The organism is Pseudomonas aestuarii, from assembly GCF_027988105.1.
Classification (GTDB): Bacteria; Pseudomonadota; Gammaproteobacteria; order Pseudomonadales; family Pseudomonadaceae; genus Aquipseudomonas; species Aquipseudomonas aestuarii.
The window spans coordinates 57,672-112,460 of record NZ_JAQJZJ010000010.1; the positions used below are offsets into that span (position 1 = coordinate 57,672).

General features: G+C 63.8%; 60 protein-coding genes and 1 riboswitch (1 of these 61 cut by a window edge). Of the genes, 19 read left to right on the forward strand and 41 right to left on the reverse strand.

Annotated features, from left to right (window positions below; translation table 11 throughout):
• The first annotated feature begins 6 nt into the window (after window positions 1–6).
• Both PH586_RS19235 and PH586_RS19240 read left to right on the forward strand, forming a co-directional pair.
• Window positions 7–852, forward strand: coding sequence for an AAA family ATPase (locus PH586_RS19235; protein WP_271349415.1), 846 nt, complete (start codon window positions 7–9; stop codon window positions 850–852).
• Window positions 853–994: 142 nt separating this feature from the next.
• Complete coding sequence (locus PH586_RS19240) at window positions 995–2,173, forward strand: vWA domain-containing protein (protein ID WP_271349416.1); 1,179 nt, start codon at window positions 995–997, stop codon at window positions 2,171–2,173.
• A gap of 442 nt (window positions 2,174–2,615) precedes the next feature.
• Here PH586_RS19240 and PH586_RS19245 read toward each other — a convergent pair whose 3' ends face one another.
• The 3 genes from PH586_RS19245 to PH586_RS19255 all read right to left on the reverse strand — a co-directional run bounded on the left by PH586_RS19245 (window position 2,616) and on the right by PH586_RS19255 (window position 4,889).
• Window positions 2,616–3,140, reverse strand: coding sequence for a DUF2937 family protein (locus tag PH586_RS19245; protein ID WP_271349417.1), 525 nt, complete (start codon window positions 3,138–3,140; stop codon window positions 2,616–2,618).
• Window positions 3,141–3,353: 213 nt separating this feature from the next.
• Window positions 3,354–4,130 (reverse strand): class II glutamine amidotransferase, encoded by a 777-nt coding sequence (locus PH586_RS19250; RefSeq protein WP_271349418.1) that lies wholly within the window; start codon window positions 4,128–4,130, stop codon window positions 3,354–3,356.
• A gap of 276 nt (window positions 4,131–4,406) precedes the next feature.
• Complete coding sequence (locus PH586_RS19255; protein WP_271349419.1) at window positions 4,407–4,889, reverse strand: MFS transporter; 483 nt, start codon at window positions 4,887–4,889, stop codon at window positions 4,407–4,409.
• Between the two features lie 162 nt (window positions 4,890–5,051).
• Between PH586_RS19255 and PH586_RS19260 the strand changes: the two genes are divergently transcribed.
• Window positions 5,052–7,094, forward strand: coding sequence for a S9 family peptidase (locus tag PH586_RS19260; protein ID WP_271349420.1), 2,043 nt, complete (start codon window positions 5,052–5,054; stop codon window positions 7,092–7,094).
• A gap of 112 nt (window positions 7,095–7,206) precedes the next feature.
• Window positions 7,207–7,680, forward strand: a complete 474-nt coding sequence (locus tag PH586_RS19265) for a cyclic nucleotide-binding domain-containing protein (RefSeq protein WP_271349421.1) — start codon at window positions 7,207–7,209, stop codon at window positions 7,678–7,680.
• Between the two features lie 166 nt (window positions 7,681–7,846).
• Here the strand turns inward: PH586_RS19265 and PH586_RS19270 are convergent, their stop codons facing one another.
• Window positions 7,847–8,173: a hypothetical protein gene (locus PH586_RS19270; protein WP_271349422.1), complete on the reverse strand. Its 327-nt coding sequence runs from the start codon at window positions 8,171–8,173 to the stop codon at window positions 7,847–7,849.
• Between the two features lie 132 nt (window positions 8,174–8,305).
• On the opposite strand from PH586_RS19270, the gene PH586_RS19275 reads away from it, so the two are divergent.
• The gene (locus PH586_RS19275) at window positions 8,306–8,674 is read left to right on the forward strand and encodes a YajD family HNH nuclease (RefSeq protein WP_271349423.1); all 369 of its coding nucleotides are present in this window, start codon (window positions 8,306–8,308) and stop codon (window positions 8,672–8,674) included.
• A 234-nt stretch (window positions 8,675–8,908) separates the two neighbouring features.
• Window positions 8,909–9,376, forward strand: a complete 468-nt coding sequence (locus PH586_RS19280; protein ID WP_172149172.1) for an RNA methyltransferase — start codon at window positions 8,909–8,911, stop codon at window positions 9,374–9,376.
• Between the two features lie 39 nt (window positions 9,377–9,415).
• Here PH586_RS19280 and PH586_RS19285 read toward each other — a convergent pair whose 3' ends face one another.
• The 5 genes from PH586_RS19285 to rnd form a co-directional block, all read right to left on the reverse strand.
• Window positions 9,416–10,645 (reverse strand): hypothetical protein, encoded by a 1,230-nt coding sequence (locus PH586_RS19285; protein ID WP_271349424.1) that lies wholly within the window; start codon window positions 10,643–10,645, stop codon window positions 9,416–9,418.
• Window positions 10,646–10,751: 106 nt separating this feature from the next.
• Window positions 10,752–11,201 carry a YcgN family cysteine cluster protein gene (locus PH586_RS19290; RefSeq protein WP_271349425.1) on the reverse strand — a complete coding sequence of 150 codons (450 nt, stop codon included), beginning with the start codon at window positions 11,199–11,201 and terminating at the stop codon, window positions 10,752–10,754.
• Window positions 11,202–11,346: 145 nt separating this feature from the next.
• Window positions 11,347–12,279: a D-2-hydroxyacid dehydrogenase gene (locus tag PH586_RS19295; RefSeq protein ID WP_271349426.1), complete on the reverse strand. Its 933-nt coding sequence runs from the start codon at window positions 12,277–12,279 to the stop codon at window positions 11,347–11,349.
• Window positions 12,280–12,284: 5 nt separating this feature from the next.
• Window positions 12,285–12,578, reverse strand: a complete 294-nt coding sequence (locus PH586_RS19300; protein ID WP_271349427.1) for a YcgL domain-containing protein — start codon at window positions 12,576–12,578, stop codon at window positions 12,285–12,287.
• On the reverse strand, window positions 12,575–13,708 hold the full coding sequence (gene rnd, locus PH586_RS19305; protein WP_271349428.1) for a ribonuclease D: 1,134 nt from the start codon (window positions 13,706–13,708) through the stop codon (window positions 12,575–12,577). Before rnd ends, PH586_RS19300 begins: the two co-directional genes overlap by 4 nt.
• Before the next feature lie 163 nt (window positions 13,709–13,871).
• On the opposite strand from rnd, the gene PH586_RS19310 reads away from it, so the two are divergent.
• Window positions 13,872–14,933, forward strand: a complete 1,062-nt coding sequence (locus PH586_RS19310) for an SMP-30/gluconolactonase/LRE family protein (protein WP_271349429.1) — start codon at window positions 13,872–13,874, stop codon at window positions 14,931–14,933.
• Between the two features lie 62 nt (window positions 14,934–14,995).
• On the opposite strand, the gene PH586_RS19315 is transcribed toward PH586_RS19310, so the two are convergent.
• Window positions 14,996–15,679 carry a spermidine synthase gene (locus tag PH586_RS19315; RefSeq protein ID WP_271349430.1) on the reverse strand — a complete coding sequence of 228 codons (684 nt, stop codon included), beginning with the start codon at window positions 15,677–15,679 and terminating at the stop codon, window positions 14,996–14,998.
• A 52-nt stretch (window positions 15,680–15,731) separates the two neighbouring features.
• Window positions 15,732–16,448, reverse strand: a complete 717-nt coding sequence (locus PH586_RS19320; protein WP_271349431.1) for a ZIP family metal transporter — start codon at window positions 16,446–16,448, stop codon at window positions 15,732–15,734.
• A gap of 359 nt (window positions 16,449–16,807) precedes the next feature.
• Here PH586_RS19320 and PH586_RS19325 point away from each other — a divergent pair, with 359 nt between their 5' ends.
• From PH586_RS19325 to PH586_RS19340, 4 genes are all read left to right on the forward strand, one after another.
• Window positions 16,808–17,662: a sulfurtransferase gene (locus tag PH586_RS19325; RefSeq protein ID WP_271349432.1), complete on the forward strand. Its 855-nt coding sequence runs from the start codon at window positions 16,808–16,810 to the stop codon at window positions 17,660–17,662.
• A gap of 389 nt (window positions 17,663–18,051) precedes the next feature.
• Window positions 18,052–18,531 carry a hypothetical protein gene (locus PH586_RS19330; RefSeq protein ID WP_271349433.1) on the forward strand — a complete coding sequence of 160 codons (480 nt, stop codon included), beginning with the start codon at window positions 18,052–18,054 and terminating at the stop codon, window positions 18,529–18,531.
• A 187-nt stretch (window positions 18,532–18,718) separates the two neighbouring features.
• Window positions 18,719–19,984: an OmpP1/FadL family transporter gene (locus PH586_RS19335; RefSeq protein ID WP_408637004.1), complete on the forward strand. Its 1,266-nt coding sequence runs from the start codon at window positions 18,719–18,721 to the stop codon at window positions 19,982–19,984.
• A gap of 137 nt (window positions 19,985–20,121) precedes the next feature.
• Window positions 20,122–20,739: a response regulator transcription factor gene (locus tag PH586_RS19340; protein WP_271349435.1), complete on the forward strand. Its 618-nt coding sequence runs from the start codon at window positions 20,122–20,124 to the stop codon at window positions 20,737–20,739.
• 40 nt (window positions 20,740–20,779) lie between these two features.
• On the opposite strand, the gene PH586_RS19345 is transcribed toward PH586_RS19340, so the two are convergent.
• The 20 genes from PH586_RS19345 to btuB all read right to left on the reverse strand — a co-directional run bounded on the left by PH586_RS19345 (window position 20,780) and on the right by btuB (window position 40,290).
• Window positions 20,780–22,567, reverse strand: a complete 1,788-nt coding sequence (locus PH586_RS19345) for a hybrid sensor histidine kinase/response regulator (protein WP_271349436.1) — start codon at window positions 22,565–22,567, stop codon at window positions 20,780–20,782.
• 48 nt (window positions 22,568–22,615) lie between these two features.
• Window positions 22,616–23,686, reverse strand: a complete 1,071-nt coding sequence (locus tag PH586_RS19350; protein ID WP_271349437.1) for a lipase secretion chaperone — start codon at window positions 23,684–23,686, stop codon at window positions 22,616–22,618.
• Between the two features lie 49 nt (window positions 23,687–23,735).
• A complete protein-coding gene (locus tag PH586_RS19355; RefSeq protein WP_271349438.1) occupies window positions 23,736–24,662 on the reverse strand; it encodes an esterase/lipase family protein in 927 nt (308 codons plus the stop codon).
• Between the two features lie 131 nt (window positions 24,663–24,793).
• Entirely contained in the window at window positions 24,794–25,345 is a 552-nt protein-coding gene (locus PH586_RS19360) for a glutathione peroxidase (RefSeq protein ID WP_271349439.1), read from the reverse strand.
• Window positions 25,346–25,564: 219 nt separating this feature from the next.
• Entirely contained in the window at window positions 25,565–25,690 is a 126-nt protein-coding gene (locus tag PH586_RS19365; protein ID WP_271349529.1) for a hypothetical protein, read from the reverse strand.
• Window positions 25,687–26,889, reverse strand: coding sequence for an MFS transporter (locus PH586_RS19370; RefSeq protein ID WP_271349440.1), 1,203 nt, complete (start codon window positions 26,887–26,889; stop codon window positions 25,687–25,689). The genes PH586_RS19365 and PH586_RS19370 overlap by 4 nt, the downstream gene beginning before the upstream one ends.
• 125 nt (window positions 26,890–27,014) lie before the next feature.
• Window positions 27,015–27,923, reverse strand: coding sequence for a hypothetical protein (locus tag PH586_RS19375; RefSeq protein WP_271349441.1), 909 nt, complete (start codon window positions 27,921–27,923; stop codon window positions 27,015–27,017).
• A gap of 69 nt (window positions 27,924–27,992) precedes the next feature.
• Window positions 27,993–28,718 (reverse strand): adenosylcobinamide-GDP ribazoletransferase, encoded by a 726-nt coding sequence (locus tag PH586_RS19380; protein WP_271349442.1) that lies wholly within the window; start codon window positions 28,716–28,718, stop codon window positions 27,993–27,995.
• Window positions 28,715–29,290, reverse strand: coding sequence for an alpha-ribazole phosphatase family protein (gene cobC / locus PH586_RS19385; RefSeq protein ID WP_271349443.1), 576 nt, complete (start codon window positions 29,288–29,290; stop codon window positions 28,715–28,717). Before cobC ends, PH586_RS19380 begins: the two co-directional genes overlap by 4 nt.
• Window positions 29,287–30,342: a nicotinate-nucleotide--dimethylbenzimidazole phosphoribosyltransferase gene (cobT, locus tag PH586_RS19390; protein WP_271349444.1), complete on the reverse strand. Its 1,056-nt coding sequence runs from the start codon at window positions 30,340–30,342 to the stop codon at window positions 29,287–29,289. The genes cobC and cobT overlap by 4 nt, the downstream gene beginning before the upstream one ends.
• On the reverse strand, window positions 30,339–30,860 hold the full coding sequence (cobU, locus tag PH586_RS19395; RefSeq protein WP_271349445.1) for a bifunctional adenosylcobinamide kinase/adenosylcobinamide-phosphate guanylyltransferase: 522 nt from the start codon (window positions 30,858–30,860) through the stop codon (window positions 30,339–30,341). Before cobU ends, cobT begins: the two co-directional genes overlap by 4 nt.
• Before the next feature lie 111 nt (window positions 30,861–30,971).
• Window positions 30,972–32,423 carry a cobyric acid synthase gene (locus tag PH586_RS19400; RefSeq protein WP_271349446.1) on the reverse strand — a complete coding sequence of 484 codons (1,452 nt, stop codon included), beginning with the start codon at window positions 32,421–32,423 and terminating at the stop codon, window positions 30,972–30,974.
• On the reverse strand, window positions 32,420–33,412 hold the full coding sequence (cobD, locus tag PH586_RS19405) for a threonine-phosphate decarboxylase CobD (protein WP_271349447.1): 993 nt from the start codon (window positions 33,410–33,412) through the stop codon (window positions 32,420–32,422). Before cobD ends, PH586_RS19400 begins: the two co-directional genes overlap by 4 nt.
• Window positions 33,405–34,307 carry an adenosylcobinamide-phosphate synthase CbiB gene (cbiB, locus tag PH586_RS19410; RefSeq protein WP_408637006.1) on the reverse strand — a complete coding sequence of 301 codons (903 nt, stop codon included), beginning with the start codon at window positions 34,305–34,307 and terminating at the stop codon, window positions 33,405–33,407. Before cbiB ends, cobD begins: the two co-directional genes overlap by 8 nt.
• Before the next feature lie 2 nt (window positions 34,308–34,309).
• Window positions 34,310–35,107, reverse strand: coding sequence for a cobalamin-binding protein (locus tag PH586_RS19415; protein WP_271349449.1), 798 nt, complete (start codon window positions 35,105–35,107; stop codon window positions 34,310–34,312).
• On the reverse strand, window positions 35,104–35,757 hold the full coding sequence (bluB, locus tag PH586_RS19420; protein WP_271349450.1) for a 5,6-dimethylbenzimidazole synthase: 654 nt from the start codon (window positions 35,755–35,757) through the stop codon (window positions 35,104–35,106). Before bluB ends, PH586_RS19415 begins: the two co-directional genes overlap by 4 nt.
• The gene (locus PH586_RS19425) at window positions 35,754–37,058 is read right to left on the reverse strand and encodes a cobyrinate a,c-diamide synthase (RefSeq protein ID WP_271349451.1); all 1,305 of its coding nucleotides are present in this window, start codon (window positions 37,056–37,058) and stop codon (window positions 35,754–35,756) included. Before PH586_RS19425 ends, bluB begins: the two co-directional genes overlap by 4 nt.
• Before the next feature lie 141 nt (window positions 37,059–37,199).
• Entirely contained in the window at window positions 37,200–37,811 is a 612-nt protein-coding gene (gene cobO / locus PH586_RS19430) for a cob(I)yrinic acid a,c-diamide adenosyltransferase (RefSeq protein WP_271349452.1), read from the reverse strand.
• Window positions 37,811–38,380 (reverse strand): hypothetical protein, encoded by a 570-nt coding sequence (locus PH586_RS19435; RefSeq protein WP_271349453.1) that lies wholly within the window; start codon window positions 38,378–38,380, stop codon window positions 37,811–37,813. The genes cobO and PH586_RS19435 overlap by 1 nt, the downstream gene beginning before the upstream one ends.
• A 53-nt stretch (window positions 38,381–38,433) precedes the next feature.
• Window positions 38,434–40,290, reverse strand: coding sequence for a TonB-dependent vitamin B12 receptor (btuB, locus tag PH586_RS19440; RefSeq protein WP_271349454.1), 1,857 nt, complete (start codon window positions 40,288–40,290; stop codon window positions 38,434–38,436).
• 116 nt (window positions 40,291–40,406) lie between these two features.
• Window positions 40,407–40,628, reverse strand: a riboswitch (cobalamin riboswitch).
• Window positions 40,629–40,965: 337 nt separating this feature from the next.
• Between btuB and PH586_RS19445 the strand changes: the two genes are divergently transcribed.
• Window positions 40,966–41,313: a GFA family protein gene (locus PH586_RS19445; RefSeq protein WP_271349455.1), complete on the forward strand. Its 348-nt coding sequence runs from the start codon at window positions 40,966–40,968 to the stop codon at window positions 41,311–41,313.
• Between the two features lie 97 nt (window positions 41,314–41,410).
• Here PH586_RS19445 and PH586_RS19450 read toward each other — a convergent pair whose 3' ends face one another.
• The 6 genes from PH586_RS19450 to ttcA all read right to left on the reverse strand — a co-directional run bounded on the left by PH586_RS19450 (window position 41,411) and on the right by ttcA (window position 45,735).
• A complete protein-coding gene (locus PH586_RS19450; RefSeq protein WP_271349456.1) occupies window positions 41,411–42,070 on the reverse strand; it encodes an O-methyltransferase in 660 nt (219 codons plus the stop codon).
• A 25-nt stretch (window positions 42,071–42,095) separates the two neighbouring features.
• Window positions 42,096–42,614, reverse strand: coding sequence for a C40 family peptidase (locus PH586_RS19455; RefSeq protein ID WP_271349457.1), 519 nt, complete (start codon window positions 42,612–42,614; stop codon window positions 42,096–42,098).
• 83 nt (window positions 42,615–42,697) lie between these two features.
• Window positions 42,698–43,321 carry a C40 family peptidase gene (locus PH586_RS19460; RefSeq protein WP_271349458.1) on the reverse strand — a complete coding sequence of 208 codons (624 nt, stop codon included), beginning with the start codon at window positions 43,319–43,321 and terminating at the stop codon, window positions 42,698–42,700.
• A gap of 52 nt (window positions 43,322–43,373) precedes the next feature.
• The gene (locus PH586_RS19465; RefSeq protein WP_271349459.1) at window positions 43,374–44,153 is read right to left on the reverse strand and encodes an NAD-dependent deacylase; all 780 of its coding nucleotides are present in this window, start codon (window positions 44,151–44,153) and stop codon (window positions 43,374–43,376) included.
• Window positions 44,154–44,202: 49 nt separating this feature from the next.
• A complete protein-coding gene (locus PH586_RS19470; RefSeq protein ID WP_238043274.1) occupies window positions 44,203–44,874 on the reverse strand; it encodes a DNA-3-methyladenine glycosylase I in 672 nt (223 codons plus the stop codon).
• A gap of 36 nt (window positions 44,875–44,910) precedes the next feature.
• Window positions 44,911–45,735: a tRNA 2-thiocytidine(32) synthetase TtcA gene (gene ttcA, locus PH586_RS19475; RefSeq protein WP_238043275.1), complete on the reverse strand. Its 825-nt coding sequence runs from the start codon at window positions 45,733–45,735 to the stop codon at window positions 44,911–44,913.
• Window positions 45,736–45,832: 97 nt separating this feature from the next.
• Between ttcA and PH586_RS19480 the strand changes: the two genes are divergently transcribed.
• The 5 genes from PH586_RS19480 (at window position 45,833) to PH586_RS19500 (ending at window position 48,954) form a co-directional block, all read left to right on the forward strand.
• Complete coding sequence (locus PH586_RS19480) at window positions 45,833–46,429, forward strand: DNA-J related domain-containing protein (RefSeq protein WP_271349460.1); 597 nt, start codon at window positions 45,833–45,835, stop codon at window positions 46,427–46,429.
• 166 nt (window positions 46,430–46,595) lie between these two features.
• The gene (locus PH586_RS19485) at window positions 46,596–47,195 is read left to right on the forward strand and encodes a Yip1 family protein (RefSeq protein ID WP_271349461.1); all 600 of its coding nucleotides are present in this window, start codon (window positions 46,596–46,598) and stop codon (window positions 47,193–47,195) included.
• A gap of 111 nt (window positions 47,196–47,306) precedes the next feature.
• Window positions 47,307–47,801, forward strand: a complete 495-nt coding sequence (locus tag PH586_RS19490; protein ID WP_271349462.1) for a SprT family zinc-dependent metalloprotease — start codon at window positions 47,307–47,309, stop codon at window positions 47,799–47,801.
• The gene (locus tag PH586_RS19495; protein WP_271349463.1) at window positions 47,798–48,187 is read left to right on the forward strand and encodes a 2-oxo acid dehydrogenase subunit E2; all 390 of its coding nucleotides are present in this window, start codon (window positions 47,798–47,800) and stop codon (window positions 48,185–48,187) included. Before PH586_RS19490 ends, PH586_RS19495 begins: the two co-directional genes overlap by 4 nt.
• Window positions 48,184–48,954 carry a lipoyl protein ligase domain-containing protein gene (locus tag PH586_RS19500; RefSeq protein ID WP_271349464.1) on the forward strand — a complete coding sequence of 257 codons (771 nt, stop codon included), beginning with the start codon at window positions 48,184–48,186 and terminating at the stop codon, window positions 48,952–48,954. Before PH586_RS19495 ends, PH586_RS19500 begins: the two co-directional genes overlap by 4 nt.
• Before the next feature lie 64 nt (window positions 48,955–49,018).
• Here the strand turns inward: PH586_RS19500 and efp are convergent, their stop codons facing one another.
• Genes efp through PH586_RS19515 form a run of 3 tightly spaced genes read right to left on the reverse strand, consistent with a single transcriptional unit; the run spans window position 49,019 to window position 51,067 of the window.
• Complete coding sequence (gene efp / locus PH586_RS19505) at window positions 49,019–49,591, reverse strand: elongation factor P (protein ID WP_271349465.1); 573 nt, start codon at window positions 49,589–49,591, stop codon at window positions 49,019–49,021.
• 46 nt (window positions 49,592–49,637) lie between these two features.
• A complete protein-coding gene (earP, locus tag PH586_RS19510) occupies window positions 49,638–50,783 on the reverse strand; it encodes an elongation factor P maturation arginine rhamnosyltransferase EarP (RefSeq protein ID WP_271349466.1) in 1,146 nt (381 codons plus the stop codon).
• Window positions 50,762–51,067 carry a hypothetical protein gene (locus tag PH586_RS19515; protein ID WP_271349467.1) on the reverse strand — a complete coding sequence of 102 codons (306 nt, stop codon included), beginning with the start codon at window positions 51,065–51,067 and terminating at the stop codon, window positions 50,762–50,764. Before PH586_RS19515 ends, earP begins: the two co-directional genes overlap by 22 nt.
• A gap of 540 nt (window positions 51,068–51,607) precedes the next feature.
• Here PH586_RS19515 and PH586_RS19520 point away from each other — a divergent pair.
• The gene (locus PH586_RS19520; protein WP_271349468.1) at window positions 51,608–53,266 is read left to right on the forward strand and encodes a nitrite/sulfite reductase; all 1,659 of its coding nucleotides are present in this window, start codon (window positions 51,608–51,610) and stop codon (window positions 53,264–53,266) included.
• Entirely contained in the window at window positions 53,250–53,747 is a 498-nt protein-coding gene (locus PH586_RS19525) for a DUF934 domain-containing protein (protein ID WP_271349469.1), read from the forward strand. Before PH586_RS19520 ends, PH586_RS19525 begins: the two co-directional genes overlap by 17 nt.
• Window positions 53,748–54,365: 618 nt before the next feature.
• Here PH586_RS19525 and exaC read toward each other — a convergent pair.
• On the reverse strand, window positions 54,366–54,789 hold the final stretch of the coding sequence (exaC, locus tag PH586_RS19530; RefSeq protein ID WP_271349470.1) for an acetaldehyde dehydrogenase ExaC. Its footprint extends 1,097 nt past the window's final position; only the last 424 of its 1,521 coding nucleotides appear in the window; its start codon lies beyond the right edge, outside the window — the gene reads right to left on this strand; its stop codon occupies window positions 54,366–54,368.

Consider the following 54,789-nt stretch of genomic DNA (forward strand, 5'->3'; position numbering starts at 1 on the left):
TTACCGATGAAGTTCGAAGGCACCCAGTCGTATGTCGCCACCGACGACCTCAAGCTCGCGGTCAACGCCGCGATTACCCTGGAGCGTCCGCTGCTGGTCAAGGGCGAACCTGGCACCGGCAAGACCATGCTCGCCGAGCAACTGGCCGAGTCTTTCGGCGCCAAGTTAATCACCTGGCACATCAAGTCCACCACCAAGGCCCATCAGGGCCTGTACGAGTACGACGCGGTCAGCCGCCTGCGCGATTCCCAGCTGGATTCCGACAAGGTCAACGACGTTCGCAACTACATCAAGAAGGGCAAGCTGTGGGAAGCCTTCGAGGCCGAGGAGCGGGTGATCCTGCTGATCGACGAAATCGACAAGGCCGACATCGAGTTCCCCAACGACCTGCTGCAAGAACTCGACAAGATGGAGTTCTACGTTTACGAGACCGACGAGACGATCAAGGCCAAGCTGCGCCCGATCATCATCATCACCTCGAACAACGAGAAGGAGCTGCCGGATGCCTTCCTGCGCCGCTGCTTCTTCCACTACATCGCCTTCCCAGACCGCGTGACCCTGCAGAAGATCGTCGATGTGCATTACCCGGACATCAAGAAGGATCTGGTGGCCGAAGCGCTGGACGTGTTCTTCGACGTGCGCAAGGTGCCGGGCCTGAAGAAGAAGCCCTCGACCAGCGAACTGGTCGACTGGCTCAAGCTACTGATGGCCGACAACATCGGCGAAGCGGTGCTGCGCGAACGCGATCCGACCAAGGCCATCCCGCCGCTGGCCGGCGCCCTGGTGAAGAACGAGCAGGATGTACAGCTGCTTGAGCGCCTGGCGTTCATGAGCCGTCGCGCCTCACGTTAAGCGACGCACCTGTAGGGTGGGTTAGCGAAGCGTAACCCACCAACCGGCCGACAGACTGGCCACAGCGATGCCTGCGGCATCGATGGTGGGTTACGCCGCTGCGCGGCTAACCCACCCTACGGATACCAATGAGGGCGCACCTATGCTGCTCAACCTGTTCAATGAAATGCGCGCGGCCAAGGTGCCGGTGTCGGTGCGCGAGCTGCTCGACCTGATCAACGCGCTGAAACACAACGTGGTGTTCGCCGACATGGACGAGTTCTACTATCTCGCCCGGGCGATTCTGGTCAAGGACGAGCGCCACTTCGACAAGTTCGACCGGGCCTTCGGCGCCTACTTCAAGGGCCTGGAAAACCTCAACCAGCACATCGAGGCGTTGATCCCCGATGAGTGGCTGCGCAAGGAGTTCGAGCGCTCGCTGAGCGACGAGGAGCGCGCCAAGATCGAATCCCTCGGTGGCCTGGACAAGCTGATCGAGGAGTTCAAGAAGCGCTTGGAAGAACAGAAGGAACGCCACGCTGGCGGCAACAAGTGGATCGGCACCGGCGGCACCAGCCCGTTCGGCTCCGGCGGCTTCAACCCGGAAGGCATTCGCGTGGGTGACGCAGGCAAACGCCAGGGCAAGGCGGTCAAGGTCTGGGACCAGCGCGAGTACAAGAACCTCGACGACCAGGTCGAACTGGGTACGCGCAACATCAAGATCGCCCTGCGCCGTCTGCGCAAGTTCGCTCGCCAGGGTGCCGAGGATGAACTTGACCTCAGCGGCACCATCGACCACACGGCCAAGGACGGCGGCCTGCTGAATATCCAGATGCGCCCGGAGCGACGCAATACGGTCAAGCTGCTGATTCTGTTCGACATCGGCGGCTCGATGGATGCCCATGTGAAGGTCTGCGAGGAGCTGTTCAGCGCCTGCAAGACCGAGTTCAAGCACATGGAGTACTACTACTTCCACAACTGCGTGTACGAGTCGGTGTGGAAGAACAACCTGCGCCGCAGCTCCGAGCGTTTCGCCACCCAGGATGTGCTGAACAAATATGGCGCCGACTACAAGGTGGTATTCGTCGGCGATGCGGCCATGGCGCCTTATGAGATCACCCAGGCCGGCGGCAGCGTCGAGCACTGGAACGAGGAGCCGGGCTACGTGTGGATCAAGCGCTTTATGGAAAAGTACAAGAAGCTCGTCTGGATCAACCCCTACCCCAAGGACGCCTGGGGCTACACCGCCTCGACCAATATCATGCGCGAGCTGCTGGAAGACAAGATGTACCCGCTGACGCTGCAGGGGTTGGAAGATGGCATGAAGTTCCTGTCCAAGTAGTGCGGGCGGTTCAACATATAGCCCAGCAGATGCAGGCATAGGCCGGTCCATTCGGCCCGTAGGGCGGGCCGGGCGGCGGTCCGTTCGGAGCGCAGCGACAGCCCGCCAGCTTTGCGTCGCACCGGTTAACCAATGGTGCACTGCCTGCGGCGAGTGACACCCTACGGATTGCGGATTGCCTCAGGTCGAGGGATGGCTACGAATCGTAGGGCGGCCTCGGAGCGCAGCGACAGCCCGCCAGCTTTGCGTCGCACCGGTTAACCAATGGTGCACTGCCTGCGGCGAGTGACACCCTAGGGATTGCGGATTGCCTCAGGTCGAGGGATGGCTACGAATCGTAGGGCGGCTTCGGAGCGCAGCGACAGCCCGCCAGCTTTTTGGCGCACCGCCAAACCCACGCTGCACGGCCTAGGGATTACCAGCTGCGACGCCGGGTCAGCGCCTAACGCCAGTGTCGCCGTTGCACCTTCTGGCTGCGGCCAACGCCGAGCAGCAAGCCGATCAGCAGCAACAGGCATTCCACCAGCCAGGCCAGCAGCAAGGCACACACCAGGCCCCAGGCGATGGCCTGCGGCGCCAGCAGCACCTGGTAACGGTAGGCACTGTAGGTTTCGTCCATCAGTTCGCGATCGGCGACTGTCGCCAGATGCCAGACCTGGCCGTACCACGGCTGTTGCATGGCCTGCCACTCCAACTCGAGGAAACTGGCGCGATCGACCAGGTAGCCCACGCTCTGCGCGTCACTGCGCATCACCGGGTCGTCACTGTCCTGATAGTGGGTCAGCAACGCCTGCAAATCGCCCTGAAAGAATCGCCTGGCTGTCTCGCGGAAACCCGCCAAGCTCTGCTCGGACTCCAGCCGGTGCGCTTCGACCCGCTTGCTGTAGTCCCCGATATACCCCGGTACCTGCACGCCAACCAGCAGGCCCAAGGCAAACAGCGCCAAGCGTAGATAGCTTCTGAACATAGCCCCTCTCCTGAGAGATTGTGAAAAAACTCTCGCCTACTGCGGCCGCCTCCAAACGCCCGCTGCGGCGTTGCGCTACGTGAAAAGCAGGGTCATTTAGCTCACTAAACTCCCCTGCTTTTCACGTAGCGCGCCTTGCCGCGAACGCCTGCAGGCGGCCTCGCGACGGCGGTCGATATTTTCACAACCTCTGATTGCAAATTACCCGCCCGCTCAGTCGCTCATGCCCTGGGCCACACACTCGCCGCCCCGCCACAGCCGCCATTCGCCCGGGCGATACAGGTTCCAGCATTCGTTATCGGTCAAAGGTTCGGTAGCCAGCACCGTCACCACATCGTTGGGCGTGGTCTCGGCCTGGAAATCCACCCGCACATCGGCGTCTTTCAACTGCGCCGGGCCAAAGGGCGCGCGGCGGGTGATGTGTGCCAGCTTGGTCGAGCAGAAGCTGAACAACCAGTCGCCATTGCTGAGCAGGCAGTTGAACACGCCGTGCTTGCGATAGGCCGCACAGGCAGCAACCAGACCGGGCAGGAACAGCTCCACGGCCACCGGTTCCGGGAAGTCGCGGCGCAGACCATTGAGCAGCGCACAAAAAGCCGCCTCGCTATCGGTGTCGCCAATCGGTCGATAGAAACTCGGCGTCGGGGCAAAGCCCGCCAACTGGCCGTTGTGCGCGAAACACCAGTTACGTCCCCATAGTTCGCGCACAAACGGGTGGGTATTGGCCAGGCAGACCTTGCCGACGTTGGCCTGGCGAATATGCCCGATCACCACCTCGCTCTTGATCGGGTAGCGCTGCACCAGTTGCGCCACCTCCGATCCGCTGCTGGCGCGCGGTTCCTGAAACAGGCGCAGTCCGCGTCCTTCATAAAAGCCGATGCCCCAGCCGTCACGATGCGGCCCGGTATCGCCGCCACGGCGCATCAGCCCGGTAAAACTGAAGACGATGTCGGTGGGCACATTGGCACTCATGCCGAGCAATTCACACATGGTTAAAACTCTCGACTCAGGGGTTGTGACACTATCGAGTACCGTCGCGAGAACGACTCCAGGCCCGTAGGATGGGTTAGCCGGCCAGCCGACATGCGGCAAGACCGCATTTCCTGCACGGCGTAACCCATCATGGCGCCGAGCCTGCTAGCGCTGTGTTGGGTTACGCGGCAGCTTGAACCTGTGGACTACTCGAGAGTGCCAGCGCCGCTAACCCAACCTACGACTACACGCCGGTGTGAAGCCCACCCTACGGGTTGCGGATTGTTCCAGCTTTCAAAGCCGCGGTTCGACGCGCATACGACCACCGCTAGCGCGCTCATAAAGACTCTCGGCAGGCTCCTCGTTCTCGCGCTGCATGATCTCGCGCAATGTCGGGGCGTTCGCGTCATCCGGTTCCGCTTGCGGACCCTGGCGATTCTTCCACCAGCGCGCCAGGGGCCAACGAATGGCCACGAACAACATATACAGGGCGAAAGCAATCAGTCCGTACATGGACAGATCGGCCACTGCGCGCCAGATGCCGTTACCCGCATCCAGCAGCAGATCCAGCGCGGTGATGGCAATCGACGGGGCGAGTATCTCTTCATTGGACGGATTGACGACGGTCGGACTGAACAGCAGCACCGCTGCCAGCAAACGCAGGGGCTCGCGCAGATAACGCCACATCCAGCGGGTCATGCGGAACCACACCAGCAGGCAACCCAGGGCGGCGGCAACATAGACGCCCCAGGCAAGTAAATAGTCGTTTTCGTTCATAAAGCGCGGATCTCTGAGCATGACGGGGCTGGCCCGTTGATAGCCGCAGCGAGTGAGGCTGCATTTTTCAACGGCCTGCTGATGCAGTGCGGCTTATGATAACGGCTTTTCCGTGGTCCGACAGGCTGCTAGCTGCAGACTGGACAGAATTGGAGTCACCCGATGCCGCACGCCCCCATCGCCCGCACCGACAACGCTGCCGACCCTTACCGCTGGCTGGAGCAGCGCGACGCCGAGGAGGTGCTCGAGTACCTCAAGGCGGAAAACAGCTACCTGGAGGGCGAACTGGCCGAGCAACGCGAGCTGCGCGAAGCGCTGTTTCAGGAGATCAAGGGGCGCATCCGCGAGACCGACCTGTCGCTGCCTGCGCCCTGGGGCCCGTGGCTCTACTATCAGCGCACCACCGCGGGTGACGAATACCCGCGCCACTACCGCTGCCCGCGTCCGACCGATGGCTCGCTCGACGTCGATGAGAGCGCCGAACAACTGCTGCTCGACCCCAACGCCTTGGCAGATGGTGGTTTTATCTCGCTGGGCGCCTTCAGCATCAGCCAGGATCACCAGCGCCTGGCCTACAGCCTGGACACCAGCGGCGATGAGGTCTACCAGCTGTTCGTCAAGGACCTGGCCACTGGCGCGATCAGCCAACTGCCGTTCGCCGATTGCGACGGCAGCATGACCTGGGCCAACGACAGCCAGACCCTGTTCTTCGGCGAGTTGGACGACTGCCATCGCCCGCACAAGCTGTACCGTCATCGCCTCGGCAGCGACTCTGCCGAGCTGGTGTTCCACGAGGCCGACGGGCGTTTCTTTCTCAACTGCTACCGCACCAGCTCCGAGCGCCAACTGGTGCTGATGCTGGGCAGCAAGACCACCAGCGAGGCCTGGGTACTGGATGCCGATACGCCGCAGGCCGCGTTCCGCTGCCTGGCGCCGCGCGAGGACGGCCACGAATACTACGTCGACCACGGCAAGGTCGAGGGCGACTGGGCCTGGTTGATCCGCAGCAACCAGAGCGGGATCAACTTCGCCCTGTACTGCGTGAAGCAAACCAGCCCCGCGCAGACGCCGACCCGCGAGCACTGGAACGAACTGCGCGGCCATGACCCGCAGGTGATGCTCGAAGGCGTGAGCCTGAATGACAGCGCGCTGACCCTCAGCCTGCGCGAGGGCGGCCTGCCGATCATCGAGGTGCACACCCAGGGCCAGCACGCCTACCGGGTGCAGCTGCCGGATGCGGCCTACAGCCTGGACGTGCAGGACACCCTGGAGTTTGCCAGCCCGGTGCTTCGCCTGCGCTACGAGGCGCTCAACCGCCCGGCGCAGATCCGCCAACTGACCCTCGTCGACGGCGCCCAGCAGGTGCTCAAGGAAACCCCGGTGCTGGGCCCGTTCGACGCCGACGACTATGTCAGCCAGCGCCTCTGGGCCACCGCCCCCGACGGCACCCAGGTGCCCATCAGCCTGGTGGCCAAGCGCGACGTATTTGCTCAGCCTGCCCCGCTCTACCTCTATGGCTACGGCGCCTATGGCGAAAGCCTCGACCCCTGGTTCTCCCACGCGCGCCTGAGCCTGCTGGAGCGCGGTTTCGTCTTTGCCATCGCCCACGTGCGCGGCGGCGGCGAGCTGGGTGAAGCCTGGTACCGCGCCGGCAAGCTGGAACACAAGCACAACAGCTTCGATGATTTCATTGCCTGCGCCGAGCACCTGATCAGCAGCGGCTACACCACGGCGGATCAGCTCGCCATCAGCGGCGGCAGTGCCGGCGGCCTGCTGATCGGCGCGGTGCTCAACCAGCGCCCCGAACTGTTTGCCGCGGCTATCGCCGAGGTGCCCTTCGTCGACGTGCTCAACACCATGCAGAATCCCGACCTGCCGCTGACCGTCACCGAGTACGACGAATGGGGCGACCCGCACGAAGCCGAGGTGTTCGAGCGGATCAAAGGCTACGCGCCCTATGAGAACGTCCAGGCCCAGGCCTACCCGGCAATCCTCGCCGTGGCTGGCTACAACGACAGCCGCGTGCAGTACTGGGAGGCGGCCAAGTGGGTGGCCAAGCTGCGCGCGCACAAGACCGACAACCACCTGCTGCTCCTGAAGACCGACCTCGACGCCGGCCACGGCGGCATGAGCGGACGTTACCAGGCACTCAGGGATGTGGCGCTGGAGTACGCCTTCCTGCTCAAGGTGTTCGGGTTTGGCTGAAAAAAAGACACCCGACTGCGGGCCCATTCACAGCTTGGTGTCAGCGGCAGTTGGCAAGCCTGGGCAGGCCGGCTAACGTCACACTTATCCCGGCCCGACGCAGCAGAACCCCATGCCAGACAGCTCTTACCTGATCGACGAAATCCGCGACATGCTGCTCGACTGCGGCCTGTTCAACAGCCTGCAGCCCAGCGAGGTACTGACTGCAGCTGGCTATTTCAACATCAGCAGATTTGAGCCGGATGCAATTATCTGCCACGAGGGTGATGCCGGTACCTTCATGTGCATCATCCACTTCGGCGCGGTATCGATCTGCAAGACCAACTCCAGTGGCGAAACGGTCGAGATCGCCAAGCTGCGCAAGGGTCGTGCCTTCGGCGAAATGGCGGTACTGGACGGTGAAAGACGCTCGGCCAGCTGCATCGCCGTCAGCGACTGCACCTTGTTGATCCTGGCCCGGGACTCGCTGGAGAAAATGCTGCAAGAGGCCCCCAGGTCCGCCGCCCAAGTGATCCGCGCCATCGCCGTGGCCATGTCCAGGCGCCTGCGCATGGTCGACGGTCAGTTGGTCGAGCAGCAGATCTAGGCCGGCATCACGGCCCGCACCCGATGCTTACAGGAATCCGCGAACCCCAGGGCCGCGCCCCCATTCACATCCGGTTTCCCAGAGTCCGGTAATCTGGCGATTCACTCGGCCTGTCCCACCCCAGCCTGCCAGCTGCGAAGCTGTGGCTTCGCCGACGTGAGCCAGTTCAGTCGCCCGCCTTGCGGCTACCCGGGATGCCCTGGCTGTTGCGCTGGCGCTGCTGCTCTAGCAGCGGTAACTCGCCGTCGGGCGGAGCCAGGGAAGCGCCAGCTGGATTGGCCTTGTAGCCCGTGCCGTCATTGAGCAAGGGTGGATGATGCGGCGCCGGAGTCGGCAGCTTGCGCGGCCGCGGCTGGATGAAGGGTTGCGGGGTGGCGGTGCCGGGTGAGCCGGCAGGTCGCTCCCGGGGCGTCGACGCTGGATAGTCCCGCGCCTGGATCGCGCTGCCGCACAGCACCGCCAGACCCAGCAGTAGTGCGCTCGCCAATCGCATCATTCACCTCTATTTTGCAAGACTCCTGGACATTGGGCTGTGCGCAGCGCCGATTAGTGCCCACCCGCCTGTTTTCGCCGACCATCGGCAGGGCTACACTGTCGGCATTAGTAGTTAGCCACGAGACCAGTCATGAGCACGGACAAATCACCCTCGCCTACCGCCAAGCTTGACCGCATCCTTGCCGATGCCCAGCGCAGCCGCGAAGAAGGCTACCGGGATAAAGCCCTGAAGATGTACCCGCATGTCTGCGGCCGTTGTGCCCGGGAATTTTCCGGCAAGCGCCTGAGCGAACTGACCGTGCACCACCGCGATCACAACCACGACAACAACCCGCAAGACGGTTCCAACTGGGAGTTGCTGTGCCTGTATTGCCACGATAACGAGCACGCACGCTACACCGACCAGCAGTACTTCAGCGAAGGCTCGACTTCCAGCCCACAGGGGCCGAAATCGACCCACAAGGCCTTTGCCGACCTGGCCGCCCTGCTGAAAAAATAAAGACTGAGGCTGCTTAAGCAGCGATCCGTTCGGAGGTAGGGCGGCCTCGGAGCGCAGCGACAGCCCGCCATTTTTTGTACCGCGCCGAGCATCCATGGCGTACTGCCTGCGGCGAGTACACCCTACGGCTCTGCTTTTGTGTGAATGCAAACTTCGGCACGCTGCTTCGCAATTGCCCTGGCAGCAATGCCGTCAGGCCTTATACTGCCGCCCTTTGCGTAAAGGCCCTGCTTCGTGGCGAACAAACGATACAGCTGCATTGGTTTATTCAACCCAAAATCCCCGGAGAACGTCGGCGCGGTGATGCGCGCCGCCGGTTGCTATGGCGCGGCCTCGGTGTTCTACACCGGTACACGCTATGAGCATGCCCGCGACTTCGTCACCGACACCAAGAAGGTCTTCCAGGATATTCCGCTGATCGGCATCGATGATCTGCAGAAGATCATCCCGCTGGGCTGCACACCAGTCGCGGTGGAATTGGTCGAAGGCGCGCGACCGCTGCCGCAATACACCCACCCGGACCGGGCGATCTATATCTTCGGCCCGGAAGACGGCTCGCTGAACAAGGAAATACGCGCCTGGTGCGAGGATGTGATCTACATCCCCACCCAGGGCTGCATGAACCTCGCCGCCACGGTCAATGTGGTGCTCTACGACCGCATGGCCAAGGGTAACAACACCAAGTCCGGACCCAAGTTCTAACCGCCCCGGCCGCAGCTAGGGCGCTCGCCTGCGCAGAGACTACTTCAGCAGTTTGCTGTCGAGCACCTTGGACGCCCCGCCCATCACGTTCTCGCTGATCTCGATAAAGTCCTTGGTACTGACCTTGTCCAGACGCATCAGGCCACGGGTTACATCGTCCAGCGAGCGTGGCGCAGTGCTGCCCTTGGTCTTCTGGCGGATTTCCCGATCCAGTTCCTGCAGCAGCAGTACCGCACGCGCAGTCACCGGACCGCTGGCGCTATTGCCTCGCAGGCTCTTCACCGGCTTGCTCCAGTCAAGCAGCTGTTCACGGACTTTCTGGTAGCGCTCTTCGCTCAAGCCACCGGCGCGGCGAACCAGTTCGATGGCGTAATACTCGGCAAGTCCCTCGGTGACCCAGTCGCTACGCTCGCGCGACTGGATGCGGCTGAACACATGCACCAGTTCATGCACGAGCGAACTGGTGCCGTTCTCGCTGACCAGCGGACGATCGGCATGCATGTAATAGGAGTTGGTCGCCGACAGGCCGCCACGCCACATCGGGTCGCCAGCGCCGACGATGAGCAGCTTGGCCGGGTCACGCGGGAACACCGCCTGGGCTTCCTTCCAGACGAAGGTTAAGAGGGTAAGAATGTCCATGCGGCGCATGCCCTCGCCAACCGGCGCGGCGATGGTCACATCGGTTTCGCCAAGCTTGTCGCGGCGCGTCCCGATCTTGCCGGCGATGATCCAGCCGGTCGGACGATCGAACTTGCGATGCGGGTTGTCGATGCGGAACTTGTTCTTGCCAATCAGCGGCCAGCCGGTCTCGACGCCGCGCCAGCCCTTGGGTAGCTCGAACTGCAGGCGTGCGACCAGCTCGGTCTTGTTCTGCTGGCGCAACTGGGCGCTGGGCACCAGGTTGTCGCCGCGCAGCAAGGCCCAGTCTTCGGTCATGCGCGCATCGAAACGGCCATTTCCCCGCGGCTGACTGATGCGCACGCGGTAGGTCAGCTTCGCCACGCCTTTGCCTGGTTGCCAGACCCCACGTTCGGGGCTTTCCTGGCTCCACTCGCCGTCGGCACTGAAATCGCTGTAGATGCCCTTGTCACCCAGATTGAACGACAGGCTGCGCACGCGCTCGCCCTTGCCCAGGGTCAGGCTGACTTCGGCCTGATCGCTCTCGGGCAGAAAGCGCACGAGGTAATCCAGGTCGACCTTCTGCGCCGCCCAGAGTGGTGTGCACAGGCTCAACAGTAAGGCGGACAACAAGCTACGGCGAATCATCATGATGGGCATTTCCTGGCGGCACGGGTCTGTGCACTGGGTAGACCGGATATGGGCCGGGCAATTCAATGCAAGCTGATCCTTATAGCTGGTTAAACCTAACCCTGCATCAGCCGGCGCGGAAAATCAGGTGCTCTTCCCAATCGTCCTCGGCCACGCTGTTTTCGCTGAGCATGCGCCCGGACTGGGAAATCCGCTGCTGGTGCACCTGCTCCGGATCGCCGCAGACCAGGTGATGCCACAGCAGCAGGTCCTTGCCCTCGCTGACCAGGCGATAGGCGCAGGTCGGCGGCAGCCACTGGAACTGGTCGGCCTGGGCCGGGGTGAGCTGGATGCAATCGGGCACGGTCTTTCGACGATTGCTGTAGTCCGTGCAGCGGCAGCTCTTCAGGTCGAGCAGCTTGCAGGCGATGCGCGTGTAATAGACGCTGCCGTCGTCGTCATCCTCGAGTTTTTGCAGGCAGCACAGGCCGCAGCCATCGCACAGCGATTCCCACTCGTCCTGATCGAGTTGCTCGAGGGTTTTGCGTTTCCAGAAGGGTTCGACTTTGGCGGCCATGGTGAGGATACGGTGTCTGGCGAAAAGGCCGGCAGTCTAGCGCGCGCCTCGCAAGCGGCCAAGGGCGGCGGGCCGAATGGCAGCGCAGTGGTGGCGGCAACTCGCCCGACGCCACTCTCGTCGCGCCTGGATCCATGCGGGCGACTCAATACCCGCGGGCGAAATCCACGGCGCCACGCAACTCGCTGCCGGCCTGGAAACGCCGCAGATTGTCGACGAACAACTGCACCAGCAGCCGTGGCTCGGTGGGCGCGGCGCTGTGCCCGGTGAGCAGCAGGCGCGGCGCCTTCCAGAACGGATGCCCGGCGGGCAGCGGCTCCTGGCGGCAGACGTCGATCACCGCGCCGGCCAATTGGCCCTGCTGCAGCGCCGCGACCAGGTCGGCGTCGACGACTGCCACGCCACGCCCGGCGTTGATCAGCAGCGCGCCGGGTTTGAGCCGGGCGAACAGCGCGGCATCGTAGATATCGCGGGTGGCCGGGGTGTCCGGCAACAGGTTGATCAGGTAATCGGCCTGGCTGGCCAGGCGCGACAACTGATCGAGGCTGGCTACTTCGACAAAAGGCGCGAGGACGCGCGCGCAACTGGCCACGCCGTACAGCTCGATGCCGAATGGGGCGAGAAAGCGTGCCACGCTCTGGCCGATATCGCCGCTGCCGACGATCAGCGCACGGCGTCCAGCCAGACTCTGCGGCAGACGGCCATCCCAATGCTGCTCGACCTGGGCGGCCAGGCGGGCAAACAGCTGACGCTCGTGGGCCAGCAGGTGACAGAGCACGTACTCGGCCATCACCTGGCCGAAGATGCCGACCGCACGACTCAACAGATAATCGTGCGGCAGGTCGGCGGCCAGCAACGGCGTGATGCCGGCCCAGGTCGATTGCAGCCACTGTGGCTGGTGCCCCTGCGCCAGCAGTGGCGCAAGCAGATCCGGCTGACCGAGCCAGAGCGGACAACTGCCGGCCCAGCGCGCCAGCTCGAGCGGGTCGGCACTGCCAAACGGCTCGAGCTCGGGCGCCACCTGTTGCAGCAGCTCGGCATAGCGGGCATGTGCGGCTTCACCGATGAGGACGCGCATGGCGGTCAAATCGGGTCGTTGCGACGCAGCAATTCTTCCGGCAGATGCTCGATGTATTCATCTTCCGGCGGCGGCATCTGCAGGTGGTAGCCCTGCTTCTCGAGGTTTTCCAGCACGGCGTGAATATCCTCGCGAGCCAGCTTGCGCTCGGGCGTGAGCACCATGCTGAAAGCCAGGGTTGGCGGACCGAACGCCGCCAGCAGGCTTTCCGGCACCCGCTCCAGGGCATCGCTTTTCAGCACGTAGAGGTACATCTCGTTTTTGCGCGGGCTTTTGTAGATCGAACAGATGCGTTTCACGCGGATTCTCCTTCACCAGCCAGGCAATCGAGCAGTGCCTGGCCCATCAATTCACGCCGCCAGCCGCGCAGCGAATCCGGCAACCGGTAAGGGCCGTTGGGGTAGCCGGTTTTCAGCAGGGCTTCGAGGGTTTTCTTGCGCAGCATCAGTTCCGGGGCGATGTTCAGCCGCTCACCTTCGCGCTGGCCAAGGGCGCGCAGCTTCTTCAGCAAGGTCGAGGCTTCCAGCGGCAACGGCTCGGGCACTGCCTCGGGCCAATCGGCCGACGGCGTGGCAGCAGCCTTCTTGATCAGCTGGAGCAGGAACTCGCCGTCCTGACGCACGGTTTTCGGGTGCATGTCGTCGATCCGTGCCAGCGCTACCAGGTTATCCGGCTGGGTGCGGGCCAACGGCCACAGCGAATGTTCGCGGATGATGCGATTGCGCGGCTGATTGCGTGCCCTGGCCTCGCGCTCGCGCCAGATGCAAAGTTCGCGCAGCACCGCCAGTTGCGCGCGGGACAGTTTCCAGGCCAGCTTGGCCTCGCGGTAGACCTCTTCCGGGGCGACTTCACGGCTCAGGTTGGCCACCAGCTCGGCGCCGTCTTCCAGCACCCAGGCATTTTTCTCGGCCGTCAGCTGTTGCTGCAACTGGGTATAGACCTCGGCCAGGTGCAGCACATCCTCGGCAGCGTAACTGATCTGGGTCTCGCTGAGCGGGCGCTGCAGCCAGTCCGAACGGGTCTCGCCCTTGGGCAGCTCGATGTTCAACACCGCCTGCACCAGGCGCGAATAGCCCATGGAGAAGCCGAGGTTGAGGTAGGCGGCGGCCAACTGGGTGTCGAACAAGGCCACTGGCAGGCTACCGGTCAGGCGCAGGAAGACTTCCAGATCCTCGCTGCAGGCATGCAACACCTTGACCACGGCCGGGTCTTGCAGCAAGGCACTGAACGGCGCCCAGTCGTCGATCAGCAACGGATCGATCAGGTAGGCGCGCTCACCTTCGCTGACCTGCAGCAGGCCGGCGATCGGATAAAAAGTGTCGACCCGCATAAATTCGGTGTCTACCGCCACGAATGGCAGGCTGCGCCAGCTGGTGCAGTGCTGCGCCAGGCTGGCATTGTCACGAATCCAGTGAATATCAATAGCCACGCGGCTCTCCCATGAAGAATGCCACGCAGTATATATCGCAGCGGCCCTTTGCCGGGTATTGCGCGCCCGTAAACCGACACAGCGCCGTGCCGATCTCGCCTTGGTGGCGCTTAACTGTGTAATCTGGCCGCCGTTCGCCCGCTTCGGCACAAGGAATAGCGCAATGAAGAAACTGCTTGGCCTACTCATCCTGTTGGTCGCCGCCCTGGCACTCTATCTGACCATCACCCCCAGCCCCATCGACCCGCTGGCCTGGGAGGCGCCACCGGCCCCGGCCATGACTGGCGTGCTGGAACCCAACGACACCCTGATGAAGGCCGAATTGCTCGGCCTCGGCCAGATCCATGGCCCCGAAGACAGCGCCGTCGATGCCCAGGGCCGGGTCTACACTGGCCTGCATGACGGGCGCATCGTGCGCCTCGAGGCCGACGGCAGCCTGGAGACCTTCGCCGACACCGGCGGCCGCCCACTGGGCATGGACTTCGACGCAGCCGGCCAGCTGATTGTCGCCGACGCCCACAGGGGCCTGCTGTCCATCGACCCGCAAGGTCAGCTCAAGGTACTGACCAGCGAAGCCGAAGGCGTGCCGTTCAAGTTCACCGATGACCTGGACATCGCCCGCGACGGCACCATCTACTTCAGCGATGCCTCCTCACGCTTCGAACAGCCGGATTATTTGCTCGACCTGCTCGAAGCCCGTCCCCATGGCCGCCTGCTCAGCTACAGCCCCCAAAGCGGTGAGACCCGCGTGCTGCTCAAGGACCTGTACTTCGCCAACGGCGTGGCGCTGTCGGCCAACGAGGACTTCGTGCTGGTCAACGAAACCTACCGTTACCACATCACCCGCTACTGGCTCAAGGGCGAGCAAGCCGGCACGCATGATGTATTTATCGACAACCTGCCGGGCCTGCCGGACAACCTGCAAGGCGATCACGCCGGCACCTTCTGGGTCGCCCTGCCGACGCCGCGCAAGGCCGATGCCGATTTTCTCCACCTGCACCCCTGGCTCAAGGCGCAAATCGCCAAACTGCCGCGTGCGCTCTGGCCGAAGGCGACCCCCTATGGCTTGGCCATTGCCATCAACGAGCAGGGCGCAATCATCCGCAGCCTGCACGACACCAGCGGCACGCACCTGCGCATGGTCACCTCGGTCAAGCCGGTGGGTGATTACCTGTACTTCGGCAGCCTGGATAACGACCGCCTCGGTCGGCTGAAGATTCGCTGAGTCATCCAGTAAAAAGCCCGTGGCTGGATTACCAGCCACGGGCTTTTTACTGCGCGCGCCTTTTAGCCGAGCTTTTCGGCGATCCAGATGGTGTGGCGGGTGCCCTTGTTGCCATGGGCATAGACCTGCACTTCTTCGACCTTGAAGCCGGCCCGGCGCACCTTGTCGGCGAACTTGCTGTCGGCGCTGGCCGACCATACGGCCAGTACCCCCTTGGCCCGCAATGCCTGATGACAACGCTGCAAGCCTTGCGCGGAATACAACCAGCTGTTGCGCTTCTGGGTCAGGCCCTCGGGGCCGTTGTCGACATCCAGCATGATCGCGTCATATCGCTTATCCGCCGTCTTCAGGCTATTGGCGACATCCTCCTGCAACACCCGCGTGCGTGAATCGAGCAGCGGATAGCCGGCTTTTGCGCCCAGTGGGCCGCGGTTCCATTCGACCACCCCCGGCACCAATTCGGCCACCTCCACCTCGGCCGTCTTGCCCAGGTTCTGCAGAGCCGCCGCCAGGGTAAAGCCCATGCCCAGGCCACCGATCAATACCCGCGACTCCGGGCGTCCGGCGACTTTTTTGCAGGGAATCGCCGCCAGGGCATCTTCGGAGCCATGCATGCGCGTGTTCATCAACTGACCACCATCGCCGCCGGCAATCTTGATCACAAAATCCTCGCCATACTCGAACAGGCAGAGCGCCCCGGAGCCATCGGGAATCTGGGCGGTATCGAGCAGTACAAAACGCTTCATGGCTGTCTCATGACTCTGTGAGTGTGAAAGAGGCTGAACGATACAGCAGCCCTCAGACCACGGTAAGCATGTGCCCGACAATCCCCAGCATAAACCCCAGCAAGGCACCCAGCGATGGCGCCCAATGCTTGTTCAGCCTGGCCTGGGGCGCGATATCTTGAAACACCGAGTAGAGGATGCCACCGGCGGCGAACAGCATGATCGCCGCCACCCACTGCGCAGAATTGGCCAGCCACAAATAACCCGATACGCCTGCCAGCGGCCCAAGCAGCGCCATGAGGCTAAACATCAGCACTATTCTTGCGCGGCTGTAGCCCGTCGAACCGCGTAACTCCCGGTAGGCATTGAAGCCTTCCGGCAAGTTCTGCAGCGCCATCAAGCTGGCCAGCAGAATCGCGCCACGGCCACCGAATGCAAATGCAGCCCCCAACGCCAGGGACTCTGGAATAAAATCCGACAGCATGGCGAACAACTGACTGGCCGAAGTTTTCAGTCGGTACATCAGGATGTCCAGCCCCATGAACGCGGCGCCGCCGGCAAAGAACCACAGTGCCGCCGGCAAGGGGTTCAGTTCGACAATGGCTTGTGGCACCAGGACCAACGCCACCGCAGCCAGCAGCGCGCCACCACCGAAAGCCACCGCACTGTGCCTGAACTCGGTCTCCAACCAACGCGGTCGAATTCGCTCGATACTGGCCAGCGCCGCCCCCACCGGCATGGCAATGCCAGCCAGTAAGGTAAAGGCCACAACGGTTAACAGCGGCGACACAGACACCTCATCCAATGGCACAAAACAGGGGGGTGGAAGCCTCTAGCAGCCTGTCGGACTTGACCGTCCGTAGCGAGGGAAAGTTCGGTTTGAAGCAGTTCTTGCGCGCTTTTGAGGCGAATAGTCGCTCTATTTAACGAGAAGGCGCGCAAGAAATGATCAAGTCCGGCTTTTCCGCAGTAGGACAGTGTTAAGTTCGACAGGCTGCTAGCCCAAGCCGCCAGCTAAACATTGCTGATGCTTCCACGCTTGACAATATCAGGCCCATGGCAAGACTCGCGACTTGCCGCCTCAGATTCTGCATAGTGCATGCGGCGGTTTATCATGCCTCGAATCCGCTATTGATCAGGACGCCCGCCATGCCTATTGCCCAACTGCTCAGCGCCGCTCAACTCCAGGCCCGCCTTGGGCAACCCGAGCTGGTCATCCTCGATTGCCGATACGCCCTGGATGACCCGGACTACGGCCAGCGCAGCTATGCCGAAGGGCATATCGCCGGCGCCCAGTTTGCCGATCTCGAGCGCGCGTTGTCCGGTCCGATCCAGAAGGGGATCAGCGGCCGCCATCCGCTACCGGACCCCGCCCAACTGCTGGCGCGTCTGCGGGCATGGGGCTTGAACGACAACAGCACGGTGGTGCTGTATGACGACGGCCCCGCTATGTTCGCCGCTCGCGCCTGGTGGTTACTGGCCTGGCTGGGCAAACGCGAGGGCGTCTACTTGCTCGACGGTGGCTTGCAGGCCTGGCGCGAGGCAGGTGGCGCACTCAGTCAAGCGCTGCCGCAGCCAGTACCCGGCCACTTCGACGGACACGCCGATGCCAGCCTGCTGGTCGACGCCCGTCAGCTGCAACAACGCCTCGCCGATCCGCAGCTGACCCTGCTCGACGCCCGCGCCCTGCCGCGCTTTCGTGGCGAGGTGGAACCGCTCGACCCGGTTGCCGGGCATATTCCCGGCGCCCGCTGCGCACCCTGCACCGAGAACCTCGACAGCACCGGACGTTTCCTGCCGGCGGCGCAGCTGCGCCAGCGCTTCGCCGCGCAACTCGGCGAGCGCCCGGCCAGCGAGCTGGTGGCCTACTGCGGCTCCGGCGTCACCGCCTGCCACAACCTGTTCGCCCTGTGCCTCGCCGGCTACCCGCTGGCGCCGCTGTACGCCGGGTCCTGGAGCGAGTGGATTACCGACCCGGCACGGCCTGTCGCGACGGGTGACTAGCGTTTGTCCGAGAAGCTGCAACCCTGCAGCTTTGACTGCGCAAGGAGAAGCCCAGCAGGTTGATTCCATTAGCCTTATATCCTCAGCCTGGGCGACCCGGAAGTTTCTGGGAGTTGCCGTCAATGGCTAATCTCGCCCGGCACCCTGGTCAATACCGCAGCGGTAGCCTGCCGAATCGCTATCGGCTGGCTGCGCTCGCGGGCTAAGCACCAAGCGGAATATAGGTAATAACCGAAAGCATAAAACAATTTAAAAACAGTATTTTACAGGCGAAAGGTCGCACTACACTTCAAATCAAGCGGCTAAACACGCTTCCGGTGGGGCTTTCCAAGAACAACCACACGCTGCCACGCGCCCCGGCCCCACCGGCCATTTTTCGCGAGGGCTATATGGGAATTCCAGCCTGCGAGTTGATCCAGCATGTCATCCGCCCCACGCTGATCTATCTGGGACGCCACTCACCTGCTGCCGAAGTCCTGCTGCTGGGCGCCGCTGCCTGCCAGTCGGCGCTGGGTTCGGCGCTGAATGCCCAGGGTGGCCATGGCCTCTACCGCATCGCCGAACTGCGCCACCAGCAGCTATGGGATCACTTCCTGGCGCTCGACCCGGACCTGGCCAGCCAGATCCGCGGGCTGGCCAGCCAGCACGCCTTTCTCGCGGCGCCGCACCTGGAGCTGACGGTCAACCTGCGGTACGCCACCGCCATCGCCTGGATGCTGGTCGAGGTGGAACAGCGCGAATTACCCGCCGCCGATGACCTGCTCGGCCTGGCCCGGGTCTGGCGCCGTGTATTTAATCCACAAGGTCAGCCGCGTGACTTCATCGAAGCCTGGCAGCGCTGCATCGGCAACTTCAGCCAAGTTGCCTGAGCGCACCCAACCCGTTCGCGAAGAGCGCCAAACAATCCACCGCGACCAGCAAAGGTACGCTGCAAAATCCGTACAGCGCCGCAAATTGTAGGACAAGAACCGCTCTATTCCGGGGGCTTCAGCCACTTGGCGGGCATCGCAAAGCCTGCTAGTTTCCGCGCCTCGCTTAACCCCGATGGAGTTTCCTGTGATAAAAATCGCCCTCAAGACCGGCCTGGCACTGGCCATTGCTGCAGTGTCCAGCCATGGCCTGGCCGGCGGCTTTGCCATCAACGAACAAAGTGTCAGCAGCATGGGCAGCGCCTTTGCCGGGCGCTCGTCGTCCGCCGAGGATGCCAGCACCGTGTTCGGCAATCCGGCCGGCATGTCGCGCCTGAAACGCGAGCAAGTCAGTGGCGGCGTTGCGTTGATCCATGCCAGAACTGATTTCGACCACGCCAGTGGCAGTTTCTCAGGCAGCAACGACGGCGATATGGTGCCGTTGGTCGGCGCGCCCATGGCCTATTACGTCAAACCGCTGGACGCTCACTGGACCTTCGGCCTCGGCATGTATGTGCCCTTCGGCTTGATCACCAACTACGAAGACAACTTCCAGGGCCGGTATTACGGAGACCATAGCGAAGTGCGCGTGGTGACCCTGCAACCGACCCTCAGCTACCGCATCAATGACCAGTTGTCGATCGGCTTTGGCCCGACCATCAACCGCATCGACGGCGAACTGACCTCGGCCCTGCGCAATCCGCTGCCGGGTGCCGGCGACGGTGAAGTGAAGATCAAGGGCGATGACCTGGCGCTGGGTTATAACGCCGGCCTGCTGTTCGAGTTCAGCCCGCGTACGCGCGTTGGCCTGAGCTATCACTCCAAGGTCGACTACACCCTGAAGGGCCATACCGAGGTGGCAGGTCCCGGTTTTGTAATCGGCTCGTCTGCGGGTAAATACGATGCGTCGCTGGACCTGACCACACCCGAGTCCGTGGACTTCTCCATCACCCACGAGCTGAATGCCGACTGGACACTGTATGCCGGCAGCACCTGGACTCGCTGGAGTCGCCTGGAAGAGATTCGCGCCGATAACCAGGGCGTCGGCGGCTTGCTCGCCGGCAATCTCACCACCATCAGCGAAGCACAGAACTGGCACGACACCTGGGCGCATGCTCTGGGCGCCGCCTATAAGCTGAACTCGCAATGGACACTGCGCACGGGCCTGGCCGTGGATCAGTCGCCCACCAACAATACCGACCGTTCGCCACGCATTCCCTCGGGCGACCGCACGATTGTCAGCCTGGGCGCCGGCTGGAGCCCGAACGACGTGATGACCATCGATCTGGCCTACTCCTACCTCATGGAGGACGACACCAAGATCAACCATGTCAGCACCACTAAAGGTGCCTACAGCTCCACCTACAAAAACACCGCCCATGGTTTGGGCGCACAAGTGACCTACCGCTTCTAATTCAACGAGCACATTAGGCTAAACTCGCCCGGCAACCATCAACAGACCATTGAAAAATGTAGCGAACGCCGTAGAGCCGAGCGCAATAGTTTTTTCAACGAGCTGCCAAGCATAAAAACAAGCCGCGTGAGACAGCCATGACCACACTCTGTACTGCCTTACCCACACAGCTGCGCCTGTTGCTGGTGGACGACCACCGGATTTTCCTCGACGGCCTCAGCCTGGCCCTTGCCCCGCTTTGCCCAGACCTGCACATACATACCGCGCAGAACGCTAGCGAAGCCGAGGCGTGCCTGAGCCAGCACGATTTCGATCTGATTCTCCTGGATTTGCGCCTGCCGGACGTCGCCGGCCTTGAACTGCTGCAACGCTGGCAGCAGCAAGGACGCATGACCCCGGTGGCGATTCTCAGTGCCAGCGACTCCAACCTGGATGCTCAGGCGGCGCTGGCCGCAGGCGCCCTGGGCTTTATCCCGAAAAGCGCCCACAGCGACGACCTACGCCAGGCGGTGACCCGCGTGTTGCTCGGGGAAACCCTGCCGGCGCCGGGTGCCGGCGAAAAACCACAACTCACCCCCCGCCAACTGCAAATCCTCCTGCTGCTGGCCGAAGGCCTGCCGAACAAGGCTATCAGCAGGCAACTGGGCGTATCCGAAGACACGATAAAAACCCACCTGAAGACCCTGTATCAGGAACTCGATGTGCACACCCGCACCGCCTGTGTCAGCACTGCGCGCCAGCGGGGCTGGCTATAGAGGCGAGCGGCTGGGTTGAAGCGGACTGCCGTCCGCCCCGCTACTTCTGCACTGCGCCAGACGGCGCTGGCTCAGGTGCGGCGGCAGGCGGCAGCAGTACCGCCAGAGCCTGACGCAGGCGCGCCGGCAACAAGGGTTTGCCGAGCAGGGTTACGTGCGCGGGCATGCAGCGTTCCTGCAACTCGGGGCTGATATCGGCACTGATCAGCAAGGCTGGCAACATGCGTCCGGCGGCTTCGCGCAAGCGCTCGATGGCGCGCAAACCATCTTCCTTGGCGGCCAGCCGGTAGTCGCTGACCAATAACTGCGGGGTCGCCTCTGCCAGGCACGCCAGGGCCGCCTGCAGATCGGCGCAGGCCCAGACCTCGCAGCCCCAGCGCTGCAACAGCCCGGACAACGCCTCGCGCCCGGCTTCATCGTCCTCCACCAGCAAGACCCGCCCACGCAGTGCCGCACCGACTGGTTTGGCTGGCTGCCACTCACCCACAGTGGCGCGCGGCAGGCGCAAACCGAAGCGCGCGCCCTGCCCCGGACTGGAATCCAGCTGCAACGGGTGCTCAAGTAGCGTGGCCAGTTGTTGGACGATGGCCAAACCGAGGCCCAGGCCACGCTCGGCATTGCGCCCGGGGTTGTCCAGTTGGCGGAACTCCTCGAAGATCTGTGCCTGTTCTGCCGGGCTGAGACCACGGCCGTCGTCGGCGACTTGCAGCAGCACGCTGCCAGCGTCCTCCGCGGCGCTAAGCGTCACTCGCCGCGCCTGGGCATGGCACAGGGCATTGTTGAGCAGATTGCGCAGCACCCGCTCGAGCAGCAGCGGGTCGCTGCGCACCCACAAATCCGCGCATTGCAGGTCCAGGGTGACCCCCTGCAATTCGGCTTCACCGCGGGTTTCGCCACTCAAGCGTTCGAGCAGAGGACGCAGGGCGAACACTTCAAGCTTGGCCTGCACCCCGCCGGGCAAGGTCAGGCGGGTGTAGTCCAGCAGTGATTGCAGCAAGCGGCTGAGCTGTTCCACCGAGGTCGCCAGCCGCGCACTGACTCGCTGAATATCCGGCTCCCGGCTCTGTTCGAGCAGGTGCTGGGCATACAGCCCCATGGCGTTGAGCGGCTGGCGCAGGTCATGACTGGCGGCGGCCAGCAGGCGCAGCTTGCGTGCGTCATCCGCTTCGGCGCGCTGGCGGGCCAGATCGAGTAGGCGCAGATTGAGCCAGGCGCCACGCTGCCCGTGCTCTTGCAGGTAGGCGCCGACACTGCCGATCAGGTTGGCGCAAAGCAGGAACTGGCCCTGGTAGGCCCACAGACTGCCTGGCTCGACCAGCAACAGGCCAAGCATCAGGAACAGCAGACAGAAGCCCCAGGCGGCGAGACTCACGGCACGGAACGAAACACCGAGCAGCACATAGCCGAACAACAGGATCAGAAACAGCCCGTCGTAGGGCATGTCCACGCCTTGGACCCAGCACAGGTGAATGATCACCGCCACGCACGCGCCATTCAGTGCGTAGGCGCCGATGTAGGCGAATAACACCGCGCGCGGCGGACTCTGCGGGCGCCGGCAGTAGACGAAAGCGGCCAGCACCCCGAGGATACCCAGCGCGCGCAAAGGCTCGACCGACAGGCTCACCGACAGCGGCATCAGCAGCAGGTCGAGGGCGGTATAGATCAGCTGGAAGACAATTGCGGTGCTGACGATCAACAGCAAGCGGCGACCGATGCGTTGCACCCGGTGCTCGACAAAGCCCTGTTCCAGCTCGGGGACAAAGCACAACCGCCGGTAGCCCCGGCGCTGTTGTGCCAGCAGCAGGCGCTCTTCCTGCTCCAGGTTCATCGCACCCGGCCTGACTGCGCGAGTGAGTGCTCGGGCCGCCGCCCGGACTTAAAGCTCGACTGGTTCGTTGTCCTGCTGTTTGGCGGCAATCGCATCATAGGTGTCGACTCGGTGTTGATCGGCGGCGTTGAACAAACGCTGGCGCAAACGCTGCTGCTCATGCTGCTGGTCCGCCGGACTCAGGCCATTGCTGTGCAACCTGGCCAGTTGCTCGCGATAAGAGCTGTAGTGCTGCTGCCAGTCGCGTTCGTTGCGCTGCTCAAGCAGCAGGCGCTCGACTGTCGGCGGATCATAGGACAAAGCCAATGACTGGCGCACCTGTTCCTCGCTTGCCCCCTCACGCCACAGCCGCTCGGTTTGCGCCAGCTGGGCCAGGGCTTGGCTCTGGCGCTCCTCACTGGCGCGCATGGCGGCAGGCAATTGTTCGCGCAGGCGCTGCTGGGCATCGGCTTTGCCCTGTTCGCTCAAATCATCGCGAGCCAGTAGGTTCAGGCTGTCAAGGGTGTAGCGTGCATAGGCCTCTTCAGCCCCAAACAAGGCCTCGACCGCTCCCGTTGAAAAGTGGCTGCGGCGCAGCTGAGCCATGCTGTCGAAAGCCTGCTGCAATACCGCGAGTTGCGCGTGCGGCTGGGCTTGCTGTTGTGCGTTCAGCGGCTGCTGCATAAGCGCCAGGCTGGCGCGTTTGTAATCCAGATAATCACCGAGCAGATTGATCAACTGGCCCAGCGCCGGCTCCTGCAAGCGTCCACCGGCATCAGCCAGCAATGCCTCGACCGAGCTATCCAGCCCGTTCTGGTCGACAGCGCTGAGGAAATAATCGAAATAGTCACGCAGGGCCAAATCAAGCTGCAGATTACCGGCACTGTCGGACTTCAACTCACCGTCGACCTCGGTACCGCTCATGCTCGGCAGAACCGCCGCTGGCGCGGCCTGGTCGACGGCAGTGGGCGCCGGCTGCTGCGGCATGGGGCTGGCAATGATGGCGGCGACAGATGGAGCCGTGCGAGCCGAATCGGTCTGCACCACCACCGGCTCCGGCCATTGCCAGTACAGCGTCATCGCCGCGGCAAGGATGCCCAGCACAGCCAGCGAAATCAGGGAGCGAATGGGCAAGGGCATGCGACCTCCAAAGCGGGCTGTCTTGGCCAGCCCGCATACGTGGCAAGGCTCAGACGCCTTTGTTCTTCAGGCGGTTGGCATGCTGGCGATACAGCGAGACCGGCTCGGTCCAGCCGCGGATACCGAACAGGTGGTTGATCGCATCGACGTGGTTCATGTGGTAGCTGTCGCCGAGCACCTGGCCCAAATAGGTGGAGCAGACCCCGACCAAGCCATCGTTCTTCTCGCTGCCGAACGCCAGGCCGGTGATGGCCAGGAACGGGTCGACCGCATCGAAGACATTGGTGTAGGACGAATCTCCGGTCCAGGAGAAGTAGCGAATGTTATACCCGCGTACGTTTTGCACTTCGCTGGACTTGGCGCAGTAGCTGCTGTTGTTGACGCCCCACGGGTGACGACTGTTGAGCTGCGCAGTGCCGGCGGTGGTCAGGGTTTTCAGCGCATCGATACCGCTTTGTGGATTACTGCTGCCCGACAGCAGATTGATCACCGCACCCACGGCATTGGCCAGGGCATTGACGCCACCTTCGATACCGCTATCGGGCGGAATCACCCCGCGCAGCACGTCGGCGACCTTCGAGCCCTTGTTGACGCCATTGATCGAGGTGACGGAGGCAACCAGGTCAGGACGCAAGGAGGCGGCGACCCGCGAGGTTGGCGAACCTTGGCTGTGGCCGATGAGGTTGACCTTACCGCCGTTGGCGCCGGCCCAGGGCACGATCTGCCGGGCCAGTTCGGCACCGCGCTGTTCACTGTCGTTCAGAGCAGAAACGCTGGCGACATAGACCTTGGCGCCATCGCGCTCGAGGTTCCAGGGGATGGTGTGAAAGTAGTTGATCAGGCCACCGATGGTGTCGAAACCGGTGACACCGTGCACCAGCACGATCGGATACTTGGTTTGAGTGTAACCGGCCTGGGCCTCGACGGCGCCGACCAGGGCCATGGTGGCCAGGGCGGTAGTAATAACACGACGCATGGGTGCCTCCTTATTGTTCTTGTTGGCACGCCGGGAGACTGCGTCCGGCGTAGCAACACTTTAAGGAGGCGAGAATGTCCCGCCCATCGCCCAGATGGGTGAAGGGTGCGCGTGGATGCCGCGCTGGCGACTCAAGGCACCGAGGCGATGGCCTGCTCGACTGCGGCGATCAGCGCCAGGTCGTCCGGCTGGGTGCGGCTGGAGAAACTGGCGATCACCTGGCCCTGACGGTCGACCACGTACTTGGAGAAATTCCAGCGTGGTGCCTGGCTCTGTGCGGTCAGCTCCTTGAACAGAGGAATCGCCTGGGGGCCGGTGATCCGCTGGGTTTCGCTCATGCTGAAAGTCACGCCGTAATTGACGTAGCAAACCTTGGCGATTTCCTCGCCATCGTCCGACTCCTGTTTGAAGTCGTCCGAAGGCACGCCAAGCACTTCCAGGCCTTGTTCCCGGTAGCGCTGATAGAGTGCTTCCAGTCCCTTGAACTGCGGGGTAAAGCCGCAGAAGCTGGCGGTATTGACCACCACCAGAGGCTTGCCGGAAAACTGCTGGCACAGGTCGATACTGTCCTTGCTGCGCAGCCTGGGCAGCTCGCCTTGCAGCAGGACCGGGCACTCGGCGGCCCAGCTCGGCAGCGCCAGGCCAGTGAGGAAAATCGGCAGGACAAGGGCACGCAACCACATGGACAGAACCTCGAGCAGAAGCCAAGCTGCAACGCTACTCGCCCACCCCGCGCCAGGCAATCGACAAAAGGTAAGCGCCTGCAACCAGGTTCTTCAAACCAGCGTTCAGGGGTGTGAATAAATCGAGGGCCGACGCGAAGCGCCGGATGGCTGGCGCAGTGGGTTATCCCGCGCCGGGCCGGCAGAGCACGCCAGGAGACGCGCGCAGGAGCCAGGCGCTCAACACGCCCCGAGGCCCAACTGCATGAATGCCAGCCCGCTCCGGCCCCAGCCCCACCAGGCCAGGGCCAGCAGCGCGGCGACCAGCATGAGCAAGGCACTGCTCAGCCAATACTCGGTCTTCATGCACCGACTCCAATGCCTTGCAGGCGCGCTACCGGTTTCTCGCGTACCGGCCAGTTCAGCGCCGCAGCGAGCAGGCTGAGGAAAATCGCGATCTGCCAGACCAGATCATAGCTGCCGGTGCGGTCATACAGGTAACCGCCCAGCCAGCCGCCGAGAAAGGCGCCGATCTGATGGAAAAGAAAGACGATCCCCCCCAGCATCGACAGGTTGCGCACGCCAAACATGGTCGCCACCGTGCCGTTGGTCAAGGGCACCGTGGACAACCACAGCAAGCCCATGGCGATGCCAAAAGCATAGGCACTCCAGGTAGTCAGCGGGGCCAGGATGAAGGCGCTGATCACCACCGCCCGGGCCAGGTACAGGGCCGTCAGCAGGCGCGGCTTGGACATGCGTCCGCCAAGCCAGCCGGCCGTGTAGGTGCCGAATACGTTGAACAAGCCGACCAAGGCCAAGACCGTGGTACCGACCAGCGCCGGCAGATGCTGATCGACCAGGTAAGCCGGCAGGTGCACGCCAATGAATACCACCTGGAAGCCGCAGACGAAAAAACCCAGCCCCAGCAACCAGAAGCCGGGATGCGCGCAGGCTTCGCGCAAGGCCTCGACCAGGCTTTGCTCGTGGGCCAGAACTGGCGACGGGCTATCCTTGATCATTGCGGCCAGCGGCACGATCAAGGCCACCAGCAAGCCGAGGGCGAGCAAGGCGGCGGACCAGCCGAGCCAGCTGATCAAGCCCAACGTGCCGGGCAGCATGACGAACTGGCCGAGCGATCCAGCCGCTGCGGCGACGCCCATGGCCATGCTGCGCTGCTCCGCGGGCACGGCACGACCGACCACCCCGAGAATCACCGAGAACGAGGTGCTGGATAGGCCGATGCCGATCAGCAGGCCGGCGCTCAGCGACAACGACCAGACCGAGTCGGCCAGGCCCATCAAGACCAGGCCGCAGGCATAGACCACCCCACCGACCACTACCGTGCGCTGCGCGCCGTAGCGATCGGCCAGGGCCCCGGTAAATGGCTGGGTCAGGCCCCAGATCAGGTTCTGCAGGGCGATGGCGAAGGCGAACACCTCGCGCCCCCAGCCGAACTCGGCACTCATTGGCGGCAGAAACAGGCCGAAGCCGTGGCGAATGCCCAACGACAAGGCGAGGATCAATGACCCGCCCAGCAAAATCCACAGTGTTGCCCGCGACTTCATTCCCTGCACTCTCCATTTCGTTCGATCGACTGCCGTTTTGCAGCCACGTAATCATCCGCACAATGCACTTTCCTGCCTTGCGCTGGCAATCAGACCATCGGCCGTCCACCTGCGCCTGGCTTGGATCAGGGCGCGGCTTCGAAGACCTGCCCGGCTCGCTGGCGGAAGTAGCCGAGCAAAGGTTGCCGGTAGGTCATGAAAGTATCGGCCGGCAAATAGCGCTGGTACAGCGCCAGCAGCGCCTGCGGTTCGCCCATCAAGCGGCGCACGGCCTGATCCAGCCGGCGCGCCATCGCCAGCCCCCAGGTGTTGCGCGTGCAGTATATGCCGCTGAGCTGCAGTTCGGTATTGTCAGCCAGACCGATGCTGCGTAGCGGCTCGAGCAGCAGCTCGTCCTGGCTCATCGCCATGAGTACCGGCGGGTACTCGAAGGTGAAATCGATGCGACCGTGGCTGACCATGAACAGCAGATTCTCCCCGCCTCCGGCAATACCGCCGCTGAAGCGTTCCAGGCGCCCTTGCTCCTGCGCCGCCGCCAGCGCGCCACGGATGGCCTCCGGGTAGTTGCGCAGGCTGGCCAGCCCTCCGCGCAGTTCGTGGCTGGCCAACAAGTCGCTCAGGTACAGTTGCTTGCCGCGCCAGGGCAGGCGCGCCAGGCTGTCGGCCCGCACCACCAGCTGCATCGGCGGGGTCACCAGATAGGGCACGAAGTAGCCCTGGCGATCGCGCTCGGCCAGGGGCAGGCTGCCATTGGTGCAGAACTCACGGCCGCTGGCCATGGCCTGCTGCATGCGTGGCACGTTGAACAGTTCGTAGTGGATATCCAGGCCGGGTAAATCGGGCTCGAGGAGCAACAGCGACTCCAGCAGGATGCCAGCATGCGGCTTGCCTTCCTTGAGCTCGACCCCGCCCGGCACCGGCAACAGCCCCCAGGTCAGCGACTCGGCTTGCGCGCCTGCGGCCAGCAGCAGGCCCAGCAACCCGCCCGTGATAGCAGCCCCCCAGGTGCGATGAACCCTGCAAAATTTAATCATGCCGAGAGCATAGGCGATTAGTGACAACCTCAAGGCCATTCGAGCTCGCATGCAGACCAATCCAGTCATTTAAAGCGCCAGCACCAGTAATACCCCGCACTCGACCAGCTCCAGCAGCGCACCGGCAGTGTCGCCCGTGGTGCCGCCCAGGCGCTGCAGCATGATCCGGCGCAGCCAGACGAACAACAGACCCGCGGCCAGCAGGGCCAGTACACCGGTCCAGCCGAACAGCAGCAGCGCCGCGCCATGGGCCGCCAATACCCAGGGCAGTTGTCGACGCGGCAGCTGCTCGGCCAGAGTCTGGCCCAGGCCACCGGGGCGCACATAGGGCGTGCTCAGCAACAGCAGCGGCAGCAGGCCGCGCGCCAGCCAGGGCACCAGCAGCAGCGCCATGGTTTTGCCGGCCTGGAGCAAGACGACCAGGGCGACGAACTTGAGCAACAGCAGCATCACCAGCACCACCACCGCCATCGGCCCGCTGCGTGGGTCCTGCATGATCGCCAGGGTGCGCTCGCGGTCGCCGCAGCCGCCGGCCCAGGCATCCACGCTGTCGGCCAGCCCGTCCAGGTGCAGGCCGCCGCTCAAGCCCACCCAGATCGCCAGCAGCAGCGCCGCCTGCAACAAGGCCGGAACAGCGCCCAGCAGGTAATGCACGCCAAGCAGCAGCAGGCCGATCAGCAGGCCCACCACTGGATACCACAGCAGCGAGCGGCCGGTCTCCTGCGCCGAGGGCATCGCCGCCAGGCGCACCGGCAGGCGGGTGAGAAACTGCAGGGCGATCAGCAGTGCGCTCATGCCAGCTCCCGCAGACGGCCGAAGCGGTCCAGCTGCAGGCGCACCCGCTGAGCATGGGCCACATCGACCTGTAACAGGTCCGCCGGCGGCAGGCCACGGGCGCCTGCCAGCAACAGGCGCATCACCCCGCCATGGGTCACCACCAGCAGCCGCTCGTCGGCATGGCGCAACTGCAGGCCCTGCACCGCGTCCAGCACCCGTGCCTCGAAGTCCAGCAGCCGCTCGCCGCCAGGCGGGGTGAAGGCATAGGGGTCGGTCCAGAAGCGGCCCAGGGCATCGGCATCGGAGAGCATCAGCTCGGCGGCGCTGCGCCCTTCCCAGGCGCCAAAGTGCAGCTCCTGCAGCGCCGGCTCCAGGCTCAGTGGCAGGCCGCGCTGTTCGGCCAGTTCCTCGGCGAAACGCGCGCAGCGCTGCAGCGGCGAGCTGATCAGTCGGTCCCAGGGACCCGCCTGCTGCACCGCCGCGCGCATCTGCGTCCAGCCCGTCGCGGTGAGGGCATCGTCGAGGCTGCCACGCAGGCCGCCGCCCTGCTCGGTCTCGCCGTGACGCAGCAGTTCCAGGTAGACCGTCATGTTGGGCGCTCCGCCACCGCCGCCTCGGCAAAGGTGGCCATCTGGTTGTGCAGGCGGCAGGCCAACTGCAACAGGGGCACGGCCAGGGCCGCGCCGCTGCCCTCACCCAGGCGCAGGCCCAGTTGCAGCAAGGGCTCGGCCCCGAGGGCCTGGAGCACGTGCTGGTGCCCCGGCTCGGCGCCACTGTGGGCGAACAGCAGCCACTCCCGACAGCTCGGGTTGAGGCGCACCGCGGTCAGCGCCGCGACGCTGCAGATAAAGCCGTCGACCAGTGCCGGCAGCCCCTGCTGGGCGCAGGCCAGGTAGGCGCCAGCCAGGGCGGCGATCTCGAAACCGCCGAGCAGCTGCAAGGCCAGCAAGGGGTCATGCAGCGCGGCACTGTGCAAGGCCAGGGCGCGCTCGATCACCGCCGCCTTGTGCGCGACCCCGGCGGCATCCAGGCCGGTGCCCGGACCGACCAGGGCCGTCGCCGACTGGTTCAACAGGGCGCAGGCCAGGGCGCTGGCGGCGGCGGTGTTACCGATGCCCATCTCGCCCGCGACAAACAGTTGGCTGCCGGCCTGCTGGGCGCGCAGCACGCTGTCGCGTCCGGCCTGCAGGGACGCGCGGGCCTGCTGCGGGGTCATCGCCGGGCCACGGGCGAAGTTCTGTGTGCCGGCGCCGATCTGCAACACCCGCACACCCGGCAGCGGCGGCGTCGGCACTGCCGTGCCCAGGTCGATCACCTCCAGACTGGCGCCCAGCTCATGCGCCAACACGCTGATCGCCGCGCCGCCAGCGACGAAATTGGCCAGCATCTGCCCGGTGACCGCCTGGGGAAAGGCCGATACCCCTTCGGCGACCACACCATGGTCGGCGGCGAAGATGCTGATCCACAGCCGTTCGATGCTCGGCCGCTCACGGCCTTGCAGGCCGGCCAGTTGAATCGCCAGTTGCTCCAGCTGACCGAGGGAGCCGGCCGGCTTGGTCAGTTGCTGCTGACGCGCCACGGCCCTGGCCTGCATGGCCTGATCCACCGATTTGGCAGCGGCCAGCCACCATGCGTGCTTCATAGCCCCTGCCCCTTCAACACCAGCGGCAGCCCTGCCACGGTGAAAATCACCCGCTGACAACGCTCGGCCAGGGCCTGGTGCAGCCAGCCGGCGGCATCCACATAGCGGCGAGTCAGCTCGCCCAGCGGCACCACGCCCAGGCCGGTCTCGTTGCTGACCAGGATGATCCGCCCCGGCAGCTCACCCAGGCACGCGAGCAGCGCCTCGCGCTCGGCGTCCAGGCGCGCCTCATCGTCGAGCATCAGCAGGTTGCTCAACCACAGGGTCAGGCAGTCGACCAGCAGGCAGCTGCCCGGCGCCGCCAGTTCTCGCAGCACTTGGGCCAATTGCAGCGGCTCTTCCACCAGCGCCCAGTGCGCTGGACGCCGCTGGTGATGCTGCTGAATGCGTGCATTCATCTCGCCGTCCAGCGCCTGGCTGGTAGCGATGTAGGTCACCGGCAGCGCGCTGTCGGCGGCCAGTTTTTCGGCCAGGCGGCTCTTGCCGGAACGGGCGCCGCCCAAAATCAATTCATGCATGTCGATAACCCTTTCAATCCAATGGGTGGCGAAGGCAGCGAGGGCGGGACTTTTTCCGCGAAACGCCGTATTGCGCTATTTCGCGGCTAAAGCCCCTGCCACGAACGCAGCTCACAGGCCACACAATTCACGCAGCCGATCGGTATCCAGATGCGCCTCGACCATATCGGCCAGGCGCTCGATATCGCGTTCGCGCAGGGCGTGGTAGTCGACCGGCTGCACCTCGCGCAGTCCGGCCCAGCGCAGCAGTGCGCTGCAGGCCGCGCTCGACTCGAACAGGCCGTGCAGGTAGCTGCCGAGCACCTGGCCGTCGGCGCTCAGAGCACCGTCGCCGCGGCCGTCGTCCAGCCGCACGGCGGCGGCCTCCAGGGCCGGCCCGCTGCTGACCCCGGCATGGATCTCGTAGCCACTCACCGGTGCGCCTTCCAGGCACAGGTGGCCGCGCACGTTGCGCAGCTGCTTCTCGGGTTGCAGCACGGTGGCGAAGTCCAGCAGGCCCAGGCCCTGGCTGTTGCCGGCCACACCCTCCAGGCCATGGGGATCGTCGATGCGCCTGCCGAGCATCTGCAGGCCGCCGCAGATGCCCAACAGCTTGCCGCCGTAGCGCAGGTGCTTGTGGATGGCCGCCGCCCAGCCCTGCTCGCGCAGGAAGGCCAGGTCGGCGCGCACGCTCTTGGAGCCGGGCAGGATGATCAGGTCGGCCGGCGGGATCGCCTGGCCGGGGCCGACGAAGCTCAGTTCGACCTGCGGGTGCAGACGCAGCGGGTCGAAGTCGGTGTGGTTGCTGATGCGCGGCAGCACCGGCACCACCACCTTGAGCGTCGCGCCGGTCTTGGCGGCCTGGCGCAGGTCGATGGCGTCCTCGGCCTCCAGGTGAAAATCCATCAGGTAGGGCAACACCCCGAGTACCGGTTTGCCGGTGCGTTCTTCGAGCCAGTCCAGGCCCGGCTGCAACAGGGCGATGTCGCCGCGAAAGCGGTTGATCACGAAACCCTGGATGCGCGCCTGCTCGCTTGCCGAAAGCAACGCCAGGGTGCCAACCAGGTGGGCGAACACCCCGCCCTTGTCGATATCGGCAATCAGGAGCACCGGGCAGTCCACCGCCTCGGCGAAGCCCATGTTGGCGATGTCGCCGGCGCGCAGGTTGATCTCGGCCGGCGAGCCGGCGCCCTCCACCATCACCACCGGATAGGCCTCGGTTAGCCGCTGGTGCGACTGCAGCACCGCATCCATCGCCACCCGCTTGTAGTCGTGGTAGGCCGCCGCCTCCATGCTGCTGATGGCCCGGCCGTGGATGATCACCTGGGCGCCGGTGTCGCTGTTGGGCTTGAGCAGCACCGGGTTCATGTCCGTGTGCGGCGCCAGACCGGCGGCCTGGGCCTGCACCGCCTGGGCCCGGCCGATCTCGCCACCGTCGGCGGTGACCGCGCTATTGAGCGCCATGTTCTGCGGTTTGAACGGCACCACCGCCACGCCCTGGCGCTTGAGCCAGCGGCACAGCGCGGTTACCAGGGTGCTCTTGCCGGCGTCCGAGGTCGTACCTTGAACCATTAGGGTGCTCATGCGGACTCCTTGGCGAATACCTGCAGTGCCTGCTCCAGGCGCAACCAGCCTGGCTCGTCCGGCGGCAGGCCGAAACGCAGGCTGGATGGGCTGGCAAACAGGCGGGTGAGAATGCCGTTACAGGCGAGAAATTCATACAGCAGGCTGGCCCGCTGACTGACGACCCAGTGGAACAAGGAACAGCCGCCAGTCGGCGCTAAACCATGGGCGCCGAGCAACGCGGCCAGACGCAGACCATCGGCACGCAAGCGCTCGCGTTGGGCTTGCTGAGCGGCCTGATCCTGCAACAGCGTCGTTGCCACCACCCGACTCGGCCCGCTGACAGTCCAGGGCCCGAGCAGCTCGGCCATCTGAGCGAGTAGCCCTGGCTGCGCCAGGACAAAACCCAGGCGGATACCGGCCAAACCGAAGAACTTGCCGAACGAGCGCAGCACGATCAGCCCCGGCCGCTCGCTATGCGCCGCCAGGCTGTGCTCGGGCGTGCAATCGATAAAGGCTTCGTCGACCACCAGCCAGCCACCGCGCTCGGCCAGGCGGGCATGCCAGGCCAGCAGTTGCGCGGGCGTGAAACGCCGGCCGGTGGGATTGTTCGGATTGACCAGCAGCAACACGTCGAGGCGCTCCAGGGCACGGTTGACCCCGCCTTCGCTGAGTTCCAGCAGGCGATGGCCTTCGCGCCGCCAGGCGGCGGCATGCTCGGCGTAGGCCGGCGAGACGATGCCAACCCGAGCGTTGCGCCGCAACCGTGGCAGCGCCTGGATCGCCGCCTGGGAACCGGCCACCGGCAGCAGATTGGCCACCCCGTAATAGTCGCGGGCAGCGCTTTCCAGACCATCGTCCAGTTCGGGCAGGCGCGTCCAGGCCGACGCGGGAATGTCCGGCAGCGACCAACCATAAGGGGCGATACCGGTGGACAGATCCAGCCAGTCGCGCAACGGAATGGCAAACTTCAGCGCCGCCGCGCGCAAGCGGCCGCCATGCTCAAGCACGATAAAGTCCCCATAGCAGTAACAACGCCAGCCACAGCAGCACGCCACCGTAGACCAGATTGAGCGCCCGTTCGATGTCCCGCGCCTGCGCTGGAGGGCCCTGACCCAGTTGCGGGCGCTGGTGCCATTCGCCGTGATACTCGGCCGCGCCACCCAGGCTGACGCCGAGGGCACCGGCACCGGCGGCCATCACCGGGCCGGCGTTGGGGCTGTCCCACTGCGGCGCCTGCTGGCGCCAGCAACGCAGGGCCAGGGCAGTCTTGCCGAGCAGCGCATAGCTCAGTGCTACCAGCCGCGCCGGCAGGTAATTGAGCCCGTCGTCGATCTTCGCCGCGGCCCAGCCGAAGCGCTCGAAACGCGGGTTGCGGTAGCCCCACATGGCGTCCAGGGTATTGCTCAGGCGATAGAGCACTACCCCCGGCGCACCGGCGACGAGGAACCAGAACAGTGCGGCGAATACCGCATCCGAGCCGTTTTCCAGCACCGACTCGGTGCCGGCGCGGGCTACACCCGTGGCATCCAGTTCCGCGGTGTTGCGGCTGACCATATAGCCGACCCGCTCACGCGCCAGTTGCAGATCGCCCAGGCGCAGTGCCCGGGCCACCGGCTGGGCATGTTCGCCCAGGCTGCGCAAACCGAGGGCGGCATAGAGGGCAAAAACCTCCACCGCCCAGCCGAATATCGGCACCTGCGCCAGCGCGCCGGCCAGCAGGGTCAAGGGCAATACCGCCAGGCACCAGGCGCTGACCCCATGACTGCGCCAGCCACCACCGCCCGCATTGCAGCGCTGCTCGATGCGCTCGGCCATGCGCCCGAAGGCCACCAGTGGATGCCAGCCTTTCGACTCGCCGAAAGCGGCATCCAGGGCCACAGCGGCTACGGCGGCGAATATCAGGCTCACTCGCCCGCCTCCACGCAGCCACGAATCAGCGCGTGCAAGCGGCGCACGCCATCGGTCAGGGCCGCCGGCCCGGCCTGGAGGATGTCCGCCGACTTGATTTCGAACAGCTGGCCATTACGCACCGCCGGTATCGTCTCCCAGCCGGGCCGGGCCATGACCTGCTCAGGGCGAAAGCGCTTGCCACACCAGGAACCAATGATCAGATCAGGTGCGCGGCGCACCACTTCCAGCGGGTCTGCGATGATGCGCTGCTTGGCACGCTTGCAGCCTGCCAGCTCGGCGAAGCAGTCCTCGCCACCAGCCAGTTCGATCAACTCGCTGACCCAGCCAATGCCGCTGATCAAGGGCTCGTTCCATTCCTCGAAATACACCCTGGGCCGGCGCGGCAATTGTGCCGCACTGGCGCAAATGCGCTCCAGGCCCTCCCGCAGCTCGCCAATCAGCCGGTCGGCGCGGTCGCTGGCATGCACCTGGGCGCCAAGGGTTTCGATCATGCGGTAGGTGCCGGCGATGTCGCGCTGGTTGAACAGGTGCACTTCCAGGCCTTCGCGCGCCAGTTCGGCGACGATGTCGGCCTGCAGGTCACAGAAGCCCAACACCAGATCCGGCTTGACCGCGAGGATCTTGTCGATGCGCGCCGTGGTGAAGCCGCTGACCTTGGGCTTTTCCTTGCGTGCTTGCGGCGGGCGCACGGTAAAGCCGGAAATCCCCGCGATGCGCGCCTGCTCGCCAAGAAGATAGAGGATTTCGCAGCTCTCGGTGGACAGGCAGACGATGCGTTGCGGGCCTTTCATGGCTGGGTTGCTCCCCAAGAATTTTCATACAGTAGTGCCTGTAGCGGGCGCGGCTGCACCCAGCCCAGCTGCGCCAGCATCGGTGCGTCATAGAAGGCCGCGACCGGCCCCAGACAGAGCACTGCCAGCGGCTTACTGCCGGGCGGCATGCTCAGCAATTCGGCCAGCGCCTGCGGCTCGAACAAGGAGACCCAGCCCATGCCCAGCCCCTCGGCACGGGCGGCGAGCCAGAGATTCTGGATGGCGCAGGCCATCGACGCCAGGTCCATTTCCGGCAGGGTACGGCGGCCGAACACATGGGCCTCGCGCCCGTCCATCAAGGCCACCACCAGCAACTCGGCGCAGTCGCGAATGCCCTCGACCTTGAGCCGCATGAATTCATCGCCGCGTTGGCCCAGGGCTTCGGCCGTATGCAACCGCTCCTGCTCCACCAGTTGCTGAATCGACTCGCGCAGCGCCGGCCGGGTGATGCGGATAAAGCGCCACGGCTGCATCAGGCCGACACTGGGCGCCTGGTGCGCCGCCTCCAACAGGCGAGCCAGCACCTCGGGCTCGACCCGTCCTCCTGAAAAGTGGCGCATGTCGCGCCGCTCGGCGATGGCGCGGTACACCGCCGCACGCTCCTCAGGACTGAAGGCCTGCTCGCTCATGGCTGCCGGCTCGGGCGAAACAGCGCGGCGGCCGCAACGGGATCGGAGGGTAGATAAAAGTGGATATAGGACGCTGTCAGCCGGCCCAGCCGATAGACCGCCTCGGCGGTGCGCTTGTAGTTCGGACACTCGCCACGCGCAGTCGGTGCCAGCGCGGTGGTCAGCGCCGAATGGTGGAAGGTGTGGCCCCGCAGGCGCCCTTCCGGCAGTTCGACCGCCTGCAACGCCAGGGCGGTCAGGCGCGGTTGCAGGGTCGCCTCCCCAGCCAGCAGGCCGAGCATCTGCCCGCTGGAACCCTGCTTGTCGGTCAGCTTGTCGAGCAGATACAGCATGCCGCCGCATTCGGCGTGGATCGGCTTGCCGCCTGCATGGTGCGCGCGGATCGCCTGAGCCATGGCCTGGTTGGCTTGCAACTGCGCCAGGTGCAACTCGGGGTAACCGCCAGGCAGGTACAGGCTGTCGACCTCGGGCAGGTGGCTGTCGACCAGCGGCGAGAAGAAGCACAGCTCGGCGCCCAGTTCTGCCAGCAGGTCAAGGTTGGCCTGGTAGAGAAAGGCAAAGGCACTGTCGCGCGCCACGCCGATGCGCACCCCGGCCAGCAGCGGCTCGACAGGGCGCGGTGCGGCCACGGCGAACTCGACCGGCGGCGGCAGGCTGACATCGGCACTGGCGGCCAGGGCATCGGCGGCGGCATCCAGGCGCGCATCCAGGTCACTCAGCTCTTCGGCCTGGATCAGGCCCAGATGGCGGCTCGGCAACTCGACCGCGGCGCTGCGTGGCAAGGCGCCATACCAGCGGATCGCTTCGGGCAAGGCATCACGCAAGATCTCGCCATGCCGCGCACTGCCGACCCGGTTGCCGAGCACCCCGGAGAACGGCAGGTCCGGCTGAAAACTGGCCAACCCATGCGCCAGGGCGCCGAAGGTCTGGGCCATGGCCGAACCGTCGATCACCGCCAGCACCGGTACAGCAAACTGCCGCGCCAGGTCGGCCGCCGACGGGTTGCCGTCGAACAGGCCCATCACCCCTTCGATCAGGATCAGATCGGCCTCGCCCGCCGCCTGCCAGAGCAGACGCCGGCTCTCGGCCTCGCCGACCATCCACAGGTCCAGTTGGTACACCGGCGCGCCGCTGGCGCGGGCGAGGATCATCGGGTCGAGAAAATCCGGCCCGCACTTGAACACCCGCACCCGCTTGCCCTGACGCCTGTGCAGCCGCGCCAGGGCGGCGGTGACCGTGGTCTTGCCCTGTCCCGAGGCAGGCGCGGCGATCAGCAGGGCCGGGCAGCGTCTAACACTCATCGCGGCCGCTCCTCAGCCAAGGCGCTGCGCACGCAGTAGCGCCTCGCCACGCCGTGGCAACCCGCCAAATCCGCTCAGCCGGGCCGCCGCGGCGTAGTGCCTGCGGCGAATAGGCCCTAGCCGACGCGATCGTGGTAACGGTCAAAACTCGACCCCTTTCTGCGCCTTCACGCCGGCCTTGAACGCATGCTTGACCAGATTCATTTCGGTGACGGTATCCGCCGCCTCGATCATCCCCGGCAAGGCGCCACGGCCGGTCACCACCACATGCTGCAGCAGCGGACGGGCCTCGATGTCGGCGAGCACCGTCTCCAGCTCCAGGTAGCCGTATTTCAGGGCGATGTTCAGTTCATCGAGCACCACCAGGCCAATACCGGGGTCACTCAACAGCTGCGCGGCGACCACCCAGGCCTCACGGGCCTTGTCGATATCGCGCTGGCGATCCTGGGTTTCCCAGGTAAAGCCCTCGCCCATCACGTGGTAGCTGACTTCATCGGGAAAGCGGCGGAAGAAGGTCTCTTCACCGGTGCTGGCCGCGCCCTTGATGAACTGCACCACGCCGACCCTGATGCCGTGCCCGAGAGCCCGGGCGACCATGCCGAAGGCACTGCTGCTCTTGCCCTTGCCATTGCCGCTGTGCACCAGCAGCAGGCCGTATTCATCCTGGGCCTGGGCGATTTTCTCGTCGATCAGCGCCTTCTTGCGCGCCATGCGTGCCTTGTGCCGCGCGTCACGTTCGCTCGACTCGCTCATCATTTGACCTCGACGCGCGGCTGCGCCAGCTGCCAGGCGCGGACGCCGATATACGACACCACTGCCAGGCCGACATACAGCGCCAGGCCTCCCAGGTAACGCGGGTAATAGAGCGCGACACGATCGGCCAGCAGGGCCAGGGTCGGCTCGGGATAACGCCCGGAGAAGAACAGGAAGCCGCCACCGGAGAACAGGTAGCAAACCAGGGCACTGACCGCCACGGTTGCCGCCAACAGCGCCAGGCTGCTCAAGCGATCACTGTGCCAGCCGGCATACAGACGACCGCCCAGCCACAGCGCGCCATAGGCCGGCACCAGCATCCAGTAGGCCGGCGACATGCACCAATCGCTGACCCCAGCCCATTGAATGGCCGCGAAATCGAGCAGGGAGGCCTCGATAAACAGCGCCGGGAATACCCAGCGCGGTGTGAGCAGCACACCCGCCAGCAAGAATACCGCCCAGCTGGCGCTGGGCAGGTTGAGCGTGGCGAAGTGCTGACCACGGGTCATGGCCATCAGCGCCGCGAGGGCGATGCCGATCAGCAGTTGGGTACGGGGTGACAGATTCATCCATTCATCTCCAGGTTAAATAGCTAGGGTGAGTCGTGCGCCCTGGGCAGGGCTTACAGGGCCTGATAGCGCAGGGTCAGGTAGACCGCCTGGCCGGGCTGGTTATAGCCCTGGGCGGTCTCATAGTCGGCGTCCAGCAGGTTGGCGATGCGGGTCTGCAGGCGCCATTCGTGGTCGATGCGGTACTCGCCGCGCAGGTCCAGGGTGGCGTAGCCGGCCAGTTCCTTGGTATTGGCCAGGTCGTCGTAGCGCTGGCCCTCGGCGTGCAGGCTGGCGCCAACGCTGAAGGCGCCGAGGCGACGATCCAGGTCGAGGTTGAACAGCTGCTTGGCCCGGCGCGTCAGTTCGTTACCGTCGTTGGCCCCGGAAGAACGGTTCTCCGGCTCCATCAGCGTGTAGTTGGCGTTCCAGTCCCAGCCGAGCAGCTGGCTGGCGAGCACCAGTTCGACGCCGCGGATCCGCGCCTCGGCGACGTTGGCCGGCGCCTTGATGCTGGCGTCGTAGGCGATCAAATCCTCGATGCGGGTGCGGAAGGCGTTAACCGACCAGTGTCCCCAGGAATGCTGGCCGGCCAGACCGGCCTCCAGGCTGTTCGACGTTTCCGCCTCCAGCTCCGGGTTGCCGTAGCTGGGGAAATACAGCTCATTGAAGGTCGGTGCCTTGAACGCCGTGCCGTAGCTGAGGGTAGCGCGCAGCCAGTCGTTCAGGGCATAGCCGTAACCGAGGTTGCCGGTGTCATGCTGGCCGAACTGCTGGTTGTTGTCGCGGCGTAGCGACAGCTGCCAGTCGTGCTGGCCGGCCTCGCCGAGGTACTGGACGAAGCCGCCGGTGTTGTCGCGCGAATCCTCGGCGTAGGCGGTGCTGCCGCTGACCTCGTCATGCAGGTAGTCGGCGCCCAGGGTCAGGGTGTGGCCGGGCGCCAGGCTCAGGTCGTTCTGCCAGCTGGCGCTGTCGCGACGGCTGTCGAAGCGCGAGTCGAAGCTACCATCCTGATAACTGTCGGACTTGTCTTCGCTGCGCCCGAGCTGCAGGGTCACCTGCCATGGCTCAAGCGGGGCGAAACGGGCGCGGCTGCCAAATACCCTGGATTCGCCGTCGGCATGGGCACGAAAGCCGGCGCTGCGCTTGCGGTTGACCTGATCGTAATCGTTGTGCGACTTGGCCTGCAGCAGGCTGGCATCCAGTTCCAGGCCGTTGTCGAAGCGGTAGCCGGCGCTCAAGCTGGCGGACAGGTTGCGGTAGCCGTCGGCGTCGTCTTCGTAGCCGCTGGTGGCCGCCGACTTGACGTTGGTCCCGTCGCTATCGGCGCCGCTGAGGCCCAGGCTGTACCAGCCCTGCTCATCACCACCGGAGACCCCGGCGCTGCCGTTGTAGCTGTCGTGGGTGCCAACGCCTGCGGCGAAGAACGGCTTGACGCCCAAGCCTGTACCCTTGCGGGTGAAGATCTGGATCACCCCGCCGATCGCTTCGGAGCCATACAGGCTCGAACGCGGGCCGCGCACCACCTCGATCCGCTCGATCAGCTCCAGCGGCAGATCCTGCAGCGCCGCGCCGCCGCTAGTAACCGAACCGATCTTGATGCCGTCGATCAGCACCAGCACATGGTCGGACTCGCTGCCGCGCATGAACAGCGAAGTGTTCTTGCCCGGGCCGCCATTGTTGGTCAGGGACACGCCCGGCACCCGCTTCAGCAGTTCGGGCACGGACGTGGCCTGGCTTTGCTCGATCTGTGCGCGGTCGAAGACCGTCACCGCGGCCAGACTCTGCTCAACGGTCTGCGCGGTACGGGTGGCAGTCACCACCTGGTCTTGCAGATAAACATGCTCGGCCGCTCTGGCCTGGGAAATACTCGAGACGCCACACAGCAGCAACGCTGCCGGCTGGAGAAGGGACTTGGTCTTTGTGCTCATTGCGTTGTTGCTCCGTCGCTCTCACCCGAGCGATAGCCAGGAAAGGCATACGGAGAACGAAGACGGATGACCTGCAGGAACGGCGCAGCCCACACGCCAGACAACGCCCTCCGCGATGCCATGGACTGCAGCAGGCCGGTCTCCGGGCTTACGAGCGGCGTTATGCAAACACCTCCAGACGCACCTTCCCATGCTCACGCACAGTGGTTGAAAAAGCGCTGGTTTGACTCGTCTACCGTTGCGGGGGCAGCGTCGGAATAGTTGGCGTGAACACGCACAACGCACCGACTTCCCTGTTTCACCCCTCTAGCCCTGAGGCCTGCTCCACTCATGCGCGCCAAGGCGCGGCAGAACGTGGACAGGTCGCAAGGCTGGGGGCACCTGTTGCAAGGCGCGCAGGGTAGAGGCACACAGACCAGGCGTCAATGGATTGGGACTGCAGCAGGCAAACCGGGGCTAAGCTGTCTGAGGTTGTGAAAATATCGAGCGCCGTCGCGAGGCAGTCTCCGGGCGTTCGCGGCAAGGCGTGCCAGGTGAAAAGCGGGGATGTTTAGTGAGCTAAATGACCTCGATTTTCACCTGGCGCATCGCAGTAACGGGCGCCTGGGGCGGCCGCAGTAGATGGGAGTTTTTTCACAGCCTCTCAGCTCTTGTCACCCATCAGGAGATACCGCAATGAGATACCAAGGCAGCTGCCACTGCGGCCAAGTGACCTTTGAGGTGGAAGGCCAGCTCGACGGCGCGATGGCGTGCAATTGTTCGATCTGTCGACGCAAGGGCTCACTGCTGTGGTTCGTACCGCGCGCCCAGCTGACGCTGCTCACACCAGAGAGCCAGCTGGCCACCTACACCTTCAACAAGCATGTGATCCAGCACCGCTTCTGCCCCACCTGTGGCATCCACCCCTTCGGCGAAGGCATCGACCCCAAGGGCAACGCCATGGCGGCGGTCAATATCCGCTGCCTGGAAGACCTCGAACTGGACAGCGTGCCGGTCAAGCACTTCGATGGACGGGCGCTCTAGGCCGCCATCGTCGCCAAGGCGGGGCATGAAGCCCGCTGGCTTGCTCGACGGTCCGGTGACGGCGGTTCGCGGGCGCTGGTGCAGTTCGGGCCAGCGCCTAGCGCTTGCGACAGAGGCTCAGGCCATCGCCCAGCGGCAACAGCGACAGGTCGATGCGCTGATCGTCTTTCAGGGCCAGGTTGAGCGCCTGGATGGCGCGGGTATCTGCGCTGTCCAGACTCGCCTCCAGCACCCGCCCGCTCCACAGGGTGTTGTCGAACAGAATCAGCCCGCCCTGGCGCAACAGGCGCAGGGCATGCTCGAAGTAGGCCGGGTAATTGGCCTTGTCGGCGTCTATGAAGATCAGGTCGATGCCGGCCTGCCCTTCCCCCTCCAGCGCGACCAGGGTCTCCAGGGCCGGCGCCAGGCGCTGCTCGATGCGTCCGGCCAGCCCCGCCTCGCGCCAGTAGCGCTCGGCCACGGCGTTGTAGTCGCCGGGAATGTCGCAGCAGATCATTCGGCCGTCCGCAGGCATGGCCGCGGCCATGCACAACGCGCTGTAGCCGGTGAAGGTGCCCACCTCGACGATTCGCCTGGCGCCGGTCAGCTTGACCAGCAAGGCCATGAACTGCCCCTGCTCCGGGGCGATCTGCCACTGGGCATTGGCCAGCAACGCGGTTTCGTCGCGCAGACGCCTGAGCAAAGGCGTCTCGCGCAGAGATACCTCTAGCAGGTAGCGATAGAGATCGTCGTCGAGATTCAGGGTGCGATTGGTCATGGGGCCTCCAGACGAATGCCGACCGTCAGGGATTACCGGCCAACTCGGGGGCGAACACCCGCTTGGCCTCCAGGTAGGTGCGTTGCCAGTAGCTGTTGCTGAGGCTGTCCAGGCGCACGGTGCCGCCGCTGGAAGGCGCGTGCACAAAGCGCCCCTCGCCGACGTAGATGCCGGCGTGACTGACCTGACGGCCACCGCTGGTGGCAAAGAACAGCAGATCACCGCTTTGCAGCGCATTACGGCCAACGACTGGTGCACGCATGCTGATCAGTTCGCGGGTCGAGCGCGGCAGACTGACGCCGGCTGCGTCGCGGTAGACGTAGCCGATCAGCCCGCTGCAATCGAAGCCGCCCGCCGGGGTATTGCCGCCATAGCGATAGGGTGTGCCGACCAGCCCGAGGGCGCGAAACAAGACGTCCTCGGCACCACTGTCGACGCTGGCCGCGGGCACATGAACGATGGGCTGTGGAACAGGAGGGCGACCGGCGCAGCCAGTCAGCAGCGCGGCAAGCAGAAGCAGGGCAACACGGGTCGTGAGGTGCATGAGCAAAGCGATCCAGAGCCTGAATGCGCTCTACTGTGCCGACTCAGGAGCAAGCGCGCAACCTTTGCGGCTGCGCCGGGGGATCAGGGATGGCGGGCCAGCTGATCGGTCGGGGCCATGGCCAGTGCACGCTTGGCCTCGATAAAGGTACGGCTCCAATAGCGATCGTCCAGGCTGTCGACCCGCACACCACTGCCGCGGCTGGCAGAATGGATGAACTGGTCATCGCCCAGGTAGATACCGGCATGGCTGACCCGACCGCGACCGTTGGTGGCGAAGAACAGCAGATCACCCGGCTCCAGCTCTTCGCGCTCGACCAGCGGCGCATCGATCTTGATCATTTCGCGGGTCGAACGCGGCAATTGCATGCCGAGTTCTTCCTTGAACAGAAAGCCGATAAAGCCGCTGCAATCGAATCCCGACTTCACCGTGCTGCCGCCGTAGCGGTAACGGGTGCCAACCAGCGACAGGCCATGGGACAGAATGCTGTCGGCCAACTGAGGGAGCTCGTAGGCTTTGTCGTCGGAAAAGTCGATGACTGCTTCGGCTTCGGCTTCGGCTTCAGTTTCGTCAAGAAGAACCGCGCGCTCAACCGTCTTGGCTTTAGCCACTGCAGTGGTCGCCGGCATTTGCGGCGCATGACTGGCACAGGCGGCCAGAACCAGCGTGAATGCGAGGGGCAAGAGAGGGGCGATTTTTTTCAACATGAGTGCAACGTGCCGTAGTTTCACAAGGGCGCGACTATGCCTTCTATGCCCCTCATTTGCAAATTCTATGGCGCTTGATGTGACTCAGTAGCTCCGGCAAAACATCTAAGGCACCACGTCGCACATGCGCATCGACGACATCGCTCAAGTCGCCGCGAGCAGGATTGATCTCGGCGGTGAAACCACCCGCCTGGCGGGTGCGCAGCAGCGGTTCGACGATATAGGGGAAACTGGCGCTGGTGCCGATGCTGATGACCACCTCGAAACCTCTGCCCAGCTCGGTGTAAAGGCGATTGATCGCCCGCTCCGGCAGCATCTCCTCGAACAGCACCACCGGCGGGCGCAGGACGCCGCCGCACTGCCGGCACCTGGGCGGTAGCGGCCGGCTCAGGTGCTCGGCCAGTTGCGGGTCCTGGGCACCGCAGGACTGGCAATACAGCGGCGCCAGCTGGCCATGGATCTCGATCAGGCGCTCGGGCGGACTGCCGGCGGCGCGGTGATAGCCGTCGATATTCTGGGTCAGCACCCAGCACTCGGGCTTCAGACGCTGCAGCTCGGCGATGGCGTAATGCCCGGCATTGGCCTGGGCGCCGAGACAGGCCCTGCCCAGTTCGGCCAAGTACTTCCAGCATAGAGCCGGGTCGCGCTGCAGCATGGGGCCGGAAAGCGCCGCCTCGATCGGCAGGCCTTCGGCAGTCTGGTCGTTGTAGAGGCCGCCGATGCCGCGGTAGGTGGGCAAGCCGGAGTCGGCGGACAGCCCGGCGCCGGTGATGATCAGGATGCGTTCGGCCGCAATGATGGCCTCGGCGACACGGGCTATGACCTCATCCATCTCAAGCTCTCCTGCGCAGGGTGGATGAAGCATCAGCCACCCTAGCGGCTCAATGATTGACCGTATACGCCAGCATCATCGACAACTGGCACAGCGGTCGACCACTCTGCGCGTGCCACTGATTGAACGCCGCCTGCACGGCTGCACGGTCTTTCAAGCTGGTCGGCACCTTGTCGATGATGTTCTGCGCCTTGAGCGCGGCGACCATGTCATCGGTGGGGATAAAGGTATCCTTGCCGACCATGCGCAAGAAGCGCGGCGCGGACAACCCGCCCAGCTGGCTACCCTGCTTGGCCAGGTAGCGCCACAGACCAACGATATCGGTCACTGGCCAGTCGGCGATCAACGCACCGAAGCTGCCTTTTTCCCTGCGCACATCCAGCACGAACTGGGCATTGCGCGGCACGCTCTTGAGCTTGCCCAGATGGCGGATGATGCGCGCATCCTGCATCAGGTTTTCCAGACGCTCAGCGCCCATCAAGACGACTTTTTCCGGGTCGAAGCCGAAGAACACCTGCTCGAAAACCGGCCACTTGGCATCGACCAGACTGTGCTTGAGACCGGCGCGAAAGATGCGCAGGCTGATGGTGGAGAGATAACGGTCATCGCTCAGCGCGCGCAACTCGGCATCGCTGCGCGGCTGCGGCAAACGCGCCTCGAGGGCCGCGGCCGAACCAAAACGATTCAGGCAATACTCATGGAGCCATTTATAGTCGCGCATCGTCCCTCGCCTTTGCTTGTCGCTCTTAGCGCTGCCCTACAGATTCATCACATTGACGAAACGCGATGCGGCATTTTCGTCGATTCTCAGGTTCTTGAAGTCGAACAGGTTGCGGTCGGCCAACTGTGAGGGCACTACGTTCTGCAGCGCGCGGAACATGATCTCGATACGCCCCGGGGATTTGCGCTCCCAGTCCTGGAGCATCTCCTTGACCACCTGACGTTGCAGATTTTCCTGCGAACCGCAGAGGTTGCACGGAATGATCGGGAACTGCCTGAGCTGGCTATAGGCCTCGATATCCGCCTCGTTGCAGTAGGCCAGCGGACGGATTACCACGTTGCGCCCGTCATCGGCACGCAGCTTCGGCGGCATGGCCTTGAGCGTGCCGCCGTAGAACATGTTGAGGAAAAAGGTTTCCAGGATGTCGTCGCGGTGATGCCCCAGGGCCATCTTGGTCGCGCCGATCTCGTCGGCAAAGGTATACAGCGTGCCGCGGCGCAGGCGAGAACACAGCGAACAGGTGGTCTTGCCTTCCGGGATCATCTCCTTGACCACCGAGTAGGTGTCTTTTTCGACGATGTGATACGGCACACCAATGGACTCCAGGTAGGCCGGCAACACATGCTCGGGGAAGCCAGGCTGTTTCTGATCCATATTGACCGCGACTATCTCGAACTCGATCGGCGCAACCTTCTGCATATGCAGCAGCACATCGAGCATGGTGTAGCTGTCCTTGCCCCCGGACAGGCAAACCATGACCTTGTCGCCGTTCTCGATCATGTTGAAATCGGCGATGGCTTCGCCGGCCTGACGGCGCAGGCGTTTTTGCAGTTTGTTCTGATTGACCGAGAGGCTACCCATGGTGCGCTGGAATCCGAAGGCTTACTAAAGAGCGGCATTTTACCCAGAAAGCGCGACGCGCCCCACCCCAATCGCGCTGAAATGCTAGGCTCGGGTGATGAACGACGAACTTGATCCCTCTGCCGATCTGGCAGACCAACTGCACCAGTTGCTGCAGGACGCCCCTGCCGGGATTGGCGAATACCAGTTGATCCAACTGCTGAAAGATCGCCACTGCACGCACATCCCCCACTTGCCGCTGACCGACAACCTGGTGCTGTTTCGCACCCACTTCCTGGTATTCAACGCCCTGTACCGCTTACGCGAGCGGCTATGGAGCCAGCGGCTCGGCTTTGTCCAGATCAACCCGCTGTGTATTCAGCTGCTGCCTTATCGAGCTGGCAGTGCCGAACTGAGCGAGCACGACCCGCTGCGCGACTATTACCTGGATCTCCGCCAATTGAGCGATACCGACGAGCGCGATGTGGAAAAGCTGCTGGCCAGTTTCTGGACGCGCATGCAAGGCGGCGAGGAAAAGCGTGCAGCCCTGGAGCTGTTCGAGCTGGATGAGAGCCAGCAAGTCCTCAATATCGGGATTATCAAGCATCGCTACCGGCAACTGGTCAGCCTGCATCACCCCGATCGAGGCGGCAGCACCACGCGCCTGCAGTCGATTAACAAAGCCATGGAAATTCTTGAACGCTATTACAGCTAATTTTAAGAGACCAATTTGCTCTAAGGCATCACCCTTCTCGATCGTCAGCCTCTGCCTATACTGCGACATACGGTCGCATAGGTTCGGCCCAGTACCTGGTGGCGCTGCCTACGCGCGCCAGGCACTTCGCTGGGGGGCGACCGCATAACAAGAGGAGGTGTCTGGCATGATCCATCACGTTTGGGGGCTCTTCACCCATCCCGATCAGGAATGGCAGGAAATTCGTGGCGAAGAAGAAACCATCAGCCACATGTATCTCACCCACGTACTGGTACTCGCCGCGATCCCGGCGATCTCGGCCTTTATTGGCACTACCCAGGTTGGCTGGTCCATCGGTGATAGGGCACCGGTAATGCTGACCCAAGCCAGCGCATTGCAAATGACGATCATGACCTACCTGGCAATGCTTGCCGGTGTTGCGGTCATGGGCGCCTTCATTCACTGGATGGCACGTACCTATGACGCCAGCCCCAACCTGACCCGGTGCATCGTCTTCGCCGCCTACACCGCAACACCCTTATTTGTCGGCGGCCTGGCAGCACTCTACCCAAATATGTGGCTGGCCATGGTGGTGGGAACACTGGCTATCTGCTACACCGTCTACCTGCTCTACGTGGGCATACCGACCTTCATGAATATCCCCGCGGATGAGGGATTCATGTTCTCCAGCTCGGTACTCGCGGTGGGCTTGGTGGTACTGGTGGCGATGATCGCCTGCTCGGTGATTCTCTGGGGCCTTGGGGTGGGCCCGGTCTACACCAGCTAAGGCATGACAGCGAAGATATGACGAAACCACCTTGCGGTGGTTTCGTCGTTTTGGGGCTGCCGTAGTGGTTCGGCTTAGGCATAATCGCGTCGTCATCTTCAGGTTACGCCCATGCCCGAACACATCCACGCCCGTGTCGAATCCTGCTACCAGCAGGCCGAGGTTTTTTTCAAACAGCGCTTTGTCCGTGCCGAAGTAAGCTTCAAGCTGCGCGGGCAAAAGGCCGGGGTAGCGCACCTGACGGAAAACAAACTGCGCTTCAACCCCCAGCTATACCGGGAAAACCGCGACGACTTCCTCAAACAGACGGTGGCCCACGAAGTAGCGCACCTGATCGCCCATCAACTGTTTGGCCTGAAGATCCAACCTCACGGCGAGGAATGGCAACTGATCATGCGCGGCGTCTATGAGTTGCCGCCAAACCGCTGCCATAGCTATGACGTCACGCGTCGCAAGGTCAGCCGCTTCATCTACCGCTGCAGCTGCCCCCAGGGCGATTTTCCCTTCTCCGCCCAACGTCACGCCCTGGTCGGCAAAGGCCGACGCTACTACTGTCGGCGCTGCAAGGTGACCCTGAGTTTTACCGGCGAACAGCGGGTGGAGTGAACGGCGCCCGCCCCTGCAACATCTATCACGAACTGCTACGAACCGTTTGCACTAACAGTCGCCCAATACCTGCCCATCCCGCCGCCCGAATAGCTGCGGGTAGCGCTGGCGCGCGGGCTGCCGAGTGGCTAAGCGGTGCGGCTGTCACGCGAGCCAACCCGGACCTGTCGCCGGCACGCTTGTTCAGCGCTATTCTCGATGTGCTGCAGGTGGCGATCATCGGCGGCAGCCTGCGGCGCTTGCCGCGCGAGGCCGACGGCAAGCTGGTGGAACGGGACTTCATGGGATTGCCGCTGACCTTCGATCACCGCGCGGTGAACGGCGCGCCAGCCGCGGACTTTCTCGATGATCTGTGCCGGCGACTGGAACACGACGAGGTGACATGACAACCATACAGCGACTGCCGGTCGAAGCCGGCCTGGATGCGGAACGGCAATTGCTGGACAGCGTGCATGCCGGCGCCCTCGACTGCGGCCTGCTGTTCTGGCGGCCGCAGGATGCCGCGCTGGTGATGCCGCGCCGGCTCAGCCGCCTGGACGGCTTCATTACCGCTCAGGCGGCCTGTGTGCAGCAGGGCTGGCCGGTGGCCCTGCGCGACACCGGCGGCGAGCCGGTGCCGCAGTCGCCAGCGGTGCTCAACGTGGCCCTGGCCTACGCGGTGCCGGCGAGCGACGACGAACAGAAACGCATCGAAACGGCCTACCTGCGCCTGTGCGAACCGTTACGCGCCTGGCTACGCGGCCTGGGCCTGGATCCCGGCCTGGGCGAAGTGGACGGCGCCTTCTGCGACGGCCGCTACAACGTCACCCTGAAGCAACGCAAGCTGGCCGGCACCGCGCAACGCTGGCGGCGGCGACCGAGTGACGGCCGCCACCTGTGCCTGGTCCATGCGGCGGTGCTGCTGGAGAACCAGCGCCAGGCGATGGTCGAGGTGGTCAATAGCTTCTATGCCGGTTGCGAACTGCCGAGCCGGTGCCGGGTCGCCAGCCATGTGGCGCTGGAGGAGTTGCTCGAGGATGTCTGGTCGGCGACAGATGGCCTGTTCAGTTGCTACCGGCAGCAGCTTGGTGCAGCCGGGTTGTCGCCTTGCGCAGATGAATTAGGCGGGACGAATCTCACAAGCTATAAGCCCAGCCTGCAGGCCGCCCGCTAAAGCCCAGGCAGAAAAAAGCCCGACACCAGGTCGGGCTTCTTCTGCTCGCGGGTAGCGCCAGTATTTAGACTGGAGCTTTAGCGCGGGACTTGTACTCACCGGTGCGGGTGTCGATTTCGATCCAGTCGTCGATATTGCAGAAGTCTGCAACCTTGACTTCAGTGCCGTTGCTCAGCTTGGCAGTCTTCATTACCTTGCCGGAAGTGTCGCCACGGGCGGAACCTTCGGTGTAGGCGATCTGGCGCACGATGGTGGTCGGCAGGTCGACCGAAACCACTTTGCCTTCGAAGAACACGGCTTCGCAGATATCGGTCATACCGTCGACGATGAACGGCATGACGCTTTCCAGGTCATCCTTGTTCAGCTCGTACTGGTTGAACTCATCGTCCATGAAGACGTAGTTCGGCTCGCTGTAGTAGGAGTAGGTCACAGCGACGCGATCGAGGATGACCGGCTCGAGCTTGTCGTCGGCCTTGTACACGGTCTCGGTCGAGGACCCCGTCAGCAGGTTGCGCAGCTTCATCTTGACGATAGCGCTGTTACGGCCGGACTTGGTGAACTCGGCCTTCTGGATAAGCCAAGGCTGGCCGTCAATCAGGGCCACACTGTTGGGCTTCATTTCTTGTGCGGTTTTCATACTAATATCCGGATTTGGATGGAGATACGGAATTCTAGGCCGCGTATCATAGCCAATTTTGGTAAAACTCTACCAGTGCCTCGGCAAGATCAGCTTGAGAGGCCCGTTGTAGACACCACCGTTCCGCATGCTCGGCCAACTCCGGCCACACCTGCAACAGCGCATCCCAGCTCGCCCCCATGGCGGCACCGGCATTCCATGCCCGCCACAGCCCCTCCAGCGCCGCACTCGCAGCAGGCGAAAGGCCCTTGGTATAAAGCGCCAGAAATGCCTCGAGCTTGTACCAGTGGGCGTTCTCCTCTTGCTCGTAGATATGCCAGAGCAAGGGTCTCCCGGCCCACTGCGCGCGGACGAACGAATCCTCACCGCGCACCGCATTGAAGTCACAACTCCAGAGCAGGCGGTCGTATTGTTCCTGCTCGACGAAAGGCAGCACCTGGACGTGCAACCGGCCGCGCTGCTGCTGATCGCCGGCAACCAGTGTCGCGCAGCCGAGCCAGGCTTGCAGATCGGCGAGAATGCGCCCTTCCGGCACCAGCAACTGGGTCACCTGGGGTTCAGCCGCCAGCACCTCCAGCCAACTGGCCAGGGCGCGGTTCTCGTAGGCGAACAAGGACACCAGGCGTGCCCCCGCAATCGGCGCTACCCCCAGCCCCATGAGAAACTGCGCACGCGCCAGTGGATCTGCCTGAAACGCCCGGCGCTGCTCCAGCAGATCACGCTCGCGCAGCAAACCTCCGCTGCCCGTGGTAAAGCCGGGGAAAAAGAAAAACTTCTGCAAGCCATTGGACTGCAATGACGGCAAACCATGGCAGCCCTCGACCCAGTCCTCGGCGCTGAGGTACTCCAAGTTCAGCCACAGCACCTTCTGTGGCCGCGCCGCCATCGCCGCGACATAAGCGTCCGGCAACTCGCAGGCAAACGCCTCGATCACCACATCCGCCGGCTGCACAGGCTGCCAGGGCAGCAGCCACTGACGAACCTCCACGCCCTGTCGCAATTGCTGCGCCGCGTGCCTGTCGGCCTGGGGACACAGACGAGCGAAGGCGCCAAGGTCATCCAGCCACAGGCGCACCGCCACCCCATGCTCGGCCGCCAATTGCTTCGCCAGGCGCCAGGTCACGCCGATATCGCCGTAGTTATCGACAACGCTACAGAAAATGTCCCACTTCACACTTGAGTTTCCCGCCATGAAAACACGCAGTTTAGCGCCTTAGCAGGCCCGAACAGCAGCGCGAGGACCGAGGCAAAATCGGCATACGCCGCCCCCTGCCACACCACTCGCCATAACCGCAGACGGATCCGCACCGTGCGGCTTGATAGGTTGAGGTTATGGGCGACGTACCAGCCCAAGCTGTCGAACCAGGCAATGTTCAACAGGCGATTCAAGTTCAGGCGACTGTTTGTGCCAATAACGGCGACAGCCGGCCGCCCCGCGGCGCCTAGGGCGGCTTTCTCGACCACGCCATTGATCAACGTTCCCGCATCCCGACAAACACGGAACAGCCGAATAACCGCCCGACCCGAAGGTCGCCCGCCTAAGCGATCAATCGAGATGCCGTGGTCGACCCGGTCAACGGACGTGCCCAGGTCAACATCTGTCTTGCGGATTCAGGCATCAGCATGGACTAGCTGGCTGGGGCCGGCTTCTCAAGCAGCCTGAGTTATTGCTGGCTGACCCAGAATACCGCTGTGGCTACAACTAACAGAATCAGGACAAAGATCGCCCTGGCGTCGACAACGCTATCTCGGCTGTCGTATTCAGTATGGTCGGTCATGGGCTACCCTTTTTATTATGCTTATGAGTGATTCGCTTATGCAGTTAAGCCTAGGTCGCGCGCTTGCTCAAGCGTGACGGTTATGCTCTTGCCCATCCTTAGCACTCAAAGTTCTTACCATATACTCAAACTTCACTTTTGCGCATAACCCTGAGCTGGTATCTTCCCTCAGCTCCGCTAAGGGGTGCGCGGCCGTGCGCGCAGAATTGCTGTAAGCAGCCTGAAAACAGGACCCTTCATGTACGTATACGACCAGTACGATCAACAAATCATCGAGGACCGCGTCCAGCAGTTCCGTGATCAGACCCGCCGTTTCCTGGCTGGTGAGCTGAGTGGCGAAGAATTCCGTCCGCTGCGCCTGCAAAATGGCCTGTACATTCAGCGCTTTGCGCCCATGTTGCGGATCGCCGTGCCCTATGGCCTGCTGTCTTCCAGGCAGGTGCGCATGATGGCCAAGATTGCCCGCGACTACGACAAGGGCTACGCCCACATCAGCACCCGGCAGAACGTGCAGTTCAACTGGCCTGACCTGGAAGACGTACCCGAAATTCTCGCCGAACTGGCTACCGTGCAAATGCACGCGATCCAGACCAGCGGTAACTGCATTCGCAACACCACCACCGACCAGTTCGCTGGCGTGGCCAAGGACGAGATCGTCGATCCGCGCCCCTGGTGCGAAATCATCCGCCAGTGGTCGACCTTCCACCCCGAATTCACCCACCTGCCGCGCAAGTTCAAGATTGCCGTCAACGGCGCCGCCAGCGACCGTGCAGCCATCGAAGTGCATGACATCGGCCTGGAGGCAGTGAACAACGCCGCCGGCGAACTGGGTTTCCGAGTTTCCGTCGGTGGCGGCCTGGGTCGTACTCCGGTGGTTGGCAGCTTCATCAATGAGTTCCTGCCCTGGCAGCATTTGATCAGCTACCTCGACGCCATTTTGCGTGTGTATAACCGCTATGGCCGTCGCGACAACAAGTACAAGGCGCGCATCAAGATTCTGGTCAAGGCGCTGACCCCCGAGGTGTTCGCCGAGCGCGTCAACGCCGAGTGGGCACACCTGAAGGATGGTCCGACCACCCTGACCGAGGCCGAGGTGGCACGCGTCGCGGCGCATTTCGTCGACCCGGCTTATCAGCCCCTGCACAATCAGGATGCGGCCCTGGCGCAGCTGGATGCCGAGCACCCGGGTTTTGCCCGCTGGCGGCAACGCAATACCTTCGCCCACAAGCAAACCGGCTATGTCGCCGTCACGCTGTCGCTCAAGCCGACTGGCGTCGCGCCAGGCGATGTCACCGACAAGCAGTTGGATGTCATCGCCGAGCTGGCCGATCGTTACAGCTTTGGCGAGGTGCGCAACAGCCATAACCAGAACATCATCCTCGCCGACGTCGAGCAGACTCAGTTGTTCAGCCTCTGGGGCGAACTGCGCGAACACGGCTTTGCCACGCCGAACGTGGGCCTGCTGACCGATATCATCTGCTGCCCGGGTGGCGACTTCTGCTCGCTGGCCAACGCCAAGTCGATCCCGGTGGCCGAAGCCATCCAGCGTCGCTTCGATGACCTGGATTACCTGTTCGACATCGGCGACATCGAGCTGAATATTTCTGGTTGCATGAATGCCTGCGGCCACCACCACGTCGGCCATATCGGCATCCTTGGCGTAGACAAGAAGGGTCAGGAGTTCTATCAGGTGTCAATCGGCGGCAACTCCGGCCGTGAGGCCAGCCTGGCGCAGATTCTCGGCCCATCCTTCGCCCAGGATGACATGCCGGATGTGGTCGACAAGATCATCAAGGTCTACATCGAGCAACGCACCGATGAAGAAAGTTTCCTCGACACCTTCCGCCGTATCGGTGTCGCCCCGTTCAAGGAGCGCGTATATGCAGCGAATCATTAAGAACGGCCAGGTGGTCGACGAATCCTGGCATCTGCTGCCCAAGGATACGACCCTCGACGGCCTGAGCAACTGTGATGACCTGATCGTGCCCCTGGCTCTGTGGGTCGAACACCCGAGCGCACTCAAGGCCCGCGACGGCGGCCTGGGCGTTTGGCTGGACGCCGGCGAGGAGATTGAGGAAATCGCCGACCAGCTGGACAACTTCCAGGTAATCGCCCTTAACTTTCCTGCCTTCACCGATGGGCGTCACTGTTCCAGCGCTTATTTGCTGCGCACCCGCTATGGCTACAAGGGTGAAGTGCGCGCCATTGGCGATGTGCTGCGTGATCAGCTATTCGCGTTAAAGCGCTGCGGTTTCGATGCCTTCGCCCTGCGCGAAGACAAGGATCCGCAGGACGCACTGAAAGCGTTCGAGGAATTCTCCGAGGTGTATCAGGCCTCCAGCGACCAGCCGCAACCGCTGTTTCGCCGCCGCGCCTGACCCGCGAACTCGAGTAGGCGGCGGGATGACTCCCGCCGCTCCCCAGCCTCACCCGCCCGCACGATCCACTACACAGTGGATCAGGCCATACGATTAAGCCGATTGATCGTATCCGCTATCGAGACCAACCCTGGTCGCCCCCAGCGCTTCTTCGCCAGCCGCCTGAGGTGTCAATCCTGAAGTGTCGGAACACCGTAGGGTGGGTTAGCGGCGCCAAGCTTCGAACGAACAACCACCTCGATCGTGGCGCGCCGCGTAACCCACCAGGCGACATGCCGGGTTGCGCCGATGGTGGGTTACGGCGCAACGGATCTTGCGGGTTCATCGCTGTCGGCAACATGCACCTAACCCACCCTACAGGGGTCGCGGTTCATGGGTAAGAGCGCGGTTGACCGCCGATATCCAGGGCGAGCCGCATTGCCCCAGACCGATCACGTTGCCCTTACGCGCAACCCGACATGCCACGCACCAATAAAAAACGCGGCCGAAGCCGCGTTGCGAGAGTGATTTGCTGCCGTCAATATCAGGCCACTGCAGCCTGTTGCAAACCTCGCCCGAGGGCATATCGCAGGTAAACCCGGCGCACGGGAGCACGTGCGCCGAGGAGCATCATCGGACTCAGAAGAAGCCCAGCGGGTTGATGTCGTAGCTGATCAGCAGGTTCTTGGTCTGCTGGTAGTGGTCGAGCATCATCTTGTGGGTCTCGCGGCCGACGCCGGACTTCTTGTAGCCACCGAAGGCGGCATGCGCCGGGTACAGGTGGTAGCAGTTGGTCCACACGCGACCGGCCTTGATCGCCCGGCCCATGCGGTAGGCGCGGTTGATGTCGCGGGTCCACAGGCCTGCACCCAGGCCGAACTCGGTGTCGTTGGCAATCGCCAGGGCCTCGGCTTCGTCCTTGAAGGTGGTGATACCCACCACCGGGCCGAAGATCTCTTCCTGGAACACGCGCATCTTGTTGTTGCCCTTGAGCAGGGTCGGCTGGATGTAGTAGCCGCTGGCCAGGTCACCTTCCAGGCGTTCCGCCGCGCCGCCGGTGAGC

Excerpts from the sequence above, each read along its gene's own strand:
- PH586_RS19425 (WP_271349451.1), bottom strand. The coding sequence starts at position 37,058 with ATGAGTGTTAGACGCTGCCCGGCCCTGCTGATCGCCGCGCCTGCCTCG.
- PH586_RS19360 (WP_271349439.1), bottom strand. The coding sequence starts at position 25,345 with ATGTGGTTGCGTGCCCTTGTCCTGCCGATTTTCCTCACTGGCCTGGCG.
- PH586_RS19330 (WP_271349433.1), top strand. The coding sequence starts at position 18,052 with ATGGGAATTCCAGCCTGCGAGTTGATCCAGCATGTCATCCGCCCCACG.
- PH586_RS19240 (WP_271349416.1), top strand. The coding sequence starts at position 995 with ATGCTGCTCAACCTGTTCAATGAAATGCGCGCGGCCAAGGTGCCGGTG.
- PH586_RS19480 (WP_271349460.1), top strand. The coding sequence starts at position 45,833 with ATGAACGACGAACTTGATCCCTCTGCCGATCTGGCAGACCAACTGCAC.
- PH586_RS19245 (WP_271349417.1), bottom strand. The coding sequence starts at position 3,140 with ATGTTCAGAAGCTATCTACGCTTGGCGCTGTTTGCCTTGGGCCTGCTG.
- PH586_RS19465 (WP_271349459.1), bottom strand. The coding sequence starts at position 44,153 with ATGGATGAGGTCATAGCCCGTGTCGCCGAGGCCATCATTGCGGCCGAA.
- PH586_RS19310 (WP_271349429.1), top strand. The coding sequence starts at position 13,872 with ATGAAGAAACTGCTTGGCCTACTCATCCTGTTGGTCGCCGCCCTGGCA.
- efp (WP_271349465.1), bottom strand. The coding sequence starts at position 49,591 with ATGAAAACCGCACAAGAAATGAAGCCCAACAGTGTGGCCCTGATTGAC.
- PH586_RS19295 (WP_271349426.1), bottom strand. The coding sequence starts at position 12,279 with ATGCGCGTCCTCATCGGTGAAGCCGCACATGCCCGCTATGCCGAGCTG.
- PH586_RS19485 (WP_271349461.1), top strand. The coding sequence starts at position 46,596 with ATGATCCATCACGTTTGGGGGCTCTTCACCCATCCCGATCAGGAATGG.
- PH586_RS19250 (WP_271349418.1), bottom strand. The coding sequence starts at position 4,130 with ATGTGTGAATTGCTCGGCATGAGTGCCAATGTGCCCACCGACATCGTC.
- PH586_RS19460 (WP_271349458.1), bottom strand. The coding sequence starts at position 43,321 with ATGTTGAAAAAAATCGCCCCTCTCTTGCCCCTCGCATTCACGCTGGTT.
- bluB (WP_271349450.1), bottom strand. The coding sequence starts at position 35,757 with ATGAGCGAGCAGGCCTTCAGTCCTGAGGAGCGTGCGGCGGTGTACCGC.
- PH586_RS19365 (WP_271349529.1), bottom strand. The coding sequence starts at position 25,690 with ATGAAGACCGAGTATTGGCTGAGCAGTGCCTTGCTCATGCTGGTCGCC.
- PH586_RS19340 (WP_271349435.1), top strand. The coding sequence starts at position 20,122 with ATGACCACACTCTGTACTGCCTTACCCACACAGCTGCGCCTGTTGCTG.
- PH586_RS19400 (WP_271349446.1), bottom strand. The coding sequence starts at position 32,423 with ATGAGCACCCTAATGGTTCAAGGTACGACCTCGGACGCCGGCAAGAGC.
- PH586_RS19345 (WP_271349436.1), bottom strand. The coding sequence starts at position 22,567 with ATGAACCTGGAGCAGGAAGAGCGCCTGCTGCTGGCACAACAGCGCCGG.
- PH586_RS19255 (WP_271349419.1), bottom strand. The coding sequence starts at position 4,889 with ATGAACGAAAACGACTATTTACTTGCCTGGGGCGTCTATGTTGCCGCC.
- PH586_RS19470 (WP_238043274.1), bottom strand. The coding sequence starts at position 44,874 with ATGCGCGACTATAAATGGCTCCATGAGTATTGCCTGAATCGTTTTGGT.
- earP (WP_271349466.1), bottom strand. The coding sequence starts at position 50,783 with ATGGCGGGAAACTCAAGTGTGAAGTGGGACATTTTCTGTAGCGTTGTC.
- PH586_RS19260 (WP_271349420.1), top strand. The coding sequence starts at position 5,052 with ATGCCGCACGCCCCCATCGCCCGCACCGACAACGCTGCCGACCCTTAC.
- PH586_RS19435 (WP_271349453.1), bottom strand. The coding sequence starts at position 38,380 with ATGAATCTGTCACCCCGTACCCAACTGCTGATCGGCATCGCCCTCGCG.
- cobC (WP_271349443.1), bottom strand. The coding sequence starts at position 29,290 with ATGACGGTCTACCTGGAACTGCTGCGTCACGGCGAGACCGAGCAGGGC.
- cobT (WP_271349444.1), bottom strand. The coding sequence starts at position 30,342 with ATGAAGCACGCATGGTGGCTGGCCGCTGCCAAATCGGTGGATCAGGCC.
- ttcA (WP_238043275.1), bottom strand. The coding sequence starts at position 45,735 with ATGGGTAGCCTCTCGGTCAATCAGAACAAACTGCAAAAACGCCTGCGC.
- PH586_RS19265 (WP_271349421.1), top strand. The coding sequence starts at position 7,207 with ATGCCAGACAGCTCTTACCTGATCGACGAAATCCGCGACATGCTGCTC.
- PH586_RS19235 (WP_271349415.1), top strand. The coding sequence starts at position 7 with ATGAAGTTCGAAGGCACCCAGTCGTATGTCGCCACCGACGACCTCAAG.
- PH586_RS19415 (WP_271349449.1), bottom strand. The coding sequence starts at position 35,107 with ATGAAAGGCCCGCAACGCATCGTCTGCCTGTCCACCGAGAGCTGCGAA.
- PH586_RS19520 (WP_271349468.1), top strand. The coding sequence starts at position 51,608 with ATGTACGTATACGACCAGTACGATCAACAAATCATCGAGGACCGCGTC.
- cobO (WP_271349452.1), bottom strand. The coding sequence starts at position 37,811 with ATGAGCGAGTCGAGCGAACGTGACGCGCGGCACAAGGCACGCATGGCG.
- PH586_RS19380 (WP_271349442.1), bottom strand. The coding sequence starts at position 28,718 with ATGAGCGCACTGCTGATCGCCCTGCAGTTTCTCACCCGCCTGCCGGTG.
- PH586_RS19270 (WP_271349422.1), bottom strand. The coding sequence starts at position 8,173 with ATGCGATTGGCGAGCGCACTACTGCTGGGTCTGGCGGTGCTGTGCGGC.
- PH586_RS19290 (WP_271349425.1), bottom strand. The coding sequence starts at position 11,201 with ATGGCCGCCAAAGTCGAACCCTTCTGGAAACGCAAAACCCTCGAGCAA.
- PH586_RS19525 (WP_271349469.1), top strand. The coding sequence starts at position 53,250 with ATGCAGCGAATCATTAAGAACGGCCAGGTGGTCGACGAATCCTGGCAT.
- PH586_RS19275 (WP_271349423.1), top strand. The coding sequence starts at position 8,306 with ATGAGCACGGACAAATCACCCTCGCCTACCGCCAAGCTTGACCGCATC.
- PH586_RS19450 (WP_271349456.1), bottom strand. The coding sequence starts at position 42,070 with ATGACCAATCGCACCCTGAATCTCGACGACGATCTCTATCGCTACCTG.
- PH586_RS19500 (WP_271349464.1), top strand. The coding sequence starts at position 48,184 with ATGACAACCATACAGCGACTGCCGGTCGAAGCCGGCCTGGATGCGGAA.
- PH586_RS19285 (WP_271349424.1), bottom strand. The coding sequence starts at position 10,645 with ATGATGATTCGCCGTAGCTTGTTGTCCGCCTTACTGTTGAGCCTGTGC.
- PH586_RS19455 (WP_271349457.1), bottom strand. The coding sequence starts at position 42,614 with ATGCACCTCACGACCCGTGTTGCCCTGCTTCTGCTTGCCGCGCTGCTG.
- btuB (WP_271349454.1), bottom strand. The coding sequence starts at position 40,290 with ATGAGCACAAAGACCAAGTCCCTTCTCCAGCCGGCAGCGTTGCTGCTG.
- PH586_RS19355 (WP_271349438.1), bottom strand. The coding sequence starts at position 24,662 with ATGCGTCGTGTTATTACTACCGCCCTGGCCACCATGGCCCTGGTCGGC.
- PH586_RS19350 (WP_271349437.1), bottom strand. The coding sequence starts at position 23,686 with ATGCCCTTGCCCATTCGCTCCCTGATTTCGCTGGCTGTGCTGGGCATC.
- PH586_RS19490 (WP_271349462.1), top strand. The coding sequence starts at position 47,307 with ATGCCCGAACACATCCACGCCCGTGTCGAATCCTGCTACCAGCAGGCC.
- PH586_RS19315 (WP_271349430.1), bottom strand. The coding sequence starts at position 15,679 with ATGAAGCGTTTTGTACTGCTCGATACCGCCCAGATTCCCGATGGCTCC.
- PH586_RS19375 (WP_271349441.1), bottom strand. The coding sequence starts at position 27,923 with ATGATTAAATTTTGCAGGGTTCATCGCACCTGGGGGGCTGCTATCACG.
- cobU (WP_271349445.1), bottom strand. The coding sequence starts at position 30,860 with ATGCATGAATTGATTTTGGGCGGCGCCCGTTCCGGCAAGAGCCGCCTG.
- PH586_RS19325 (WP_271349432.1), top strand. The coding sequence starts at position 16,808 with ATGCCTATTGCCCAACTGCTCAGCGCCGCTCAACTCCAGGCCCGCCTT.
- PH586_RS19370 (WP_271349440.1), bottom strand. The coding sequence starts at position 26,889 with ATGAAGTCGCGGGCAACACTGTGGATTTTGCTGGGCGGGTCATTGATC.
- PH586_RS19445 (WP_271349455.1), top strand. The coding sequence starts at position 40,966 with ATGAGATACCAAGGCAGCTGCCACTGCGGCCAAGTGACCTTTGAGGTG.